The sequence below is a fragment of the uncultured Phascolarctobacterium sp. genome (assembly GCF_937920985.1).
Taxonomy (GTDB): domain Bacteria; phylum Bacillota; class Negativicutes; order Acidaminococcales; family Acidaminococcaceae; genus Phascolarctobacterium_A.
The window spans coordinates 1-55,670 of the sequence record NZ_CALDXR010000061.1; the positions used below are offsets into that span (position 1 = coordinate 1).

Annotated in this window: 53 protein-coding genes and 5 tRNA genes; 26 read left to right on the forward strand and 32 right to left on the reverse strand. The window is 46.8% G+C overall.

Translation table 11 applies throughout. The annotated features are described in order from the left end of the window. Positions 1 to 114 precede the first annotated feature (114 nt). Complete coding sequence (dnaB, locus tag Q0612_RS10765; protein WP_044484143.1) at positions 115 to 1,467, reverse strand: replicative DNA helicase; 1,353 nt, start codon at positions 1,465 to 1,467, stop codon at positions 115 to 117. A gap of 199 nt (positions 1,468 to 1,666) precedes the next feature. Beyond that, positions 1,667 to 2,284: a YigZ family protein gene (locus tag Q0612_RS10770; protein WP_298884560.1), complete on the reverse strand. Its 618-nt coding sequence runs from the start codon at positions 2,282 to 2,284 to the stop codon at positions 1,667 to 1,669. 212 nt (positions 2,285 to 2,496) lie between these two features. Between Q0612_RS10770 and Q0612_RS10775 the strand changes: the two genes are divergently transcribed. Continuing rightward, a complete protein-coding gene (locus Q0612_RS10775) occupies positions 2,497 to 3,483 on the forward strand; it encodes a bile acid:sodium symporter family protein (RefSeq protein WP_298884563.1) in 987 nt (328 codons plus the stop codon). Positions 3,484 to 3,601: 118 nt separating this feature from the next. Further along, positions 3,602 to 5,161: a ClC family H(+)/Cl(-) exchange transporter gene (locus Q0612_RS10780; RefSeq protein WP_298884565.1), complete on the forward strand. Its 1,560-nt coding sequence runs from the start codon at positions 3,602 to 3,604 to the stop codon at positions 5,159 to 5,161. A gap of 65 nt (positions 5,162 to 5,226) precedes the next feature. Here the strand turns inward: Q0612_RS10780 and Q0612_RS10785 are convergent, their stop codons facing one another. The 7 genes from Q0612_RS10785 to Q0612_RS10815 all read right to left on the reverse strand — a co-directional run bounded on the left by Q0612_RS10785 (position 5,227) and on the right by Q0612_RS10815 (position 14,103). Next, on the reverse strand, positions 5,227 to 6,486 hold the full coding sequence (locus tag Q0612_RS10785; RefSeq protein ID WP_293693006.1) for a serine dehydratase subunit alpha family protein: 1,260 nt from the start codon (positions 6,484 to 6,486) through the stop codon (positions 5,227 to 5,229). Between the two features lie 202 nt (positions 6,487 to 6,688). Beyond that, positions 6,689 to 7,978, reverse strand: coding sequence for a diaminopimelate decarboxylase (locus tag Q0612_RS10790; RefSeq protein ID WP_298884568.1), 1,290 nt, complete (start codon positions 7,976 to 7,978; stop codon positions 6,689 to 6,691). Then, complete coding sequence (locus tag Q0612_RS10795; protein ID WP_298884570.1) at positions 7,971 to 8,678, reverse strand: TrmB family transcriptional regulator; 708 nt, start codon at positions 8,676 to 8,678, stop codon at positions 7,971 to 7,973. The genes Q0612_RS10790 and Q0612_RS10795 overlap by 8 nt, the downstream gene beginning before the upstream one ends. A gap of 205 nt (positions 8,679 to 8,883) precedes the next feature. Continuing rightward, positions 8,884 to 9,930, reverse strand: coding sequence for an ABC transporter ATP-binding protein (locus Q0612_RS10800; RefSeq protein ID WP_298884572.1), 1,047 nt, complete (start codon positions 9,928 to 9,930; stop codon positions 8,884 to 8,886). 17 nt (positions 9,931 to 9,947) lie between these two features. After that, positions 9,948 to 11,615 (reverse strand): iron ABC transporter permease, encoded by a 1,668-nt coding sequence (locus tag Q0612_RS10805; RefSeq protein WP_293722512.1) that lies wholly within the window; start codon positions 11,613 to 11,615, stop codon positions 9,948 to 9,950. A 135-nt stretch (positions 11,616 to 11,750) separates the two neighbouring features. Next, positions 11,751 to 12,788, reverse strand: coding sequence for an ABC transporter substrate-binding protein (locus tag Q0612_RS10810; protein ID WP_298884576.1), 1,038 nt, complete (start codon positions 12,786 to 12,788; stop codon positions 11,751 to 11,753). A 229-nt stretch (positions 12,789 to 13,017) separates the two neighbouring features. Then, the gene (locus Q0612_RS10815; protein WP_293829719.1) at positions 13,018 to 14,103 is read right to left on the reverse strand and encodes an FkbM family methyltransferase; all 1,086 of its coding nucleotides are present in this window, start codon (positions 14,101 to 14,103) and stop codon (positions 13,018 to 13,020) included. Between the two features lie 177 nt (positions 14,104 to 14,280). Between Q0612_RS10815 and Q0612_RS10820 the strand changes: the two genes are divergently transcribed. The 6 genes from Q0612_RS10820 to Q0612_RS10845 all read left to right on the forward strand — a co-directional run bounded on the left by Q0612_RS10820 (position 14,281) and on the right by Q0612_RS10845 (position 19,989). Then, positions 14,281 to 14,640, forward strand: a complete 360-nt coding sequence (locus Q0612_RS10820; protein WP_366517760.1) for a metal-dependent transcriptional regulator — start codon at positions 14,281 to 14,283, stop codon at positions 14,638 to 14,640. Positions 14,641 to 14,667: 27 nt separating this feature from the next. Then, positions 14,668 to 15,321, forward strand: coding sequence for a hypothetical protein (locus Q0612_RS10825; RefSeq protein ID WP_293829724.1), 654 nt, complete (start codon positions 14,668 to 14,670; stop codon positions 15,319 to 15,321). 177 nt (positions 15,322 to 15,498) lie between these two features. After that, positions 15,499 to 16,491, forward strand: coding sequence for a sirohydrochlorin cobaltochelatase (locus Q0612_RS10830; protein WP_293829726.1), 993 nt, complete (start codon positions 15,499 to 15,501; stop codon positions 16,489 to 16,491). 111 nt (positions 16,492 to 16,602) lie between these two features. Then, positions 16,603 to 17,409 carry a sirohydrochlorin cobaltochelatase gene (locus tag Q0612_RS10835; protein WP_298884581.1) on the forward strand — a complete coding sequence of 269 codons (807 nt, stop codon included), beginning with the start codon at positions 16,603 to 16,605 and terminating at the stop codon, positions 17,407 to 17,409. A gap of 153 nt (positions 17,410 to 17,562) precedes the next feature. Continuing rightward, positions 17,563 to 18,933, forward strand: a complete 1,371-nt coding sequence (gene dcuC / locus Q0612_RS10840; protein ID WP_298884583.1) for a C4-dicarboxylate transporter DcuC — start codon at positions 17,563 to 17,565, stop codon at positions 18,931 to 18,933. Between the two features lie 108 nt (positions 18,934 to 19,041). Then, positions 19,042 to 19,989 carry a dipeptidase gene (locus tag Q0612_RS10845; protein ID WP_298884586.1) on the forward strand — a complete coding sequence of 316 codons (948 nt, stop codon included), beginning with the start codon at positions 19,042 to 19,044 and terminating at the stop codon, positions 19,987 to 19,989. Between the two features lie 94 nt (positions 19,990 to 20,083). Here Q0612_RS10845 and Q0612_RS10850 read toward each other — a convergent pair whose 3' ends face one another. After that, a complete protein-coding gene (locus Q0612_RS10850) occupies positions 20,084 to 21,163 on the reverse strand; it encodes a M48 family metallopeptidase (RefSeq protein WP_298884589.1) in 1,080 nt (359 codons plus the stop codon). Between the two features lie 41 nt (positions 21,164 to 21,204). Beyond that, positions 21,205 to 22,347, reverse strand: a complete 1,143-nt coding sequence (locus Q0612_RS10855) for a CaiB/BaiF CoA-transferase family protein (RefSeq protein WP_298884592.1) — start codon at positions 22,345 to 22,347, stop codon at positions 21,205 to 21,207. Positions 22,348 to 22,499: 152 nt separating this feature from the next. Here Q0612_RS10855 and thiW point away from each other — a divergent pair, with 152 nt between their 5' ends. From thiW to Q0612_RS10870, 3 genes are read left to right on the forward strand one after another with little or no spacing between them, the layout of a single operon-like run. Continuing rightward, complete coding sequence (gene thiW, locus Q0612_RS10860) at positions 22,500 to 22,991, forward strand: energy coupling factor transporter S component ThiW (protein WP_009145153.1); 492 nt, start codon at positions 22,500 to 22,502, stop codon at positions 22,989 to 22,991. 1 nt (position 22,992) lies between these two features. Continuing rightward, complete coding sequence (locus Q0612_RS10865) at positions 22,993 to 23,283, forward strand: hypothetical protein (RefSeq protein ID WP_210685331.1); 291 nt, start codon at positions 22,993 to 22,995, stop codon at positions 23,281 to 23,283. A gap of 13 nt (positions 23,284 to 23,296) precedes the next feature. Next, entirely contained in the window at positions 23,297 to 23,629 is a 333-nt protein-coding gene (locus Q0612_RS10870) for a helix-turn-helix transcriptional regulator (protein WP_298884598.1), read from the forward strand. Between the two features lie 40 nt (positions 23,630 to 23,669). On the opposite strand, the gene Q0612_RS10875 is transcribed toward Q0612_RS10870, so the two are convergent. Then, positions 23,670 to 24,668: an extracellular solute-binding protein gene (locus Q0612_RS10875; protein WP_293829744.1), complete on the reverse strand. Its 999-nt coding sequence runs from the start codon at positions 24,666 to 24,668 to the stop codon at positions 23,670 to 23,672. A gap of 147 nt (positions 24,669 to 24,815) precedes the next feature. Here Q0612_RS10875 and Q0612_RS10880 point away from each other — a divergent pair, with 147 nt between their 5' ends. Beyond that, the gene (locus Q0612_RS10880; RefSeq protein ID WP_298884603.1) at positions 24,816 to 25,307 is read left to right on the forward strand and encodes a prolyl-tRNA synthetase associated domain-containing protein; all 492 of its coding nucleotides are present in this window, start codon (positions 24,816 to 24,818) and stop codon (positions 25,305 to 25,307) included. A 230-nt stretch (positions 25,308 to 25,537) separates the two neighbouring features. Here Q0612_RS10880 and Q0612_RS10885 read toward each other — a convergent pair whose 3' ends face one another. The 3 genes from Q0612_RS10885 to Q0612_RS10895 form a co-directional block, all read right to left on the reverse strand. Then, the gene (locus Q0612_RS10885) at positions 25,538 to 26,743 is read right to left on the reverse strand and encodes a type III PLP-dependent enzyme (protein WP_298884606.1); all 1,206 of its coding nucleotides are present in this window, start codon (positions 26,741 to 26,743) and stop codon (positions 25,538 to 25,540) included. Positions 26,744 to 27,030: 287 nt separating this feature from the next. Beyond that, positions 27,031 to 28,311 carry a serine--tRNA ligase gene (gene serS, locus Q0612_RS10890; RefSeq protein ID WP_298884609.1) on the reverse strand — a complete coding sequence of 427 codons (1,281 nt, stop codon included), beginning with the start codon at positions 28,309 to 28,311 and terminating at the stop codon, positions 27,031 to 27,033. A 78-nt stretch (positions 28,312 to 28,389) separates the two neighbouring features. Further along, positions 28,390 to 29,262 (reverse strand): NAD(P)/FAD-dependent oxidoreductase, encoded by an 873-nt coding sequence (locus Q0612_RS10895; protein WP_021719199.1) that lies wholly within the window; start codon positions 29,260 to 29,262, stop codon positions 28,390 to 28,392. 171 nt (positions 29,263 to 29,433) lie between these two features. On the opposite strand from Q0612_RS10895, the gene Q0612_RS10900 reads away from it, so the two are divergent. The 6 genes from Q0612_RS10900 (at position 29,434) to Q0612_RS10925 (ending at position 30,162) form a co-directional block, all read left to right on the forward strand. Further along, positions 29,434 to 29,509: transfer RNA gene (locus tag Q0612_RS10900), tRNA-Lys, on the forward strand. Between the two features lie 5 nt (positions 29,510 to 29,514). Then, positions 29,515 to 29,589, forward strand: a tRNA-Glu gene (locus tag Q0612_RS10905). Positions 29,590 to 29,594: 5 nt separating this feature from the next. Further along, positions 29,595 to 29,670: transfer RNA gene (locus tag Q0612_RS10910), tRNA-Val, on the forward strand. Between the two features lie 31 nt (positions 29,671 to 29,701). Next, a tRNA-Asp gene (locus tag Q0612_RS10915) sits at positions 29,702 to 29,778 on the forward strand. Between the two features lie 5 nt (positions 29,779 to 29,783). Further along, positions 29,784 to 29,859, forward strand: a tRNA-Phe gene (locus Q0612_RS10920). 96 nt (positions 29,860 to 29,955) lie between these two features. Continuing rightward, positions 29,956 to 30,162 carry a hypothetical protein gene (locus Q0612_RS10925; RefSeq protein ID WP_009145849.1) on the forward strand — a complete coding sequence of 69 codons (207 nt, stop codon included), beginning with the start codon at positions 29,956 to 29,958 and terminating at the stop codon, positions 30,160 to 30,162. A 72-nt stretch (positions 30,163 to 30,234) separates the two neighbouring features. Here Q0612_RS10925 and Q0612_RS10930 read toward each other — a convergent pair whose 3' ends face one another. After that, positions 30,235 to 30,441, reverse strand: coding sequence for a heavy-metal-associated domain-containing protein (locus tag Q0612_RS10930; protein WP_298884611.1), 207 nt, complete (start codon positions 30,439 to 30,441; stop codon positions 30,235 to 30,237). 19 nt (positions 30,442 to 30,460) lie between these two features. Continuing rightward, complete coding sequence (locus tag Q0612_RS10935; protein ID WP_298884614.1) at positions 30,461 to 32,719, reverse strand: cation-translocating P-type ATPase; 2,259 nt, start codon at positions 32,717 to 32,719, stop codon at positions 30,461 to 30,463. Positions 32,720 to 32,885: 166 nt separating this feature from the next. Between Q0612_RS10935 and Q0612_RS10940 the strand changes: the two genes are divergently transcribed. Continuing rightward, positions 32,886 to 33,275 (forward strand): helix-turn-helix domain-containing protein, encoded by a 390-nt coding sequence (locus tag Q0612_RS10940; RefSeq protein WP_249747497.1) that lies wholly within the window; start codon positions 32,886 to 32,888, stop codon positions 33,273 to 33,275. A gap of 192 nt (positions 33,276 to 33,467) precedes the next feature. On the opposite strand, the gene panD is transcribed toward Q0612_RS10940, so the two are convergent. Genes panD through Q0612_RS10960 form a run of 4 tightly spaced genes read right to left on the reverse strand, consistent with a single transcriptional unit; the run spans position 33,468 to position 36,419 of the window. Then, the gene (gene panD / locus Q0612_RS10945; RefSeq protein WP_009145844.1) at positions 33,468 to 33,851 is read right to left on the reverse strand and encodes an aspartate 1-decarboxylase; all 384 of its coding nucleotides are present in this window, start codon (positions 33,849 to 33,851) and stop codon (positions 33,468 to 33,470) included. 1 nt (position 33,852) lies between these two features. After that, positions 33,853 to 34,707, reverse strand: a complete 855-nt coding sequence (gene panC / locus Q0612_RS10950; protein WP_210685319.1) for a pantoate--beta-alanine ligase — start codon at positions 34,705 to 34,707, stop codon at positions 33,853 to 33,855. A gap of 31 nt (positions 34,708 to 34,738) precedes the next feature. Then, entirely contained in the window at positions 34,739 to 35,578 is an 840-nt protein-coding gene (gene panB, locus Q0612_RS10955; RefSeq protein WP_298884622.1) for a 3-methyl-2-oxobutanoate hydroxymethyltransferase, read from the reverse strand. After that, positions 35,571 to 36,419 carry a Rossmann-like and DUF2520 domain-containing protein gene (locus Q0612_RS10960; RefSeq protein WP_298884624.1) on the reverse strand — a complete coding sequence of 283 codons (849 nt, stop codon included), beginning with the start codon at positions 36,417 to 36,419 and terminating at the stop codon, positions 35,571 to 35,573. The genes panB and Q0612_RS10960 overlap by 8 nt, the downstream gene beginning before the upstream one ends. A 324-nt stretch (positions 36,420 to 36,743) precedes the next feature. Between Q0612_RS10960 and Q0612_RS10965 the strand changes: the two genes are divergently transcribed. The 5 genes from Q0612_RS10965 to bioF all read left to right on the forward strand — a co-directional run bounded on the left by Q0612_RS10965 (position 36,744) and on the right by bioF (position 42,133). Continuing rightward, complete coding sequence (locus Q0612_RS10965; protein WP_246869428.1) at positions 36,744 to 36,959, forward strand: 4-oxalocrotonate tautomerase family protein; 216 nt, start codon at positions 36,744 to 36,746, stop codon at positions 36,957 to 36,959. Between the two features lie 229 nt (positions 36,960 to 37,188). Next, positions 37,189 to 37,872, forward strand: coding sequence for a dethiobiotin synthase (bioD, locus tag Q0612_RS10970; protein ID WP_298884629.1), 684 nt, complete (start codon positions 37,189 to 37,191; stop codon positions 37,870 to 37,872). A gap of 128 nt (positions 37,873 to 38,000) precedes the next feature. After that, positions 38,001 to 39,356, forward strand: a complete 1,356-nt coding sequence (bioA, locus tag Q0612_RS10975; protein ID WP_298884632.1) for an adenosylmethionine--8-amino-7-oxononanoate transaminase — start codon at positions 38,001 to 38,003, stop codon at positions 39,354 to 39,356. Positions 39,357 to 39,367: 11 nt separating this feature from the next. Beyond that, the gene (locus tag Q0612_RS10980) at positions 39,368 to 39,853 is read left to right on the forward strand and encodes a hypothetical protein (protein ID WP_009145837.1); all 486 of its coding nucleotides are present in this window, start codon (positions 39,368 to 39,370) and stop codon (positions 39,851 to 39,853) included. Between the two features lie 378 nt (positions 39,854 to 40,231). Continuing rightward, a complete protein-coding gene (gene bioF / locus Q0612_RS10985; protein ID WP_298884637.1) occupies positions 40,232 to 42,133 on the forward strand; it encodes an 8-amino-7-oxononanoate synthase in 1,902 nt (633 codons plus the stop codon). Positions 42,134 to 42,215: 82 nt separating this feature from the next. Here bioF and Q0612_RS10990 read toward each other — a convergent pair whose 3' ends face one another. Together Q0612_RS10990 and Q0612_RS10995 are read right to left on the reverse strand one after the other, a co-directional pair. Continuing rightward, a complete protein-coding gene (locus tag Q0612_RS10990) occupies positions 42,216 to 42,644 on the reverse strand; it encodes a DUF523 domain-containing protein (RefSeq protein ID WP_298884640.1) in 429 nt (142 codons plus the stop codon). Positions 42,645 to 42,728: 84 nt separating this feature from the next. Further along, complete coding sequence (locus tag Q0612_RS10995) at positions 42,729 to 44,183, reverse strand: flotillin family protein (RefSeq protein ID WP_298884643.1); 1,455 nt, start codon at positions 44,181 to 44,183, stop codon at positions 42,729 to 42,731. Positions 44,184 to 44,674: 491 nt separating this feature from the next. On the opposite strand from Q0612_RS10995, the gene Q0612_RS11000 reads away from it, so the two are divergent. Next, entirely contained in the window at positions 44,675 to 45,847 is a 1,173-nt protein-coding gene (locus Q0612_RS11000; RefSeq protein WP_298884646.1) for an MFS transporter, read from the forward strand. A 650-nt stretch (positions 45,848 to 46,497) separates the two neighbouring features. Here the strand turns inward: Q0612_RS11000 and Q0612_RS11005 are convergent. The 8 genes from Q0612_RS11005 to Q0612_RS11040 all read right to left on the reverse strand — a co-directional run bounded on the left by Q0612_RS11005 (position 46,498) and on the right by Q0612_RS11040 (position 53,410). Continuing rightward, on the reverse strand, positions 46,498 to 46,704 hold the full coding sequence (locus Q0612_RS11005; protein WP_021719843.1) for a DUF951 domain-containing protein: 207 nt from the start codon (positions 46,702 to 46,704) through the stop codon (positions 46,498 to 46,500). Then, positions 46,704 to 47,363: a CBS domain-containing protein gene (locus Q0612_RS11010; protein WP_021719844.1), complete on the reverse strand. Its 660-nt coding sequence runs from the start codon at positions 47,361 to 47,363 to the stop codon at positions 46,704 to 46,706. The genes Q0612_RS11005 and Q0612_RS11010 overlap by 1 nt, the downstream gene beginning before the upstream one ends. A 98-nt stretch (positions 47,364 to 47,461) precedes the next feature. Next, positions 47,462 to 48,166: an ABC transporter ATP-binding protein gene (locus Q0612_RS11015; protein WP_293690045.1), complete on the reverse strand. Its 705-nt coding sequence runs from the start codon at positions 48,164 to 48,166 to the stop codon at positions 47,462 to 47,464. Continuing rightward, on the reverse strand, positions 48,166 to 48,939 hold the full coding sequence (locus Q0612_RS11020; protein WP_298884648.1) for an ABC transporter ATP-binding protein: 774 nt from the start codon (positions 48,937 to 48,939) through the stop codon (positions 48,166 to 48,168). The genes Q0612_RS11015 and Q0612_RS11020 overlap by 1 nt, the downstream gene beginning before the upstream one ends. Beyond that, positions 48,914 to 49,873, reverse strand: a complete 960-nt coding sequence (locus tag Q0612_RS11025) for a branched-chain amino acid ABC transporter permease (RefSeq protein WP_009145530.1) — start codon at positions 49,871 to 49,873, stop codon at positions 48,914 to 48,916. The genes Q0612_RS11020 and Q0612_RS11025 overlap by 26 nt, the downstream gene beginning before the upstream one ends. An 11-nt stretch (positions 49,874 to 49,884) precedes the next feature. After that, complete coding sequence (locus Q0612_RS11030; protein WP_277249539.1) at positions 49,885 to 50,775, reverse strand: branched-chain amino acid ABC transporter permease; 891 nt, start codon at positions 50,773 to 50,775, stop codon at positions 49,885 to 49,887. A gap of 125 nt (positions 50,776 to 50,900) precedes the next feature. Beyond that, complete coding sequence (locus tag Q0612_RS11035; protein WP_298884660.1) at positions 50,901 to 52,076, reverse strand: ABC transporter substrate-binding protein; 1,176 nt, start codon at positions 52,074 to 52,076, stop codon at positions 50,901 to 50,903. 161 nt (positions 52,077 to 52,237) lie between these two features. Further along, complete coding sequence (locus Q0612_RS11040; RefSeq protein ID WP_298884663.1) at positions 52,238 to 53,410, reverse strand: ABC transporter substrate-binding protein; 1,173 nt, start codon at positions 53,408 to 53,410, stop codon at positions 52,238 to 52,240. 367 nt (positions 53,411 to 53,777) lie between these two features. Here Q0612_RS11040 and Q0612_RS11045 point away from each other — a divergent pair, with 367 nt between their 5' ends. Next, entirely contained in the window at positions 53,778 to 54,191 is a 414-nt protein-coding gene (locus Q0612_RS11045) for a hypothetical protein (protein WP_021719850.1), read from the forward strand. A gap of 477 nt (positions 54,192 to 54,668) precedes the next feature. On the opposite strand, the gene Q0612_RS11050 is transcribed toward Q0612_RS11045, so the two are convergent. Further along, positions 54,669 to 54,812, reverse strand: coding sequence for a hypothetical protein (locus tag Q0612_RS11050; protein WP_298884665.1), 144 nt, complete (start codon positions 54,810 to 54,812; stop codon positions 54,669 to 54,671). Between the last annotated feature and the right edge of the window lie 858 nt (positions 54,813 to 55,670).

The following is a 55,670-nucleotide window of genomic DNA, read 5'->3' on the forward strand; positions in this document are numbered from 1 at the left end:
TACCGAGCGCGTAGTGGACTTTCACCACCTAGTTATCGCCCATGCTGGGCGCACCTCAAAAAGTCCCGAGATGTTAAAATCCCGGGACTTTTATTATGTCGCTGTATTTTATGCTCAGCTTTCGCGCTTCGTAAAGCCGACAAACTTGGTGAACTGCTTTTGGAAGAACAGATTAACGGTATCTACCGGACCGTTACGATGCTTAGCTATAATCAGCTCGGTATGCTTGTTTTCTGTTTCCGGATTGTAGTAATCCTCGCGGTACAGGAATGCTACGATATCCGCATCCTGCTCCAGAGAACCGGATTCACGCAGGTCACTGAGCATGGGGCGTTTAACCTGACGCGATTCAACGCTACGACTCAGCTGTGACAGCGCCAGCACCGGCACATCCAGCTCACGCGCCAATGCCTTCAGCGAGCGGGAAATTTCCGAAACCTCCTGCTGACGGTCGCCGGAATTATTACGCTTGCCGCTGCCCTGCATCAGCTGCAGGTAATCGACAACAATCAAATCCAGGCCATGCTCTGCCTTCAGGCGGCGTGCACGGCTGCGCATTTCCATCGCCGTAATACCTGCTGTATCATCAATATAAATTTTGGCACGGCTCATCGTATCACAGGCATCCCACAGATGCGTCCAGTCCTCGTCATGCATCTCGCCAACGCGCAGGCGCTGGCTGTCGATGCCGGCTTCGGCGCACAGCATACGGTTAACCAGCTGCTCCTTGCTCATTTCCAAACTGAAGAAAGCTACACTGCGCGGCTCGCCGCCGATAGCCTTATGTGCACGCAGTGCCACATTCTGCACAATGTTCAGTGCCAGCGCAGTTTTACCCATGGACGGACGCGCCGCCAAAATAATAAAATCTGAAGGGTGCAGGCCGCTCGTCAGCTTATCCAGATCTGCAAAGCCAGCCGGAATACCGGTAAGGCCGCCCTTGTTCTGCAACAGGCTTTCAATGCTCTGCACGCTATCCATCAGGATATCATTAATCGGCGTAAAATCCGCCTTTTTCTTACGGTTGGAAATTTCCAGGATGCGGCTTTCAGCTGTATCCAGCAGCGTACCGACATCATCGTTGGCCTCGTAGCCCATAGCCGCAATTTCGGTAGAAACACGCACAAGCTGGCGCAAAACCGACTTTTCAGCAACAATCTCCGCATGGTATTTAACGTTAGCCGCTGTCAGTACCACGTTCGCCAGACTAGTGATGTAGGCAATGCCGCCGATATCCTCCAGTTTATTGTCACGCTTGAGGATTTCCGTCACAGTAACCATATCTACTGCTTCATTTTTATTATAAAGCTCCAGCATTGCACTAAAGATAACGCGATGCGCTTCGCGGTAAAAATCATCCGCCGACAGCACTTCGGTCGCCTTGGCAATAGCTTCTTTATCAATCAGCATCGCGCCAAGCACAGCCTGCTCCGCTTCTATATTTTGCGGTGGCACTCTTTCTTCAATCACTCGCCTCTACCTCCTGTCAGTAATCTTTTCATTCATATTATTATACATTACTGCGGACAATTTTTCTATAAAAGCTGAATCTTTTTATTGGAAGCATAAAAAACGACCTCCCGCAAGCAGTCTGCACCGCTAAATTCAGGAGATCGTTTTTTATATGTTGCAAGCATTTTATGCGTTATGCCTGTTGCAGCTAAGGCTACAGCGCCACCTCAGCGAACTCTGTGCCCTCCTGCTCCAGCTCTATCTGCTGATTCAGGTTCTCTGTCAGCCAAGCCTCGGCCTCTGCCTTTTGCTCCGCGCGCATTTTAAGGATAACCTTGGCGCGCAGGTCGTACTGCACATCGGCAATCTCAAACAGCTGCTGTTGATAAAGCACATTCAGAATGCGGCCGACGCTGTTCACATCATATAAAAAGCTGTAATAGCCCAGCAAAATCTTCTGTGCCAGGCCTGCTTCCTTCACTGCGCCTACCACGCTGCCGCTGTAAGCGCGCACCAGTCCGCCTGCGCCCAGCTTAATGCCGCCAAAGTAACGCGTCACCACCGCAGCTGTTTCCGTCAGTCCGTTCTTACGCAGCACCTCCAGCATAGGAATACCGGCAGTACCGCTCGGCTCGCCATCGTCACTGGAGCGCTGTGCCAGGTCATCCACGATATAGGCGGAGCAGTTGTGCGTTGCATCCCAGAACTCTTTTTTTACGGCCTTAATGAACTCCTGAGCCTCTGCTTCGCTGTGAACTTTTTTCAGCGAGCAGATAAAACGTGATTTTTCAATCACAATTTCTTTGCGGTAATCTCTGCTTATAGTATACAAGTAGCGTACCTCCGTCCGTATTTTTCGCAATTTATATTAACATTATAACACAATTCCACCGTTTTTAAAATTTTTTACAGTTTTTTACAGCCAACTCTTTATTTCCTCTTCTGTCTTTGTTATAATAGTGGACATTACAGACAAAGGAGAGAGCATTGCCGCTACTCTCTAAAATTATTATTTTTTTATTAAGGGAAAGAGGTAATTTCATAATGAAACAATTTTGTGCTTTAATCGGCAAATTCTTTGGCATCATCGCCATCGTTTTTCTGGTTCTCGGCCTCACAATGCCGCAGAACTTTTTGTGGGTATTAGGCAAGGTGCACGGCATCAGCGTCCTGAGCTGCATGCTCGGTATCGTAATGTTCGGCATGGGCACCACACTGAATCTGAAGGACTTCGCGCTGGTTCTGAAACGCCCGCTCGATATTCTCATCGGCTGCTGCGCTCAGTATTTCGTAATGCCCTTCCTGGCATACCTGCTGTCCGTTGCCTTCAATCTGGACCCAGCACTGACCACCGGCGTTGTACTGGTAGGCACCTGCCCCGGCGGTACCTCCTCCAATGTAATCACCTTTATGTCCAAGGGCGACGTTGCACTTTCCGTAACCATGACCAGTGTTTCCACTGTGCTTTCTCCGATTCTGACTCCGTTCATCACCTACATGATTATCGGTGAAAAGATTAACTTTGACCCGGTAGGTATGTTCTGGAGCATCGTTCAAATCGTTATTCTGCCTATCTGCTTAGGTCTGGCTGTTAAATCCTTCCTGCCCAAGCTCGCCGAAGCAGCAACCGACTATCTGCCGGCTGTATCCTCCATTGCAATTTCTCTGATTATCGCAGGTGTTATCGGCGCCAGCCGTGACCTGATTCTGAAGGCTCCCGGCCTGATTCTGCTGGTAGTTATTCTGCATAACTGCTGCGGTTACGCCCTTGGCTTTGCCATCGCCCGCTTCACCGGCCTCAGCTGGAAAAAGGCTGTTGCTCTGTCCATCGAGGTTGGTATGCAAAACTCCGGTCTGGCAACCGGCCTGGCAAAAGCACATTTCGCTGCTCTGCCTGCCGCAACCGTTCCCGGCGCTGTTTTCTCCGCATGGCACAATATTTCCGGTGCACTCCTTGCGTGGGCTTACCAAAACTACCTGAATCCGAAATTTGATCCGGATTACGCTAAGGAAGAAGCTGCCAAGGCTTAAATTAAATTTGACCTGAAAATTATTAATAACCTTATGACCGCTACTTCGGTACTGCGTCATAAGGTTATTTTTGTGCTATAATATTAGTTACAAAAATTCGAAGAAAAGAGTTATATTTATGGACGATAAAGAACAAAAATACAAAACCTACCGTTCGCTCAGCGACATGCACCGCTTCCGCCTGCGCCTGTTTGCGGAGGGTATCCTCACCGGTATCTTCGCCGGTATAGTCATCAGCTTCTTCCGCTTCGCCCTTTCGGAGATGGAATACCTGCGCGGAGCGCTCTACAACCGCCTATGGGTGAGCGACTGGAGGATCAACGCCTGCTGGTTCGCCGTGCTCATCGCCATCGCCTTCATCCTGCACAAGCTCAACTGCATCGAGCCTATGGCGGCAGGCAGCGGCATTCCTCAGGTTAAGGGAGCAATTTTAGGCCTGATGAAAATGCGTTGGCTGCACATTCTCTGGGTTAAGCTCACCGCCGGCATCATCGGCATCGGTGCCGGTCTTTCCCTGGGACGTGAAGGTCCCTCCATCCAGCTGGGCGCAGTAACTGCGCAGGGCGTCAGCCGTCTTATGGGACGCACCCGCATGGAAGAACGCTATCTGCTGACCAGCGGTGCCAGCGCCGGTCTGGCAGCAGCCTTCAACGCTCCGCTCGCCGGTGTAATCTTTGCTTTGGAAGAGCTGCACCGCAATTTTTCCATCATGGTTCTGCTGCCTTCCATGGCGGCAGCCTTTACCGCAACTATTATTTCACGCGCCATCTTCGGCCGTGCGACAATTTTTGATATCCCCGACTTACAGCTGCTTCCTATAGGCTATTACGGCATCGTCATTCTGGTTGCTCTTGCCAGCGGTCTGGCAGGTGTTATCTTTAACTGGGGACTGCTGAACATCGGCCGCTTTTACAGCCTGCCCTGCTTCAAGCGCCCTGTACAGAAGATTGCCTTTGCCCTCATCTGCGCCGGTATTTTGGGTTACTTCCTGCCTGAGGTTTTGGGCGGCGGCAACGATCTTATCAACCATCTGGCCAAAGCACCTGTATCCTTGCAGCTTCTGCTGATTTTTCTTGCAGGCAAGCTGATTTTTACGCTCATCAGCTACGGCTGCGGCGTTCCCGGCGGTTTCTTCCTGCCGATGCTCGTTATCGGCGCTCTCTGTGGCAGCATTTGCGCCCAGATTCTGATTATGCTTGGCTGGATTGAGCCTGCATATGCCACAAATATTATGGTTGTTGCTATGGCGGCGCTTTTTGCTTCTTCCGTACGCGCGCCTATCACAGGCACCGTACTAATTATGGAAATGACAGCCAGCTACCAACAGCTGCTTTCGCTGGCAATTGCTGCCATGGTAGCCTTCGTCATTGCGGAGCTGTGCCACAGCAAGCCTATCTACGAGGAGCTGATGCAGCGCATGCTGCGCAAAAAAGCACCGGAGCCGGCTGTGCTGGAGCAGCGCAATGTTATCGAGCTGGCAGTTTGCAGCGGCAGCAGTGTCAGCGGCAAGCTCATCAAGGATATCCCCTGGCCGCCCAACACACTTCTTGTAGATGTCAAACGCGGTGAATCCCAAGTTATTCCGGCAGGTGATACACGCCTGCTCAGCGGCGATTTCATCTATGTGCTCACTGCTACCGAACACGTGGAAGAGCTTACTAAAATGGTAGAAGAATAATTATCTGCTGGACATAAAAAACAGAGAGTCTGCTAAAATAGCAGACTCTCTTATTTTTGCCTTGATTACAGGCCAAGCATTACATCAATAATTTCTTTATCGGTTTCTACCATGCCCTGGCTGGCAATTTTGCCAACTGCAGCAATAGTTTCATCGGCAGTATTTTGGACAATGCCGTCACCGCCAGCAAAGTTACGCTCGGCAACGGACATATCAACGCCCATCAAACCGCCTTCAACAGCCATAGCAATTTTAGCTGCGCAGGAGGATTTAGCACCGTCGCAGATAATACCGCTGTTGATAGCCAGAGCATTTTCTACAGCATGCTCAATCTGGTCATCAGTGCAGTCATACAAGAAAGCGATTGCCGCACCTGCACCGCAGCCGGCACTGATAGCACCGCAGTATGCGGACAGCTTTCCGATACCCTGCTTCAGGTAGATGGTAACCAGGTCGCTCAGCAGTACTGCACGCAGCATTTTTTCTTCGCCTGCAGCCAATGCATGTGCATAAACAACAACAGGAACGGAAGCGGTAATACCCTGGTTGCCGCTGCCGGAGGTAATTACTACCGGAAGCTCGCAGCCGTTCATACGCGCGTCACTGCCTGCAGCAGCGCTGGCACGTGCGCGGATACGCAGGCTGTCGGGGTCACGGCGCAACAAAATCTTGCCGATGCTGGCACCGTAATCATTAGTCAGGCCTTCTTTGGAAATAGCCATATTGAAATCAATCTGACGTTGCAGCAGATGCTTAACATTATCTAACGGCATATTGCGGGCCGCATCCAGAACGTCTTCGATTCTCCACAGGCTCTTTGCCTCTTCTTCGGCAGGTACAATCGGTTTTTCCAAAATAGTAACGCCGTTTTTCTTGATGCAGGTAACATTAGTGTGGTCTGTGCGGATAGTTACCTCGGCATTATTGCCGCCTGCTGCCAGGAAAATGCGGATATAGAAAATATCCGGTTCTTCGGAAACGTGAATATTAATCTTGCCGGATTCAGCCAAAGCCTTAATTTCAGCCTTTTGTTCCTGGTTAATATAAGCCAGAACCTCCAGCTGACGCTCGGAATGAGCAGCAACAACACCGGCAGCACAGGCAACCTCAATGCCCTTCATTTTGTTGGTGTTCGGAACAACAACGCTCTTAACGTTTTTGATAATATTACGGCTAACCCAAATTTCGATCTCCTCCGGGAAAGCTCCCAACTGCTCGCGGCATACAGCAGCACAGTAAGCAATGGCGATAGGCTCGGTACAGCCCATGGCGGGAATAAGCTCCTCCGCCAGCGCCTCCTCGTAAACAGCATATTTATTTTGCATAAGCACATCCTCCAAAATTCGGCTGCATTCCCTCACAGCCTGATAATTTTTTCGAAAGCATTATTGCCTAAAGCTTCCGACAATTCACTATATATTTTAAATCAAAAGCAGCTTTCAGGCAAGTGCTTATATCACACAATAACAAAGGACCGAAGCCCTCAGGCCTCAGTCCTCGTGAAACAACGTCACTAAGCGTTGCTTTTTACATTTTAATCTTTGCTTCCTCTGCCAGCTTCGGTCCGTACTCGCCGAAATCGAAGGTAGCAAAATAATCTGCCGGGGTTTCTGCACGACGAATCATTTTCACACTGCCGTTCTCCTGCAGCAGCAGCTCAGCACTGCGCAGCTTGCCGTTATAGTTATAGCCCATGGAGAAGCCATGTGCGCCGGCATCATGAATAAAGAGCAGGTCACCGATATTAATTTCCGGCAGCATTCTGTCTACGGCAAATTTATCGTTGTTCTCGCACAGGCCGCCGGTTACATCATACTTATGGTCGCAGGGAGCGTTTTCCTTGCCCATAACAGTAATATGATGATAGGAACCATAGATAGCGGGACGCATCAGGTTAGCAGCGCAGGCATCACAACCGATATATTCTTTGTAGATATGCTTTTGGTGGATAGCGGTAGTTACCAGAGCACCGTTCGGTGCCAGCATATAACGGCCAAGCTCGGTGAACAGCTTAACATCACCCATGCCTGCCGGAACGAGTACCTCTTCAAACACCTTGCGCACGCCTTCGCCGATTGCCAGTACATCGTTATCCTGCTGCTCAGGCTTATAGGCAATGCCGATACCGCCGCTGAGGTTGATAAAGGAGATATGCGCGCCGGTTTTTTCCTTCAGCTCAACTGCCAGCTCGAACAGAATACGTGCCAGCTCCGGATAGTATTCGTTGGTAACAGTATTAGAAGCTAAGAAAGCATGAATACCGAAATTCTTTACGCCCTTGCTCTTGAGAATTTTATAAGCTTCGATAATCTGCTCATGAGTCATACCGTATTTTGCATCGCCGGGGTTATCCATAATGTTGTTGGCAATGGCAAAATGTCCGCCGGGATTGTAACGGCAGCAGACGGTTTCCGAAATATCGGCAACCTTCTCCAAAAAGTCAATATGAGTAATATCATCCAGATTGATGGTTACATTCAATTTACGAGCCAATTTAAAGTCCTCTGCCGGAGTTGCATTGGAAGAGAACATAATCTCGCTCTCCTTAAAGCCTACGGCATCGCTCATCAAAAGCTCGGTATAGGAGGAACAGTCGGCACCGCAGCCCTCTTCGCGCAGAATCTGCAGCAGATAGGGGTTAGGTGTAGCCTTTACTGCGAAATATTCTTTAAAGCCATTGTTCCAGGAAAAAGCCTTGTTCACCAGACGCGCAGTGCGACGGATGCCGGCCTCATCATAAAGATGGAACGGAGTAGGATATTGGGAAACGATTTTTTCTAATTGTTCTTTAGTAACAAACGGAATTTTCTTAGACATTCATATCACCTTTCTGTAATTTAATCAGCGCAATTTCATTCTGCAGCGCTTCCTTAAATAAATCAACTAAATTGCGTTTGCAGGAATACAAACAGGTTGAATCATCATCATTCTGTAAATCCCCTGTCAAAACGGTGTGTGAATCGGCAATCAGACGAATCTGCTCGCTTTGCTTATTTGTTCCGTAGCAGATTGCTCCCGGCAAAGAAAAGCTTTTATCGCCGATAACTACTACCTTCAAGCCACGTTGCAAAGCAGCCTGCAGCTCCGGCAGCAGCAGCTCCAGCATTCTGCTGTTAGCCGACAGATAAATTCTTGCCTGTGCCTGACGCACGGTATTGCGCAGTTTATTTATAATCTCTTGCGCACCCTTGATGGTGATATACCCCTCAGGATCATTGTTCAGCACCGGTAGCTGCTGGAGTATATCTTTTTTTATCTCCTCCAGACAACTGATTTTGTTGCTGCAAAACTCAGCAGCAGGCACCGGAGTATAGCGCGTTACCTTGCCCTCCTCCAGCACATACGCTGCTCCCTTATCCACCAGTCCTGCCAGCGCAGTGTAGGTGTTAGAGCGCGAAATGCCGGTCTGCTTGGCTGCTTCGTAGCCGGTCATCTGACCGGACTTCAGCAGCAGCACATACAGCGTTGCTTCCTGCTTTGTTAAATTAAAATTAGTAAGACCTTCAATTAAATTCATAAAACCCTCATTTAGCTCTTCGGCTTTTGCGACGGAACTTTTATGCGCTTTATGCGTAAATTTATATTATTGTTCCTGTTTAAGACCACTATACTACTGTTAAGCCGAGTTGTCAATAGCTAACCACAGTTTTTTTATGTTTTTTTACACAAAAAAACGGAGATAACAGTAATTTAATCCGTTATCTCCGTCTTATATTTTCAGCTTAGTTTCTGTCGAAAACCATTACTCTGTCAAAGTCCAGATATACCCTAGAGCCGTCGGGAATTGCATCAAGATCTGCGCCCTTAACGATAACGCGGATGTCATGGCCGTGAACGTTTACACGATAGTCAACCGCATCGCCCAGATAGAAGCGGTGAGTTACCTGGCCTTCCATCTGACCGCCGCTGAGGGACATGGTAATATTCTCAGGACGTACGGCAATTGTTGCTTCGCCGGTAACCTTAGCGGTATTCGGGAAGGAAACATTGCTTCCCTTAATGAATACTCTGTCACCCTTAACCTCGCCATCAATAAAGTTAACCAGACCGATGAAGTCCGCAACCATTTTGTTGGCAGGCTTGGTATAAATTTCGTGCGGTGCGCCGATTTGCTGTACAACGCCGGCACTCATAACAACTACGCGGTCGCTCATTGCCATTGCTTCGCCCTGATCATGAGTTACGTATACAACAGTAATGCCCAGTTCTTTTTGAATAGCAAGGATTTCAAAGCGCATGGATTCACGCAGCTTAGCATCCAGGTTAGACAAAGGCTCATCCAAAAGCAGCAGTCCGGGCTGTGCTACCAGGGCACGCGCCAAAGCTACACGCTGTTGCTGACCGCCGGACAGCTGATGCGGATAACGCTTGCTGTATTCACCCAGATGAACCAGCTCCAGCATCTTCTGTACGCGTTCTTCGCGTTCCTTTTTATCTACCTTTTGAATTTTCAACGGATAGCCTACGTTTTCGGCAACAGTCATATGCGGCCAAACAGCATAGGATTGGAATACCATACCGATGTCACGTTTTTCAGGCGGAGCGAAGTTGCCTTTAATAGAGGAGCTTACGCAGTGGTCACCGATATAAATTTCACCTTCGGTAGCACGTTCAAAGCCTGCAATCATGCGCAGGGTAGTGGTTTTACCGCAACCGGAAGGACCGAGGATGGAAACAAATTCGCCATCCTTTACAACTAAATCAAAATCGTTTACGGCAGTTACAGCGCCGAAACGTTTAAATACATGCTCAATTCTTACCTCAGCCATTTATTACACTCCTTTAATTAAATACCTACGTTACCCTTGGAAACCTTATTCAGAATCAGGTTACCAATCAAAACAATCAGCAGAATGATTACAGAAAGCACAGAAGCGTTCTGCGTATCTGCATAGGTCTGCAGTTCATACAGCAATACGCCGATGGTCTTGGTATCACTGCCGTACAGGAGCAGGGACATAGTCAGCTCGTAGAAGGACGGCATGAAAATCAGGAACCAGCCGGCAACTATAGACGGTGCAATAAGCGGCATGATGATATCCTTGCAGCAGCGCAGCCAGCTGGCGCCGGAATTTAGTGCAGCCTCCTCCAGAGAGATGTGCACCTGGCTCAGCGAAGCGGCGATTGTACGCACAGACATCGTCATATATTTTACCAGATAAGCAACTACCATAATCCACATTGTGGAATACAGGTTCAAGCCAAAATTGCCGCTGAAGGTAATAATCAAAGCCAGCGCAATAACGATGGACGGGGTACTGCCACCGATAACTACCAGCAGGTCCGGCAGGCTGCGACCTTTGATTTTTGTTTTAACTGCGAGATATGCAATAAAGATGGAAATAAGCGTGCCGATGCAGGCAGCAATAACAGCGTAAACAACGGAATTCCAAACGCTTTCCATGTACTGGGAGCTGGTGATAACCGGAATCCAGGCATCAAAGCCCAGGTTATCCAGACCAATCGGCTTGGACAGGGTGATAATCAAGCTGGTAAGCACTATGGAGCCCAGCGGAATGATAATGGAAATCATGCTGTAAGCGCCAACCAGGCAGAAGCAGGGCCATTTCCATTTGCCCAGCTCTACAATGTTCGGACGGGTGCTCTTACCGCTGATAGTGGTGTAATCCTTTTTGCCTACCATCCAGGTCATACCGAACAGCAAAATATTGGCCAGGAACATCAGGGAAGCAGCCAGCGCCGTCGCATCACGTACGCCCGCAGTATCGCCCATGTAAATATAGGTTACAATACGCGTGGTCATTACTTCGATATTACCGGGCATGCCTACGATAGCAGGAATACCGAAGCAGCTGCCAGCAGCAATAAATACCAGCAGGCCGCCGGCCAGAATGGAAGGAGCCATCAGCGGCAAAGTTACGTCAAAAACAGTACGCATCGGAGAAGCACCGCTGACACGCGCAGCTTCTTCCAAAGTCGGATCCATTTTCTCCATCGCACGGGAAATGGTAATGAAAGCAAAGGGAGAGTAGAACAGAGTCAGTACCCAGCCTAAGCCGGCCATAGTATAAATGTCAAAGGGCGCTGTTTCCAGGCCAAAGACAAATTTAAGAATCTCATTCAGATAACCTACACTGGGGTTCAGCAGCTGTACCCAGGCAATAGCTCCTACATACGGCGGAATCATATAACTGGATACCAACAGAGTACGGTAGATTTTTTTACCGGGCATATCGGTACGGCCAACTAGCCAGGCCAGCGGGAAGGTAATCAGCACACTGACAATCATAACGCCCAAAGACAACTCGATTGTATTCGTCAACGCACGCCAGTTGACATCCTGGCTATATACATTGCGATAGTTTTCCAAGTTAATTGCGCCATCCAGCATGATGCTGTCATACAGCAGAATTCCCATCGGGAAGATAACAAAGTATAAAAGCAACAGCACGGAGATAGCGATAACAATAAATTTACTGTTTATTCTTGACATAGAACGCTTCTTTCTCCTTTTTTAATACCTCAGAGCAACACCAAAAGCAAGCTTTCGGCCCCTCTTTATTGAGCAGAAAACAGGGATGGCCTGAAAGGTCTCCCTGTTTCCGCTATAATTTAACTTAGCAACGCATTATTTATCCATAACTCTCTTACGGAATTCTTCTTTGATTTGAGCATTGTTGTTAGCCAGCTTCTGCCAATCAACTTTAATTCTGCCCTCAACAATTTTCTTAGTATCTTCAGCACCGGTAGGAGCTTTTACGTCGCCACGAACGGAGTGCATCCAGCCTTTAACAACTGCTTCCTGACCTTCTTTGGACAGCCACCAGTCAACCAAAGCCTTTGCACCATCAGGATTCTTGGTATCCTTGAAGATAGCAATCGGGGAAGGAACGTTGATTACGCCGTCGGTCGGGTAAACAATCTTCAGAGGCTCTTTCTTGGTATTAGCCAGCTTCAGGATGTTTTCTTCCAGAATCATTACAGCTGCATATTCGCCGGTCAGCAGCTTGTTCTGAATAGCGGAGTTACCTTCTTCAACGCGCAGGCCGTTAGCCTTCAGTTTATCGAAATATTCCCAACCGTATTTGTCAGCCAAAGCACCAACTGCTACATAAGCAGTACCGGACAGCATCGGGTTAGGCATAGCAATTTTGCCTTTCCATTTCGGATCGGTCAGGTCGGTCCAGTTTTTCGGAGCTTCTTCAGCTTTCAGCTTATTGGAGTTATAAGCAATGATCATATTGGAGATACGAACGCCGTACCAGTTGCCGTCTTTGTCTTTTTCGCTGATAACGTTAGCATCTTCTTTGGATTTATACGGTAACAGCAAGCCTTGCTCCTGCAGCTTCAGATAGTAGGACGGATCAGCAACCATCAGAACATCTGCAGCAATCTTTTTAGCTTTGATTTCGCCGGTAATCTTGGTGATAACTTTTTCGGTACCGCCCTGGAACCAGTTAACCTTCATATCTGGGAAAGCTTTTGCTACGTTAGGTTTGCACATATTGTCGATAATATCAGGATAAATAGAGGTATAAACCATCAAGCTGCCTTTTACGCCAGCAGCCTTATTGTCTGCTTTTTTGTCGCCGCCGCCGCAGCCAGCCAAAGCTACAGATAAAGCCAACATTGCTGCTGCACCAAGCATCCATTTAGATTTTTTCATTTGCATACACTCCTTTTTTTGCATCGTCGTTGAAAATTATATTTTAGTGTGTTCCCATTCTACACCCATATTTGATAAATTCGTTGCAGGTCAGTTTTTACCTGCTTACACTTTACATTATTTTTACAAATAATTAACTTTTTGTGTCACTTTGACATTTATTAAAAGGACATTCCACCACTATATTACATTTGACATTTTTTGTCCTACATGGACCTTTAACGTCCCACTATTTTTCGATGCAAATAAAATTCAGTTCCCATGCAGGCACATAAGGATGCTTACGCAGATAAATCTTATACTCCGGCACCAGCTCCCACAAAAGCAAAGGCAAACGGAATAAATCAATATCATAATGGTACGCTGCCACAAACAGCTTCGGCTTACAGCTGCCAATGGTCTGCCTGCCTCCGGCAATAGCCTGCACCTCTGCCCCCTCGACATCCATTTTAACTATTGTCACGTCGCGTCCCGCCGCCACGCTATCAATCGTCGTCACTGGCACAGTTTTCTTCTCAGCGCCGATAAAGGTTGATTGCCTGCCGCCGCTGTCACTGAAGCCCAGCTCACCCTGCTCGTTCCAGATTCCTGCCTCACGTACCTCAACCGCCAGTCCTTTCGCCGCTAGCTCGTCTGCCAGCAAGCGTAGCTTGCGGCAGTTGCGGCGGTCCGGCTCTACCGCCAGCACCTCACGCCACTGCCAATCAGTCAGGCGTCCAAGCTCCTGTATCGTATCACCGTTATAGGCTCCAAGATCAAGATACACTTCATTAGATGTTGGTTGCAGCAACGTCCTGATATCATCCTCACGCTGCGTTTCACAGTCAAAAAGATAGCTTATCTTGCCGCTGAGCTTATAGTTCAACGTATCAGCAAACACTCTGCGTGACTGTTCATCAGCCAGTCGGTCATAAACCTGCTGCAATTGCTCCTCGTAGCGCTTAAGCCAGGCAGCACTTACAGTTTTCTCCTCGTCAAACAGCGGCAGATGCGGCGCCACCACCTCCTGCTCAGCAGCCAGCTGCGCAAAACGCTCCAGCACCTCCGGTCTTTCGCTGGCAAAGGCAATGACAACTAAAAGCTCATTGCCCAAACGTTCGCACAAAGCGTCATAACGCTCCACCGTAAAGCCGCGAAACTGCTGACCGCGGACAAATTCATCACTGGCAAATACACCTTGTACCTGCACGCTATTTTTCTCGCACCAATCAAGAATTTTATCAGCGCCATTGCCCATTCCATAAAGCACTATCGGCTTATGTGTCTGACGTAAAAGCTCCCAGACGCTCTTTGCTTCCTGCATAAAATTTAGCATAACATAACCTCTTTCCGTCTAATCATCTATTTCAGATAGCCTCAGCTTACTCACCAGGCGTTTCTTTCTGTTTTTTATTATACACTATCTTAGCTAGTGACGTTAACCATTAAATGTGTTAAAATAATAGTAATCGAAATGTTACATCTAATTCTGATGGAGGTTATAAAAATGTCACTGCTAGAATCCGGAGAAAATTACTTAGAAACTATTTTAATCCTAACAAAACGCAATGGCAGCGTACGTTCTATTGATATTGCTGAGGAAATGAATTTTACCAAGGCCAGTGTCAGCCGCGCCATGAGCATTTTAAAGCGTGATAACTATATTATCATGGAGCCGGACGGACGTATCCTGCTTACTAAAGACGGACAAAAAAAGGCTGCTGCAGTTTATGACCGTCACGTAACCCTGACACGTTTTATCAACGAGGTTTTGGGCGTTGACGAAGTAATTGCCGAAAAAGATGCCTGCCGTATCGAGCATATTATCAGCCCGGAAACCTTTGCCGGCATCAAGGGTATGCTGAAGGATTAACCTGAGGACGCTTTTGGGAGGTCTGCCATGAAAAAATTATCCCTGTTCCTGCTTACGTTTATTATGCTGCTCTGCGCCAGCGTTTCCTGCTTCGCTAACCAACCCTATAAGCATCCTGACTACAATCTGCATACAGTGAAAGAGATTCATATCACCCAGATTGATAATCTTGAAGGAGAGCCGACGCGTCGCTTCAAGATTGATGAAAATGCAGAAACAAAAGTAATGGCTGCCATTTTACAGGCTGCAGGCCGACAAAAGCTGATTGCTACAGACGAAACACAAAAGCCTCTGCCGGAATATCATAATGTTAAAGCCAGCCAGAAAAATTTAGCGCCCAGAGATTTAGAAATGCGCGTTACCATTAATCATTTCGGCTACCATACTGTTCGTGTTCCCGGTCATTTTGAAGATTACACTACCCAGGAAACACATTATTACTATGACAAAGAGGGTAAACGCCACTACTGGACGGAAGACGTTGTCCGCCAGCGCTGGGTATCGGAAAGCTATCATCCATATGCCTATATGAGCATGATTTATAACTTTTACGATATGGACGACGGCACGCTCGTCGCTTCGTTCAGTGACAGCCGCGACCGCGAATATGAAAACGATCCTGCAAACGGTATGCTCGGACGCTCTCTGAAGGACTGTTTTAGAAAAATCTTTAAGAAATAACTTTGCAACAGACTGCTGATAACAGCAGTCTGTTTTTTTACTACAGCTTCATAATAGCAATTCTTATTATTTTTGTTGACATCTCAACTATAAGTGATATAATACAGAGAAGTAAGGTTTATAAAACAACCTTCTACTATTTTTGATGATTTATGAATACAAAGGAGTGCTTTCAAAATGAAAAGTCTGAAAAAATTTGCTGTTGCATCTATGACTTGCGCTGCCCTCTTAGGCTTTGCTGCTACCAGCCATGCCGCATATCAACTGAACGACGAAGTTAAAGACGCTACCCCGGCTCTGCTCATGGCATCCCAAATCGGCGTAAAGACCAATGTTAATCCGGCCCTGGCAAACCTGCCTGATAAAGACGCTATCGTTGTTATGAGCTTCGGTACCACCTTTAAAGACAGCCGTGCTAAAACTATTGAAGCAACCGTAGATGCTATTAAAGCTGCTCATCCTGGTGTAAAAGTAGTTACTGCTTTCACCTCTCATATTATTATTGACCGTATCAAAGCTCATGAAGGTCTCACCATTCCGACACCTGAAGAAGCTCTGGCTCAACTGAAAGCTGAAGGCTACACCCGTGTTGCTCTGACCTCTCTTGATATTATTCCGGGCATGGAATATGCATACAAAGATGCAGTTTATAACCTGCACAAAAATGACTTCAAAAAAATGACCTTTGGTACTCCGCTGATGTATTGGCAAGGCCAGGAAGGTCAAGCTGACGATATTACCGAAACCATGAAAGCAGTTTCTACTCAATTCCCGAAACTCGGCAAAAAAGATGCTGTTCTGATCATGGCTCATGGTACTCCGCATCCGTCCAATGCTTACTATGCAGTAATGCAAGACCGTCTGAATGAGCTTGGCTACACCAACGCTTACATCTTCTCCGTAGAAGGCTGGCCGCATCTGGACACCGTTACTCCGCAACTGAAAGCTAAAGGCATTAAGAACGTAACTCTGATGCCGCTGATGATGGTTGCAGGCGACCATGCTAACAACGATATGGCCGGTGACGAGCCTGATTCCTTTAAATCTCAACTGCAGGCCGAAGGCTTCAAGGTTAACACCTACATCCACGGTCTGGGCGAAAACGCAGCAGTACAAAAACTGTTCGTTGAAAGAGCAAACGATTCTTGGGATGCTCTGGAAGCTAAATAATTTACTGACCAAGTAATTCATTTCTTTCACACCTTTTTACTCTCCGTCCGCTTGTCTGGGCGGAGAGTATTTTTATAATATAAATTAATTCAGGAAGAAGAGGTGCTACAGATGGATAGCAAAAAAGCTCTGGTGGTTATCAGCTTCGGCTCCACCTTCGACGAAACCAGAACCCAAGATATCGGCGGCATTGAACAGGCCTTGGCCGCAGCCTTCCCTGCCTACGACCAGTATCGTGCCTTTACCTCCGTAATTATCCGCAAACGTCTGGCTGAACGCGGTATTAAAATCGACGATACGGAAACAGTGCTGCAAAAGCTGGCAGACGCAGGCTACGAAGAGGTGGTACTGCAGCCGACGCATCTGCTGCACGGCGAAGAATTCGAACAGAAGATTCTCAGCCTCAAAGAAAAATTTACCGCTAAATTCCAAAAAATTATTATCAGTCAGCCTCTCATCGTTAACGATGAAGACTACAAACTGGCAGCAGCAGCTATTGCCGTTCAGATTCCTCCCTTAGCGCCGGGCGAAGGCGTAGTCCTGATGGGCCACGGTACTCCGCGCAACAATAACAAAGCACATGGCTATACCTATGTTAAGCTGCAGGAAATCTTTGATTCTATGAAATTCCCTGTTATTGTAGGAACCGTAGAAGAAGAGGATACTCCTAATTTTGAAGCGGTTCTCGAAAAGCTGCAGGAACGCAAATATAAGCATGTACATATGTATCCTCTGATGGTTGTTGCCGGCGATCACGCCAACAACGATATGTACAGCGATGAGGAAGACAGCTGGAAGACTCAGATTGAGGCTTTGGGCATCAAAACAACCGGCCACCTGTGCGGTCTTGGCCGTTCCAAAGCTATTCAGGCTATTTATATCCAACATGTTTTACGTGTTTTGTCTCTAGAAGATTGACATTTATTAATAATTAACTAAAAAAACCTGCATTCTGTCCCCTTCATGGGGAAGAATGCAGGTTTTTTATTGCTTAATGCAACAAAGTTATGCTATAATGGAATTGCCTAAATTTTTGTAAAATAAATTCATAAGAGAAAGGGATGATGAAAATTGGGTATTGTTATTTCTGCAATTATAACTTTTTGGGTTGGCTATTTGATTTACAAAAAGTACAAGCCACAGCCTGTGCTCTTTATGGGCGGTATTATCATGATGTATATCGCTGCTATGCTGGGTTACAGCCAGATTCTAGGAGCTAAGGCTACAACAGGCTCCGTAATTTTCGATGCCTTTGAATTTATCCGCGCAACCTTCAGCTCTAACGTTGGCAAGCTTGGCCTGAACATTATGTCTGTAGGCGCTTTCGCTAAATATATGGATAAAATCGGCGCTTCCCGCTCTTTAGTACGTTTAACCATCAAACCGTTGATGGCTTTAAAATCCCCCTATCTGGTAATGAGCGGCACCTGGATTATCGGTATGCTCATCGGTCTGTGCATCAACAGTGCCTCCGGTCTGGCAATGCTGCTGATGGTAACCATGTTCCCCATCCTGTTGGGCTTGGGCGTAAGCCGTCTGTCCGCAACCGCTGCTGTAGCAACCACCCTCTGCTTTGACTGGAGCCCCAGTGACACCGGTACTATCCTCTCCGCTGAAACAGCAGGCGTTGACCCTGTAGTTTACTGGAGTCATTATCAGGTTCCTATCGTTGCTGTAGCCTTTGTAGTTGTAGGTGTTCTGCATTACCTGACTCAGAAATATATGGATAAACGCGACGGTCATATCGTGCAGCCGATGCAGGTTGAAAAAATTGAAGAAGAAGCAGATAATGCACCGATGTGGTACGCTATCCTGCCGGTAATTCCTCTGGCATTGATTCTTTCCTTCAGCTCTCTTTGGATTACCACTATTAAGATGAACATCGTTATGGCCATGTTCATCGGTATGACTATCGGTGTTATGTGCGAGTATGCTCGTTGGCGTGACGGTCAAAAGGTTCTGGGCGATATTCAGACCTTCTTTGACGGTTTAGGTATGCAGATGGCTAACGTTATTACCCTGGTTGTTGCAGGCCAAACCTTTGCTAAAGGCCTCGTATCCATGGGTGCTATCACTACTCTTATCGACGGCAGTAAAAACTTAGGCTTCGGCCCGATGGCTATGATGCTGGTTATGGTAGCAATCATCGCTGTATCCGCAATTGTTATGGGCAGCGGCAACGCTCCCTTCTTCGCATTCGCCGCACTTACTCCGGCAGTTGCAGCGCACAGCGGCCTGCACCCGGTACTGATGCTGCTGCCGATGCACTTTGCAGCTTCCATCATGCGTAACTGCTCCCCGATTACCGCAGTTATCGTAGTATCCTCCGGTATGGGCGGCGTTTCCTCCTTTGATCTGGTAAAACGCACCGCAATCCCCATGGCCGGCGCTATGATCGTTACCATCGGTATGACCTTCTTCTACTACTACACCGGTTGGTAAGAAGCAAGTACCCTTAACTGTTAAGTAAAAATTTACAGTATTAAAACCCCCGCTGTTCCACGTTTGGGAAACGCGGGGGTTTAATAAATTCTGAAAGGAGTTTTCTCTATGTTTATCTGTGATTGTCACTGCGATACCCTTACCGAATTATATAAGAAAGGCACCAGCCTTTATGCAAATGACCAGCATTTTGACATTCAGCGTCAAATCGCTCTCGGCGGCGGTCTGCAATTCTGTGCTATCTTCGTACCCACACACGAATTCCGTTATTACGGCGGTCTGCGCTACACCCTGCAGCTGCTGGACAAATACCTGCAGGAAGTAAAGAAGCTTCACGCAGACGGCATCGATGTGCTGCAGGTACTCACCAAAGAGGACGCTGCCGATGTGCTCAACCACAAGGCTGCAACTTTGCTCGCCATTGAAGAGGGCGGCGCTATCGACGGCAGTCTGGAAGCACTGCGTTGCCTCTACGCCTTAGGCGTGCGCGCTATGACACTCACCTGGAGCAACCGCAACGATATCGCTGATGGTGTCAACGAAGAAAGCAGCGGCGGCGGTCTCACCGTTTTCGGCCGCCAAGTAGTTGCTGAAATGAACAAGCTCGGTATGTTGGTTGACGTTTCCCATATTGCACCCGCAGGCTTCTGGGATGTTATCGAGACCAGCAGCAAGCCTATTATCGCAACCCACTCCAACGCTAAGGCTCTTTGCCCGCATCCGCGTAACCTGGATGACAAGCAGATTCTGGCAATTAAAGAAAATGACGGCCTGATTGGTGTTACCTTTGCCGGCCAGTTCCTGGAACATGATTACAACGATGCCTGCATCGAAAGTATTTACCGCCATATCGATTACATGCTGAACCTCATGGGCAACGATGACCATATCGGCTTCGGCAGTGACTTTGACGGCATCAGTCATCCGCCCTATAACCTGCACGGCGTGCAGGATTACAGCGCTGTTTACGAATACCTTTCTAAAAAATACAGCGCCAGCACCGTTGAAAAAATCACCCATAAGAATGTGCTGAACCTGCTGCAAAAGGTACTGTAAAAAACACCTTCCATGCATTAACGCAACTAAAAAGCCATACCTCGCTAAGCAAATTGCTTAGCAGGGTATGGCTTTATTTGTTGCCTGAAACTGCTTATTTCTTTTTGGTGCTGCTCTTAGCTTTAGCATCATTAGCATTAGCTATCTGTGCCCAATCACGCAGCATATCAGCACAGGCTGCTGCATAAGCACCGGCACTGCCAAAAGCACCTGCATCCTGCGTATACAGACGGAAAACCTGAATATCATCATAGTAGATATCCGCCGTACTGCCATTATCATAAACTACGAAATGATTTGGGTTGACCGGACCACGCTGACGCACGTTCCACAATCCGCCTGCAAGCATGTAGGCACGATATTTACCCTTAGTGTTGCCAATGCTCTGCCCAACGTTAAAGGTCCAATTGCCCTCGGTAACAGTCGCATGGTCGTCATCCTTAACTATAACATCAGGATGAATATCATATTCCTTAAGCTGCTTCATAACGCGCTTTACACGCTCCTCCGGCTCAGGATGGCTGCTGAACAGGCCGTAATTGGCACCACCGCCCTGCTTGGACAAATCATCAAGCTTCCACACAGTAATCAGCATGCTGTAGGGATTGTAGCCTGCTGCAATGCTGTTCTTTACGCCTTCCTTATCAGCACCGCGTTCGTCTGTACGGCTGTAACCGGCAAACAACGCCTGCTGTGCTGCCTGCACAAGGCCCATGCCCTGTCCACGCGTAGCAGCTAACAGAATCAGGGATGTCCACATCTGCTTTTCAATTGCATTGACAGTATGCTTTTTTGCTACGTGTCCTACCTCATGGCCAAGCACGCCAGCCAGCTCCATATCTGTCGGCATATAGTCAATCAATCCCTTATACACATAAACAAAGCCGCCGGGGCAGGCCAAGGCATTGACCTCATTGTTATTGAGCACCTTAAAGGAAAAGGTGATATCATCACGTCCGCAAACCTTAGCCAGCCTTTGGCCGATGCGGTTAACTCTTTCCTGCAGCGCATAATCCTGAGAAACACCATACTGGGCCTCCAGTTGCTGCGCTGTCTTCTGTCCCATTTCAATTTCCTGCTCTCTGCTGATTAAGCCCGCCTCTGCAGGGTTAACGCCTACAAACAGGCAGCAGGCAAAAACAAATGTCATAAAAAGCTTTACTATCTTCCTCATATTGGCCTCCTGCTTCATAAGTATACTATAATCCAAAAACTTTAGATTGCCCCCTCTTCATGCAGGGCATTGATTTCATTATCATTATATCCCAGTTCCTGTAAAATATCCAGCGTATGTTCACCAAGCTTAGGAGCCCGCATGCGAATGGTACTAGCATCCTCACTGAACTTCACCGGACCGCCGATATACTGCAAATTGCCAAGGTCGCTGTCAGCCTCCTGCAGAATATCTTCCTGCGCTGTCAGCTCACTGTCCAGTGCTTCCTCCAGGCTGCACACAGGCGTTACGCAAAATTCTGCGCCGCCGATAAGCTCCAGCCACTGCTGCTGAGTTTTAGTGGCAATTTTAGCAGCCACCAGCTGCTGCAGCTCCTCCTCATGCGCAAAATCATACTGGCGTTTTTCCAGCTCCGGACATTCAATTAAATCGCAGAAGCGCTGCCAAAACTTAGGCTCGATAGTGCCAACCGTCATATATCTGCCATCTGCCGTACGATAAATATTATAGTAATGCGCTATGCGGCCAAAGGGCTTTTCGCCTGTTTCCCTGCAGCCCCACAAAGCACTGATGCCCGTCACCTGCATAGACAGCGCCGTAGCATACAAATTAACATCAAGCCACTGTCCTTTGCCAGTACGTTCGCGCGCCAGCAGCGCCATAGAAATCGCACTTAAAGCATTCAAACCACTGCCAATTGCGCTCACCTGCACCTCAGATACGCAGGCTCTGCCAACATCATCAAGATTATTCAGGCCAGCCAGACCGACAACGTTCAGATCGTGCGCCGGCTTATGCGATTTCTGCCCGAAGCCGGTAATCGAGCAGTATACAAGCCGCGGATTGATTTTATGCACACTGTCATAATCAAGGCCATAACGCGCCAGATAACCGGGACGGAAGCCTTCCAGAAAAACATCGGCCTCCTGCAGCAGCTTCAGCAACAAATCACGTCCGCCATCCTTTTTAAGATTCAGGGCAACGCCTCGCTTATTGCGGTTCAGCATCAGATGCCAGTAGCTCATGCCTTTAGTTTTTTCAGGCCAGAAGCGACGCGTCGCATCACCCTGCAAATCCTCGATTTTGATAACATCCGCACCATAATCGCCCAGCAGCATGCCGCAATACTGTCCCGGCAGCCACTTGGAAAAATCAATAACCTTAATACCTTCTAACAAAGCCAACTTTATCACTCCTGTTCTGCTTAATAAGTTTTTATATTCTGCAAGATTTTCTTCTAAATCCATTTAAATATGTTCACAAAACACCTATTTAAATGCTATAATATAGTTACATCATTGTTAGCCACACACAACTTTCCCATGGAGGTTTTTATATGCAAACCCGCAAGCTGACATCAGCAGCGCTTCTGATTGCCATCGGCACACTGAGCGCACATTTAATTTATATCCCTGCAGGTGTTTCCAAATGCTTCCCTGTGCAGCACGCCATCAATGTTATGGGTGCGGTTCTTTTAGGACCTGATTACGCCGTTGCTATCGGCTTCATCATTGCCTGTCTGCGCAACATGCTGGGCACAGGCTCACTGCTGGCTTTCCCCGGCAGTATGATTGGTGCAGCCCTCGCAGGACTGGCCTACAGCCGTTACAAAACATTGCCGGCAGCTATGGCCGGTGAAATTTTCGGCACCGGAATCATCGGTGGCTTCGTTGCCTGGATTATGGCCACTCTGCTTTTAGGCAGCAAAGCTGTAGCCTGGTTCTTTATCCCGCCGTTTTTGGTAAGTACTATCGGCGGCAGCGTTATTGCCTGCCTGCTGCTCAAAACCGGCTTTTTTAAGCAGTTCAGCAGCAAAGAAGGTAAGTAAGATGAACTTCGGCGAAATTGTTAACCTTCTTCTTTATGCCTTCAGCGGCATTTGCTTCGGAGCCTTTGCCTCACGCTACAGCGTTTTCAGTGCGCTGCACATTAAAAGCAAATGGCAGGAGGAAGGCATCAGCTGTCTTTTCAGCTGCTTGCCGCAGCTGCTCTTTCTCAGTGTAAGCTTTTTCCTTTTTCCGACGTGGTTTATCAGCAAGACTCCTACCGGAGGCTTCTTTTATTACGCAGTACTCGCATTCTTTTTCAATAAAGGTCTGCGCTTAAACAATAAAAAATAAAGTAGGTGAAAAAATGACACACATCCACAATCATGCCTTGCCGCTCCCCGGCAATGATGACGAAAAATATATCCAGCCCATGGCTGATATTTTTAAAGTCCTCAGTGACCCCACCCGTATCCGCATTCTCTCCCTGTTAGCACACCAGGAGATGTGCGTTACCTGCATTGCCGATGCACTTGGCATGACACATTCCGCTATTTCGCATCAGCTGCGTCTGCTGCGTGCCACCAACCTGGTAAAATTTACTAAGGACGGCAAAGAGGTTATCTATTCTCTGGATGACAGCCACGTGCTCAGTCTTTTCGACCAGGCACTGGACCATGTAAAACATAAGGTTTTATAAAATTTATTGGCGCTGTAAAAGCGCCAATTTTTTTATGCCGTTAAAGCGCACTGCGCCACTGGCGGATAATCTCACTCTTATAAACCGAGGTCCAGCTCAAATCATCTACCGGCACGCGGACATTGCCTATAAGCTCCCGGCGGCCATCATTGTAGGGATATTTTTTTACATGCCACATATAGTGATAACCGTTGGCAGGCAAAAGCTCTACACCCGCATCACTCATCAGAAAATCCAAAAAGGCGCGCGCCTCCTCCGAATGCTCTGCACTACGCATAATGGCTGCACCGGTAAGCATTGTACGATTGGCGTCCTTCACTACCGTTGCAAACAGATGACGATGACGTGCTTCCATCTGCAAAGCATAATCCAACGGCACTATGGCAACCGTCTTTTTGCCTATATAGACAAGGTCCACAGCCTCGCCAAAGCCTTTAGTATAAACCGGCTGCTGTGCATTAAATTTAGCCGCATAAGCCAATGCCTGGTCGCCGCCGCGCAACTGCCAGATGCTGGTAATCATGCCATAGCTGGCACCACCAAGATTAAAATCAGCAATAGCCAGCTCATCCTTAAGCTGCGGTGCCAAAAGCTCATCCCAGGTTTCCGGCGCATATAAGCCGTAAGCATGCAGATTGTTTTTGTTGCTCAGCAAAGCAATATAGCTCAAATAAAGACTCGTCCATTGACCGGTGCGATTGCGCAGCTCTGCCGGCACCTTGTAGGCTTCCTTGGCGATATAAGGCTGCAGAATATGCTGCTCATCTGCCATAAAATATTCCTCACTGGTGCCACCCAGCCATACGTCAAATTTGTGCTTGCGCAGGTAATCCAAACGCTCCTGCTGCGTGCCGCCCGGAAGATAGCTTATCTTTACTTTTACGCCCGTATTCTTACTGTAGCTGTCGGCAATAACCTCCGTCAGCCTGGTGCCCATGCTGCTGCAGAGCTGCAGCTCCTTAGGCTGAGGCTGCTGGCTGCCGCAGCCTGCTGCGAGCAAAGCCAGCAGCATTAAAATGTATATCATAAATTTTCGCATTATCTTTTCCGCCTTTCGCTATGCTATTATTATAGCATGAACGCCAAGCTTTCTCCATATTTAGAAAGTACGCAGGTTGTCATAATGCGCCTGCTGCTTTATAATGAAATGCATCAGCATACAAAACTTAGCGTGAGGAGATTACCTATGAGCTTCGACAAAAATAGCATCTATGCTCTGCTTAACAACAAGCATGTACATTTCACATATACAGAACATCGGCCGGTTTATTCTATGGAAGAACTTGATGCACTGGAGATGCCTGCCGGCGCTGTTATCTGCAAAAATTTATTTTTGCGCAACAGCAGCGGCAAACAGCACTTTCTGTTGACTGTTCCGGCAACTACGCCTGTTGATCTTAAGCAGTTGGCCGCAAAGCTCACAAGCTCCCGCCTCAGCTTCGCTTCGGCAGAGCGTCTGGAAAAATATTTAGGACTGCAATCAGGCCTGGTTTCTCCCTTCGGCCTGTTGAACGATACGAGCAAAAGCGTTATCTTCGTCAGCAGCAAAGACCTTCTGCCAGCGACCATCATCGGAATTCACCCTAATGATAACACTGCCACCGTCTGGCTTGCCTTTGGCGATTTGCTTTCATTGCTATCTGAACTGGAGATAGAGGTAAAGCTGATAGAGATTTAAGAAAAAGCATACTTGCGTAAAATGAGCGTTAAGACTGCCCTCTCTGCGTCTAAATAATCCTGGACTTGTAACGTTTTTCCGTACTTTTCGCAATCATTTTGTCACGTTTTTCGCATTTTATCATTGCTTTCTGTAACGTTTTTCCGTACTTTTCACACCTTATCTGTCACGTTTTTCCTAAAACAAAAACCGCACCAACGTTAAACGCTGATGCGGTAATAATTATATTTTTATTTTACAGCCTGAGCTACAGACTGATTCATCTCAACACGTCCGACAGCGGCCACAGGCTCAACCTCAGCCTTTACGCGCTCCCAGATAACGAACTTAGCCTTGCTGAAGCCGTTAAATGTAGTTGCACTGGCGGAGGTATAGGCACCGCAGCTGGGAACCAGCAGCAAATCGCCAACCTGCAGCGGCACAGTCATGCGGCCTCGGAACATAATATCTAATGAATCACAGCTCGGTCCAGCGAACGTTGCTGCCACCTTTTCCTCACCCTCGCGGAAGCTGATGAGCTTGAAATCCCACTGGTCAAAGAGTACACCGGAGAAGGTTCCGTACAAGCCCTCATCGAGGAAGTACCAAGGCTGACCGCCGCGCTCGGTAACACCGATGACGCTGGTAATCAGGTTAACTGCCGTACCGCAGATATAACGGCCCGGTTCGGCCCAGATTTCGGCATCGGCAAAATCCTCGTCCAAACGCGCGTTAATTTGGCGCAGCATTTCCGGCAGGTTGAATTTAACCTTCGGCTCAGGAATAGGGAAACCACCACCGATATCCAACACACGCAGCTTCAGGCCAGCCGCCTCAGCCTCCTCAAACAGCTCACGCGCAATATCCAGCGCATGCAGATAAGGGTCAGCGCTGACAGTCTGGCTGCCTACATGAAAGGCAATGCCGGCCATATCCAGGCCTGCATTCTTAGCCTGCTGCATCAGTGCCAGCGCATTTTCACGCGCTGCGCCGAATTTTTTATTCAGATCAACATGTGCCGAGGAATTGTCGATACGCAGTCTGAGCAGTACAGTCGCATCCGGGCACTGTTTTTTTATTTTATCTATTTCACTGGCGCTGTCAAAGGTCATCTTGCGTACGCTGCAGTTGCGGCAAGCCTCCAGGCCCACACTCGTCTTTACCGGATTGGCGTAAATCAGACGGCCGCCATCCACGCCCATATCATGCAGAGTACGGATTTCTCCATCACTTGCTACATCAAAGCAGGAGCCCATATCCGCCATCACCCGCAAAATTTCCGGGTGTGGATTAGCCTTAATCGCGTAATGAATTTTGACACGCGGCATATATTTTTTCAAAACCTTGTAATTCTTCTTGATTTCATCTAAAGAAAGTACTAATAGCGGCGTACCGAAACGTACCGCTAATTTTTCTACAGCCTGTTGGCTTATTTGGAAATGTTTTTTATTACTCATAACACTCTCCCCTTGCTATTGCATTATTTTTTCTTCTATGATTGTACCACAATAATCTGAAAGTACAATAGGAAAACGGCAAAAAATTGATTTTTTTCGAGGAGAACGGGAAAATTTTCCAATAATCACGGATTGGCTCATTTTCCAGCATAAAATAGCGAAAATTTCGCCATAAAATATATAAAACAACAGAAACATATCTATATACGACAGACAAAATAAAAGCGCTGAAATGCCGGTTAAATGACATTTCAACGCTTAATTTTATTCAGTTGTATCTGCGCAAATTATTTTTTCGGAGCAGGAATTACATCGCAGCCCATGTAAGGACGCAGAACCTCAGGAACAACTACGCTGCCATCAGCCTGCTGATAGTTTTCCAGAATAGCAGCAACGGTACGGCCAACAGCTACACCACTGCCGTTAAGGGTATGTACAAATTCCGGTTTGGATTTTGCATCACGACGGAAGCGGATGTTAGCACGACGTGCCTGGAAGTCCAGGAAGTTGGAGCAGGAAGAAATTTCACGGTAGCAGTTTGCTGCCGGCAGCCATACTTCGAGGTCATATGTAGTAGCGGAGCTGAAGCCCAGGTCACCAGTGCACAGACGCACAACATGGTACGGCAGGCCCAGTAATTGCAGAACCTCTTCAGCATCATTGGTCAGCTTATCCAGCTCAGCCCAGGATTCTTCCGGTTTAGTGAATTTAACCAGCTCAACCTTGTTGAACTGATGCATACGGATCAGGCCACGGGTATCACGGCCTGCAGCACCGGCTTCTGCACGGAAGCAAGCGCTGTATGCAGTATATTTCAGCGGCAGCTCGTCGCCGGTAAGAATATCGTCACGATGATAGTTGGTTACAGGAACCTCTGCAGTCGGAATCAGGTACATGTCGCCGTTTTCCAGCTTGTACATATCCTCAGCAAATTTCGGCAATTGGCCGGTGCCCTGCATGCTTGCGCCATTAACGATGAACGGCGGGAAGAATTCGGTATAACCATGCTTTCTGGTGTGTACATCCAGGAAGAAGTTGATAACGGCACGCTCCAGACGGGAACCAATGCCACGATAGAATACATAACGTGCACCGCTAACCTTAACGCCACGTTCGAAATCCAGAATGCCCAGGTTTTCACCGATATCCCAATGAGCCTTCGGTTCAAAATCAAATTTAGTCGGTTCGCCCCAGGTGCGGATAACCGGGTTGCAGGTGTCATCCTTGCCTACTGGAACATCTTCTGCGGGAACGTTAGGAATAGTCAGCAGAATGCTTTTGATTTTTTCTTCAATCTCTTTCAGTTCCTTGTCATCTGCAGCAATTTTATCGCCAAGAGCACGAACTGCAGCCATCTGCTCAGTAGCATCCTGACCAGCTTTTTTCAGCTTGCCAATCTCTTGAGATGCAGTGTTGCGTTCTTTCTTCAGTGCTTCTACCTGTTGGGTAATTTCACGACGTTGTTTATCCAGTTCCAGGAATTCAGTCAAATCAAGGCTGCCATTACGGCTTTTTACAGCCTCTTCGACCAGCTTCGGATTTTCGCGGACGAATTTTAAATCTAACATAATCTAGCCTCCAAATAATTTATCATAACTTATATTGTAGCATAAATCCCGTCGGGATAAAAGATTTTACTGCAATTTTTAATAGTCAATTCCCTCATCGCGACGTGCAAGATAGCGGATTGCCGAAAGCGCAGCCTTTTGTCCCTGACCGGCAGCACGATTTACCTGCCACGGCTGACCTGTGCAGTCACCGCCGGCAAAAACGCCTTCAATATTTGTTTGAGCCTGATCATCAACATAAATACTGCGACCACGGATTTCCAGGCCCGGCAAAAAGCTGTTGAGCGGATCGCTGGCGCGGAAGACAAAGGCAGCCTTAACGCTGTAAAAATCATCGCCTGCACGCAGGCCGGTAACCTTGTCAGTACCGGTAATTTCTGTCGGCTTATCCAGCACTACAGTAATATTTTTCTTTTTTGGCGGAATGAAGCCGGAATACAGCGGGAAGAAGAAGACATGCTCGCATTGCTCTGCCAGATATTCCACTTCTTCCAGAGCATCAGGAACAGTAGCGATAGCAGCCACAGACTTGCCCTTATATTTATCAGCATCAACAATAGCACAGTAGCTTACGCCCTTGCCCAAAAATTCCTTTTCTCCAGGGAAAAGTGTAGAACGGGAAATACCGGTCGCTAACACTACGGAATCCGCAGAATATTCGCCGTGCGGTGTACCCAGCATAAAGCCTTCGCCTACCTCACGCAAAGAAATAATTTTAGATTCAATAATATCTACTTCCATCTGCTTGAGATGATTTACAAAAATATCCATAAGCGCAGTACCGGAAATATCGGGTATACCCATATAATCTGTTATCTGCGCTACACTACGCAGACGGGGGCTGAAGCCATGGGCTTCAAACAGAACAACCTTACGTCCCTTGCTGGCAGCAGTAATCGCTGCAGATACACCAGCAGGACCACCACCAATAACGGCAATATCGTAATCCATAAGTCTATCCTCCGTACAAAAAATTTAGAACCTACTATAACACTTTAATTGTATGCTTTTCTAGATGTATAGTCAATTGTTTTTATGCCTCCAAAGATTTTTTAAGTTTTTCCGAAAAAGTGCTTGACATTTTCTAGCAGATAGGGTATTATAATTAAGTAACGTGACCACGGCCCATTAGCTCAGTTGGTAGAGCACCTGACTCTTAATCAGGGTGTCGTAGGTTCGAGGCCTACATGGGTCACCACATTTGGCCGGTTGGTCAAGCGGTTAAGACACCGCCCTTTCACGGCGGTATCGGGGGTTCGATTCCCCCACCGGTCACCAAATACGGGCGCTTAGCTCAGCTGGGAGAGCGTCTGCCTTACAAGCAGAATGTCAGCGGTTCGATCCCGTTAGCGCCCACCATTTTTTTGCCCATTTGCCTCAATATTGTAATGGCCCGGTGGTTCAGTTGGTTAGAATGCCGCCCTGTCACGGCGGAGGTCGTGGGTTCGAGTCCCATCCGGGTCGCCAATCATGCCTCGGTAGCTCAGTTGGTAGAGCAAAGGACTGAAAATCCTTGTGTCCACAGTTCGATTCTGTGCTGAGGCACCAATCCAAAAACAGCACCTGCTATTGCGGGTGTTTTTTTATTATCTATGTATTTCAAACTGCTTAAATTCATTTTTTCAGCCACCAAGGAGTGTTATCATGTTTGAAAAATTTTTCCATGAAGTAACCGGTCCCTATATCTGGGGTCTGATTCTGCTTTTATCCCTGCGTGCCATCTTTTCTTCCGTACGCAAAAAGGATTATCCGCACGCTGCTGCTTTTATCGTTGTAGCCATTGCTGCCGCATTTATGACAGCAAGCGCACTTGATATGCTTCCGCCTGCTATAGCAGAAATATTTGCATAAGAAAAAGGCCGCTGCGCAGCGACCTTTTTACAAGCTTAAACGCCGCTTTACGCGGCGTTTTTTTGCTTATTTTCAGTTGATGGCGGTTACATCAAAGCCGGTATCCTCAACAGCAGCCTTCAAAACTGCGTCATCCAGCTCAGCGCCCTCAACAACGGCATTATTGTTTTCCAGGGAAACAACAACACTTGTTACACCTGCTACAGCAGCAAGTGCTTCCTTAACGGCGCCAACGCAGTGCTGGCAATGCATACCTTCAATAGCAATAGTTTTAGTCATGATAAAATCTCCTTTGCAATTACAATTTTATAAAACGCAGTCTCAGTGCGTTAGTAACAACAGAAACACTACTGCAGCTCATCGCCGCTGCAGCAATCAGCGGATTCAGCAACCAGCCGAAGGCCGTATAAAATACACCTGCGGCAAATGGAATACCAATCGCATTATAAATAAAGGCCCAGAAAAGATTTTCCTTGATATTGGTCATCACGCTGCGACTCAGGTGAACCGCCTTCGCCACATCCAGCAAATCACTCTTAATCAAAACCATATCTGCCGCCTCAATCGCAATATCCGTGCCGGCACCGATAGCAATGCCCACATCGGCACGTGCCAGCGCCGGCGCATCGTTGATGCCGTCACCTACCATGGCGACAATATGGCCTTCCTGCTGCAGCTTGCGTACCACCGCTTCCTTATCCTGCGGCAGCACCTGCGCCACAGCCTCATCTACGCCAACCTGCGCACGAATCGCCTCCGCCGTCGCCCGATTATCACCTGTTACCATCAGCACACGCAGGCCCATATCCTGCAGCTTGGCTATTGCCTCCCTGCTCGTCGGCTTAACGGTATCGGCAACAGCAATACAGCCTAAAAGCTCGCCTGCACGTACAAAATATAACGGTGTTTTTCCCTGAGCAGCCAGCCTGTCATACTGGTCAATTAAGGTGCTTGTATCAACATTCAACGTCAGCAGTAGCTTGAGATTGCCTGCTGCACATTCAGCTCCCGCAAGCTCCGCCGTAACGCCCTGACCGGGGATTTGCTTATAATTGCCGACTTCCGGCAAAGCAAGCTGCTTTGCTTCGGCAGCAGCAACAATAGCTTCACCCAACGGATGCTCCGACAGCTTTTCCAAGCCTGCGGCAAAAGCCAGCAATTCATTTTCCGTAACCTTTACAGGTAAAATATCCGTCACTACCGGCTTGCCCGCTGTAATCGTACCTGTTTTGTCTAAGATAACGGTATCAATCTTATGCGCTGTTTCCAACGCCGTTGCAGATTTAATCAAAATTCCGCTCTTAGCACCGCGCCCTGTGCCGACCATAATTGCCGTCGGTGTTGCCAATCCCAAAGCGCAGGGACAGGAAATTACGAGCACCGAAATGGCAATCGTCAGCGCAAAATGCCAGCTTGCGCCCAGCGCCAGCCAAATAGCCGCCGCAATCACTGCAGTACTGATAACAGCAGGTACAAAATACCCGCTCACCTTATCAGCCAGTTTGGCAATCGGCGCTTTAGACGAAGTTGCTTCGTCCACCAGCGCAATAATCTTCGCCAAAGCTGTATCTGCACCAATCGCAGTTGCTTCCATCTTAAAATAACCGCTTCTGTTAATAGTGCCGCCGATAACCTTGTCACCGATTGTTTTATCTACCGGCAGACTTTCACCGGTCAGCGCACTTTCGTCCAGGGCAGCGCTGCCCTCAATAATTTTGCCGTCCACAGGCACGGATGCACCGCTTTTTACAATCAGCACATCACCTGTCACAACCTCCTCTACAGGTATTTCTCCCTGCAGACCGTGACGCTCAACCAGCGCTGTCTTCGGCGTAAGATTCATCAGCGCTTTAATCGCATCAGAGGTGTGGCTCTTTGCCCGCGCCTCCATAAACTTGCCGACGGTTACAAGTGCCAAAATCACGGCACTAGCTTCAAAATATAACGCATCGGCAAAGCCCGGCAGCAAATCCAGACGATTATGACCAAAGGCATACGCCATGCCAAATACGGAATATAAACCGTAAATAAAGGATGCACCGCTACCCACGGCAATCAGCGAATCCATATTAGGCGCACCATTTAATAGATTGCGCACACCGTGGATAAAATACTTGCGGTCGATAAAGAGCACCGGAATGCACCACAGCATCTGCAGCAAAGCGTTAATCAGCTCGTTTTCCTGCCCCAGAATAAAGCCTGGCAGCGGCCAGCACCACATGCGCCCCATGTGCTGATAAAAGACAAGACCAGCAAAAATCAGCGAGCCGATAAGACGCTGACGCATCTCCTCCATCTCCTGTGCCGCCGTATCCTGCTGAGGTACCGGTGCTGCAACATTTGCAGCATGCACTCTCGCGCCAAAGCCCAGCTTTTCAATGCGGGCAATAATCGTTTTTTCATCTACAACGCTTTCATCAAAGGTAACATGCGCATTATTTTTCAGCAGATTAACGTTCATCTGCTCCACACCCTGCATCTTGTTAACAACCTTTTCGATGCGCGAAGAGCAGGCACTGCAGCTCATGCCTGTTATATCAAGTAATTGTTTTTTCATCGTGGCTCCTTTCATTTACTATCTATTTGACGTAAAAAATTTTGTCTGCTATTATTATAGCAAACGCTACCTTTATTTCAAGAATGCACTATTTAGGTAGATAGTATACAAAAAGATACTGTGAGAAACTCTTAAAGCTTTGTTCATTACAGAAAGGATAATACAAATGAAAGACACCATTAACGTCAACTGCCCCGTTGCCGCTACGCTGCAGCTTATCGGCGGCAAATACAAGGCACTGCTCCTGTGGCACCTGTCCGGCAAAATTCTGCGCTTCAACGAGCTGCGACGCCTCGTCCCCGAGGCTACACCCAAAATGCTCACCCAGCAATTACGCGAGCTGGAAGGTGACGGCTTGATTGCGCGCAAGGTGTACGCCGTCGTGCCGCCTAAGGTTGAGTACAGCCTGACGCCGCGGGGCGAAAGCCTCTTTCCCATCCTGCAGGCCATGTATGCCTGGGGCAGCAAGCTGTTAGAGGGCGAAGGCATCTGCCCGGAATGCTCCATGAAGCCTGTGGAAGCAGAACATTGCTGCTGCCACGATAAAAACAAATAGAAACGAAAAACTTCGGTAGAACGATTATATTTAGCGTTCTACCGAAGTTTTTTCGTTCCATTTTAAAACAGCCGAAATTTTTATCCACACGCACATCGCAACTGCCTTTCCGACGAAAACAAACCCATGCAAAAAGCACGCCGTTGCCTGCGCTTTCGCGCAACCCACAGCGTGCTCTTATAATACCTAAAATCAGCCGATTTCTGCTTCCTTTTCAGTACCGCGAACGTTGATCGGATGGTTGTTTTCGTCAACCATTACAACCTTCGGCACATAGGTTTTAGCTTCTTCCTCGGTCATGAGGCTGTAAGCGATGATGATAACAGTATCACCAACCAGAACTTTACGTGCAGCAGCACCGTTCAGGCAGATAACACCGCTGCCACGCTCACCGGCGATAACATAGGTTTCCAGACGGTTACCGTTGTTGTTGTCAACGATTTGTACACGCTCGCCCGGAAGAATACCGGACAGCTCCAGCAGCTCGCTGTCGATAGTAATGCTGCCCATATATTCCAGGTTAGCCTGGGTTACGGTAGCGCGATGAATTTTGCCATGGTGCATAGTATAAAGCATATTATTTCTCCTCCAAAACTACATTATCAATCAGACGGGTGGTGCCGAATTTAACAGCTACAGCCAGCAGGTTGCTGCCTGCCATCGGAGCTGCTACAGGTTTCAATTCCGGCAGTGCATAAATTTCAACATAATCGATATCAGACATAGGCTCTTCTTTAATAGAAGCGGTAACAGCCGCGGTAATCTTCGCAGCGTCACGCTCACCTGCTTCGTACTGCTCCTTAGCAGCCTTCAGGCTACGGCTCAGTACCAGTGCTGCCTTGCGCTCTGCTTCATTCAGATAGGTGTTGCGGGAGCTCTTTGCCAGACCGTCAGCTTCGCGGACAATCGGCATAATGCGCAGCTGGATATTGAAGAACAGGTCTTTTACCATGCGCTTCAGAACCTCAACCTGCTGTGCGTCCTTCTGACCGAAGTAAGCACGGTCCGGCTGTGCCAGGTTGAACAGCTTGGTAACAACGGTAGTTACGCCACGGAAGTGAATCGGACGGGTACGGCCGCACAGAACCTTGGTAATCTCACCGGTTACTTCAACCCAGGTTGCATCCTCGCTCGGATACATTTCCTTCGGAGCCGGAGCGAAAACTACGTTAGCGCCCATGCTTTCTGCCAGCTTGCAGTCTGCTTCCAGAGTACGCGGATAAGCGTCCAGGTCTTCGTTAGGACCGAATTGAGTCGGGTTTACGAAAACGCTGACTACAACAAAATCATTTTCCATGTTAGCTGCTTTAATCAGGGATGCATGGCCTTCATGCAAAGCGCCCATAGTAGGCACCAGACCGATGGTCAAACCCTGAGCTTTAGCTGCTGCAACCTCTTCGCGCAGCTCTGCAACTGTATGTACTAATTTCATTTTGAATTACCTCACTTTATGTATAAAAGTATTAATATAATTTTTCTAAAACAGCATCGTCAATCTTAAAGGTATGCTCCGGAGCGGGGAAGGTTCTTGCCTTAACATCGGCAATATATTCCTTTACTGCTTCTACGGTAGTATCATGCAGATTAGCATACTTCTTAACAAATTTCGGGCAGAAACCGGTAGAAACTCCCAAAAGGTCGTTGCATACGAGCACCTGGCCGTCGCAGCCGTTGCCGGCACCGATACCGATAGTAGCCATGGTTTTCAGCTCGCTGGTTACCTTAGCAGCCAATGCAGCAGGAACGCATTCCAGCACGCAGGCAAAAGCACCTGCAGCCTCCAAAGCCTTGGCATCATCAATCATTTTTTGTGCAGCGGCAATATCCTTGCCCTGTACCTTGAAGCCGCCCAGCTGATTTACAGATTGCGGAGTCAGACCGATATGAGCACATACAGGAATACCAGCCTGTGTCAGGCGCTCTACGAGAGGAACTACCTCAGAGCCGCCCTCAAGCTTAACTGCAGTGCAGCCTGTTTCTTTCAGGAAGCGTGCTGCATTGTACATTGCATCAACAATGCTTGCCTGATAGCTCATAAACGGCATATCGCCAACTACTAAAGCAGTGCTGTTGCCACGCATAACAGCCTTGGTGTGATGAATCATTTCATTCATCGTTACAGGGACTGTGGAATTATATCCTAAAATTACGTTACCCAGGGAATCACCTACAAGAATCATATCTACGCCTGCTTCGTTAACGTTGCGGGACATTGCTACGTCGTAAGCGGTTATCATCGTGATAGGTTCGCCCTTTTGCTTCATTTCTTTAATCGTTGCGACTGTTACTTGTTTGTTAGCCATAATATCCTCCAAGCAAATTTCTCAGCTCATCAGCTGCATTTTCGTCAATAGTGCCATTAGCAAGGGCCAGCGAGGTTGTCGCCAGGCCCAGAGAGCAATAGGCAGGAATTACAGCTGCCGGTAAAGCAACAAGATGTTTTGCTACTGTGCTGACATCACCGCGGGCAATAGGTCCTGTCAGGACCGCCGCAGGATTTTGCGTAGTCTGCAAATTGGCCGCCGTGCCTTTGAACAAGGGCAGCAGCGCTGCCCAGGCAGCTTCGTTGCTGCCGGTCCAGCGTGCCATCAGCTGCGCCGCCATAGCCTCCACCGCTACGGCGTAGTTCGAGCAGATACAAGCTGCCGCATGATAGGCCGCACGTTCTTCAGCAGGCACGCTGAACGCTTTACCGCCAAAAAGCTCTACGAGCTTTTTGCCTGCGTCCTGCGCTTCGCTGTCACCGTCCAGCGCCATATACACACCTGCAAGCTGTGTATTGCCGCCGGCAAAGCTTTGCAGCGGATGCAGACTGCCAACGTGTGCTCCCATCTGCGTAAGCGGAGCCAATGGCTCCAGTCCCACACTGCCGCTCACATGCAGTACAACCTTAGCAGCCGGTGTCACGCTTTGCGCCAGCTTCTCTGCTACCATACCAATTAACCGGTCCGGTACGGTAAGCAGCAGCACGTCCGCTGCCTGCCACAGCTTCGCGTTATCCGTCACCGGTACGCCAAACTGCTGCGCCAGCTGTGCGCTGTGCTGCTCGGATGCAGCAGTAATGCCGGCCAGCACACCTGCTTCACGCAAGCTTGCAGCCAGACGGCTGCCAACGCGTCCACCGCCAATAATACCAACCTTCAAGATTGCCCTCCCTTCTGACCACAGGAGACGCTGTGCAAATTCAAGGCTACGGAATTGCCGATTAATGCCGAAGCATATAAAAAAGCGCATTCCGGTACGGAATGCGCATAGTTAGCCTGTTTGCGTCTTCGTCCCGGTCTTATAGATCCAAGCGAGTATTGACTTAAAAATTTTTCAGAAGTAAGCTTTACTGTTAACTGCTCCAGCTCATCCTAAATGCTACTGTGCATCAGTAAATTTTACCGCACTTATAATAGCATAGAAACGCGCAGTTTGCAAGCAAAATATGCTATAATGAAAGAAAAACGCAAGGAGGTCATCACCATGCCCTATGTAAACATCAAAATCACCAAAGAAGGTAACGTTACACCCGAGCAGAAGCGTGCTCTCATCGAAGGCGCAACCAATCTTCTGCACGACGTTCTAGGCAAAAACAAATCCACCACCGTTGTCACCATCGACGAGGTTGATACAGATAACTGGGGCATCGGCGGCGTCCCTGTAACCGAAATCCGTAAAAATGCGGCAGCCAAAAAATAAATTTTTCCTTTATATTAAGATGATTCTTCGTTAACCACAAAATAAGCAAAGATTGACTGTTATAACCACAAAATATGGCTGTCAATCTTTTTTTATGCCCAACCGCCATGGTTAACCATACTATTTTGCTAGGTTGACATTGAAATTTTCGCAGCGTATACTTAAGCTATAATAAAGTTAACCATATATAATCTTAAGTTAACCAAAATAAATTACGAAGGTGAAAATTATGAGTAAAGGTCTTTTCATTACAGCAATTGGTACAGATATCGGTAAAACATACGTTACCGGCCTGCTTGTTAAACGCTTACGTGATGCAGGCGTCAACGCAGGCTACTACAAAGCAGCGCTGAGCGGCGCCGAAGAACAGCCTGACGGCACCTGGCTGCCGGGCGACGCAGCCTTTGTTGCCAAAACCGCCAACATCCCGGAAAAGCCGGAAAACCTTGTTTCCTACATTTATAAGGAAGCAGTTTCTCCGCATCTGGCAGCACTGCGCGAGGGCAATCCTGTAGAAATGGAAAAGATTGAAGCTGATTATCAGGCTTCCCTTGCTAAATATGATTACGTTACCATGGAAGGCAGCGGCGGCATCATCTGCCCTATCCGTTGGGATGAAGAACACATCCTGCTCGAGGACATCATCAAAAAGCTTGATTTGGGTGTACTGGTAATCTCCAACGCAGCGCTCGGTTCCATCAATAACTGCGTACTGACCATCTCCTACCTCAAGCAGAAAAACATTCCCGTCCGCGGCATCATCCTTAACAACTATGACGGCAGCAACTTCATGCAGGCCGATAACAAGCGTATGATGGAAGAAATTACAGCGGTCCCCGTACTTGCCTGCGTACCGCCGAACGCCAGCGATCTGGATATTGATGTAGAAGTACTTAAAGGATTATACAAATAAAAATTAACAGCCCCCTTTAGTCTTAATTACACGCTCTTGCCTGCCCCTATGGGGAAGGTGCCGAACAACGTGAGGCGGAAGGGGGAATAAACAATAATGACACAAAACTCAGGAGGAAGAAAAAAAAAATGAACGATAGAGTAGCAGATTTACAAAAAAGAGATTTAGCCCACATCTGGCATCCCTGTTCCCAAATGAAGGACTACGAAACCTTACGTCCTATCATCGTTGACCACGCTAAAGGCCCCTACCTTTACGCAGCCGACGGTACCGAATATCTCGATATCATCAGCAGCTGGTGGTGCAACCTTTTAGGTCACTGCAATTCCAAAATCAATGCTGCCATCAAAGAGCAGATTGAACAATTAGAGCACGTTATCTTCGTTAACTTCACCCACGAGCCTGCTATCAAGCTGTGCGAAGAGTTGGTTGACGTTCTCCCCAAAGGCCTGAATAAATTCAACTTTGCTGACAATGGCTCCTCTTCCGTAGAAATCGCACTGAAAATCGCTTTCCAATATCAGCTGCAGACCGGTCACCCGGAAAAACAGCGCTTCATGTGCCTCAGCGAAGGCTATCACGGCGAAACTATCGGCGCTCTTTCTGTAGGCAGCATGGATCTGTTCGCACAAATGTATAAACCCATGATGATGAACAACATCCATGTAAAGGCACCGGACTGCTACCGTTGTCCGTTTGCCAAAGACCGCGAGCATTGCCAATGCGAATGCTTCAAATTTGCTGAAGAAGAATTTGCCAAACATGCTAAGGAAACTGCTGCCATTATCGTTGAGCCTATCGTCCAAGGTTGCGCAGGCATGCGTATTTATCCGCCCCTCTACCTGCAAAAACTGCGCAAGCTCTGTGATGAATACGGCGTATTGCTGATTGCCGACGAAATTGCTACCGGCTTCGGCAGAACCGGCAAAATGTTCGCCTGCAACCATGCGGGAATTACTCCTGATATCATGACCATCAGTAAGGCTCTCACCGGCGGTTATCTGCCAATGGCTATTGTCTGCACCACAGACAAAATTTATGATGCCTTCTATGACGATTACAACAAAGGCAAGCAATTCATGCACAGCCACACCTATGCCGGTAACCCTATCGGCTGCGCTACCGCCCTCGCTGTACTCAAGATTATGAAGGAAGAAAAAATTCTTGAGCATGCTGCCGAAAAAGCAACCTACTTCCATAATGCACTCATGGATACCTTCGGATCTCACAAGAACATCGGCGAAATCCGTCATATCGGCCTGATTAACGCTATGGAGCTTGTTACCGATAAGGATAAGAAAATCGGCTTCGACGGCGACCTGCGTATAGGCTACGAAATTTACAAAAAAGCACTTACCCACGGCCTGCTGCTGCGTCCTCTGGGCAACGTCATCTACTTCAACCCGCCGCTGAATATCGAAAACAAAGATCTGGATAAGGCTATAGCACTGGCTAAACAATCCATGGATGAGGTTTTAAAATAAGGAGCAAATAAATGAAAGATTTGAGTATGAAAGAGCTGACTACTATCGCTTTGTTAGGTGTCTTGATTCTGATTTCAGGTTCTTTTAAAATCCCTTCGCCAATTGCCGGTGGCGAATTCCAGTTATCTGCACCAATCGCCGTACTCATCTGCGCCTGCTTCGGCTTTAAACGCTACATTATCGCAGGTATCCTTGCAAGCATGCTGGGTATGATGCTCGGTATGCACAACATCATCAACGTACTTGTACAGATGGTATTCCGCGTTGTTGCCGGTGGCACCATGGCCCTGCTCGGAACCAACCTGCTTACCGTTGCTGTCAGCGGACCGCTCGGAACCTTCGCTGCCCGCCTCGTACTGTGGCAGGTTACCGGTGTAAACTGGATGGTACTCACCGCCGCAGCCTTCCCCGGTATGATTTTTACCGCAGTTGCCGCCGGTGCATTTTATAAGCCCGCAAAACAGCTGCTTACCAAGGTTGCTTTGCTCAGAGGCTGATAAATAATACTTTGTATAACATTTCAGGCAAAATCACAGTTGTGGTTTTGCCTGCTCTTTTCTAAATGCAGATTCACAAAAGTTTGCCGAACAAATAACGCCAGCAATCAATATATCGTGTAGTGAATAAAAATTTTAGCAAATGAGTGTCTGGAATCACAAAAGTGGCGCAACTGTTTGAGCGCTAAACATTGCTTATGTAGAAAAACATTATTGCTTTGCGCGAGTTTTGCGGCACTTTGTATTGATTCCACACGAAATTTGCGTTGTACCCTTTGGGTACGGGAAAATTTTTCTTGAGCGAAACGATATATTGATTGCGATGCGAAGACACCAAAATTATAACGTTCTAAATTTATCATCAAAGGAGATTTCCCTATGCCTTTATACAGCATCAAAATGCGCGCATCCAAAGGTGATTTACACGTCAGCGGCGCAGAACGCATTATCTCGCAAGCTGATATCAGCAGCGCTGTCAGAGCACTTACCGAGCGCGCTCTGCAGCACGGCCTCGGACGCGCCGACTTCATCAATGTCAAAATGGAAGAAGTTGCACCGGAAAAGCTGCAATACCTCGACGCTCTGCCAGTCAGCAAACGCCCTGCCGACACGGTAGAAGAAACCTATAAAATCATGAAGGAAATGCTCTGCGAGCTGGGACTGGAAGCCAAAGCTGATGAATTGATTGACCTTCTGCGTCACAACCATCCTATGCGCGGTGCAGTTCTCTACGACGTTGCCACCGGCACCAGACTTGAGCCTGACCACGAGCGCGGTATCCGCGTAACCTATATGGATGCTGAAGGCGCAGCAAGCAACTGCAGCGGTAAGAACCACTTCCGCGAGGCCATCGTACTAGCCACCAAGGTTGTACATGCTCCCGGCATCATCGCCGAGCTGTGTCTTTCCGATGATCCTGATTACCTCGTCGGCTACCTTGCATCCTTAAAGCATGGTTATGTACGCCTCATGCCGATAAAGGAAATGGGTAATCCGCACGGCGGTCGAGTTTTTATTTTTGACAGCAGCAAAGCCAAGGCCGAGGATGCTATCAATTATCTGGAAAAACAGCGTGTACTGGTGCGCGGCCTGCCTGTCGAAAAGCCTGCTAATCCTGATCCGGAGCAGATTTTTGCTGACGAATTAAAGCAACTTAAAGAACAGAATCTTTACCGCTCTCTGCGCACTATGGACAGTGAGCAAAGTAAATACGTCGAAATGCAGGGACCCAAGGTTTTGATGCTTGCCTCCAATAGCTATCTTGATTTAGCAGCAGATGCCCGCGTTAAGCAGGCCGCTGCCGAAGCTGCGCTTCAATGGGGCGCAGGCAGCGGCGGTAGCCGTCTGACTACCGGCAACACCGCCTTGCACGAAGCGCTTGAAAGCAAACTGGCGCATTTCAAAGGCACAGCAGCAGCACTGGTGTTTAACACAGGCTACATGGCCAACGTCGGCATTATTTCCGCCCTCTGCAACAGCGAAAGCGTTATCTTCAGCGACGAATATAACCACGCCAGCATCATCGATGGTGCCCGCCTTTCCAAGGCACGCATCGTTGTCTATAAGCATAATAATATGCAGGATCTGGAAGCGAAAATTCTTGCTACCCCCTGCAGCAGAGGCTTGATTGTCAGCGACGCAGTTTTCAGCATGGACGGTGACATTGTTGACCTGCCTGCACTCGTCTCCCTCGGCAAAAAATATCATCTGCTCACGATGATTGACGAAGCTCACGCCACTGGTGTTATCGGCCAAACAGGTCATGGTACTGTTGAGCATTTCGGCAACACTGTTCGTCCTGATATTCTCATGGGTACGCTCAGCAAAGCACTTGGCGCCGAAGGCGGTTACGCCTGCGCCAGCAAGGTGATTATCGAATATCTCAAAAATAAAGCACGCAGCTTTATCTTCGCCACCTCTCAGACTCCTGCTACGCTCGCCGCTGCGCTGCGAGCTATTGAGGTACTGGAGGAGGAACCACAGCGTGCACAAAATCTGCAGCATAACGTTGAGTTTTTCTTAAACGCATTGCACACTGAAGGCGTAGAAGCCTACTCTCCCACCGCCATCATTCCTATTATCATCGGCGATGAGAAATCCGCCCTGCAGGTTGCAGACGAACTACTAGCAAACGGCGTACTCGCCCCCGCGATTCGCTACCCGACGGTAGCAAAAGGTACTGCGCGCCTGCGCGTTGCCCTCATGGCAACGCACACCGAAGCAGAGCTGTCACAGACAGCGAAGCTGATCGGTGCCGCAATCAGAAAGTATAAAAAATAATGTACAAAAAAGGCAAGGCCTAGGAAACAAACCTCCTAAGACCTTGCCTTTTATTTTTATAAACCAACTTTTCCAGGCACTGTTATTTATGCTCAGCTATATCCTCGGCATCAAGCACCTTTATGCCATGCATAGTAAGCAGTTTGGCAAAAACTCCCTGCCCCTTGATTTTTTTGCCGCTGAAGCTGCCGTCATAAATCTCCTTTACGCCGCAGCTGGGACTGCGTGATTGCAGGATTGCCAAATCAACCTTGTTCTCCGAAGCAGCTGCCAACGCCTCCTGCGCACCCTTGCGAAACTCCGCATCCACGCTGACACCTTCCTTGTTCGTCACTACGCCTTCAACAATTTCTGCCGGTAAGCGAGGAGTAGACAGCCCGCCCAACTGCTCCGGGCAAACGCCGATAACCTCATGCCCTTCGATAAAATCCAACACGCTTTGATTTAAGTTATTGCCACCGTTATACTTACAGTTTTTGCCTAACAAACAGGCACTTACGAGAATCTTCAAAGCAACTTGCCTCCGTTATTTCAAATTAAAACCTGTAAAAAATAAGCTGTTAACATACCAGATGCTAACAGCTTATTTTGATGTCTATTCTTCCTTGCTGATTTCTACAGGAATTTCCGGCAGCTTGCCATCAATGCTGATGTTCTTGTTAACCTTAGCATCGTAGGTTTCACCCTTGGCAATCTCCTGCAGGTCAATGCCGGTAGCACTCTTCACCGTATCGAAAACCTTCGCCATCACGGAAGGAACATTACCAGAAAGACTGCCCATGCCGCCTTCGCCGTAAAGCGTAATCTTATCCACCTTACTGAGCGGAGCAGCAACCTCTTTAGCAACCTGCGGCAGAACCTCAATCGCCATCTGAGCCATCGCAGCCTGACCGTATTTCTTCATAGCCTCGGCCTTCTTATCCATCGCAGCAGCTTCAGCTTCGCCCTTCGCCTTAATAGCAGCAGCCTCAGCTTCACCCCTTACTCTGATGGCATAAGCCTCTGCATCACCCTTCGCCTTGATAGCGGCAGCCTCCTGCTCCATAGCATATCTTTGTGCTTCTGCTTCACGCTGTTTCTTGGCCTGCTCAGCCAAAGCATCCTGTTCCACTCTGTACTTATCGGCATCCGCCTGCTTCTGAATGGTAGCAGCAAGAATCTGTTCTTTTACCAGAACCTCCTGCTTTTTCAGGTCAGCTTCACGCTCAGCCTTAGCAATCTGCGCATTTACAGTTGCCACCTCAATAGACTTTTGCTGCTCCTGCTGTTGAATTGCATAAGCAGCATCTGCCTCTGCTTTTTTTATATCAGCAGTACGCTTCAGTTCGCTCTTGGCAATAGAAAGCTCATTCTGACGCTGCGCAATCGCCAGATCAGCATGCACCTGCGCGTCATTCGCCTCTTTCTTGGCAGCAGCCTCAGCAATAGCCACATCGCGCTCGGCAACAGCCTTACTAATAGAAGCATCCTTGCGGATTTTCGCCGTATTATCTGCACCCAAATCAACAATCAGGCCGTTATCGTCAACAACATTTTGGATATTGCAGCTCAGGATGCTGATGCCCAGCTTTTCCATATCCTTGGCAGCCTTCTTCAGTACTTCATCGGAGAAGGAATCACGGTCAACGTTAATCTTCTTCAAATCCAGCGTACCGATAATCTCACGCATATTACCTTCAAGAGAATCCTGCAGGCTGCGTGTAATATCCGCCGGCTCCATATTCAAAAAGTTTCTTGCCGCCAGGTAGATACCGTTTTCCTTATCAACGATAATCTTAGCAACTGCATCAACCTTAACATTGATAAAGTCATTTGTCGGAACGCTTTGGCTGGTTTTGATGTCAACAGACATCTGCCCTAGATACAACATATCCACGCGCTCCAACAGCGGGATTTTAAAACCGCCTATACCAATAAGGATACGCGGGTTCTTCGTCAGACCAGAAATAATGTAGGCCACGTTTGGTGGTGCTTTCACATAGCAGGTCTTGGCTGCAATAATAAATAAAATCAGGAAAATAATAACGAGAATAGCAATTCCATAAGTCAAAATAACTCCCCCTTTATCATCTAAACGCTTTAATTAAATCATAGCATAGGCAATCATGAAAGGCAAGGGAATTATTCGTTACATTTTGAACATTCCTACAATACTTTAAACCATTATGACAAAAACAGAACATCATCCTTCCAGCAATTAACCTGCTAATCAAAAAATTTTTGAGTAGACTCTTCTCAAACCTTACGATTTGACTAAAAGTTTAATTGATATGCCAAAAACTTTCCAAAACTCAAACCAACGCCTAAATATATGTAAAGCAGCAAATCTCCAACGCATTGAAAATATAACATAACCTACATTGACAATAAAATATACTCGTGGTAAAATCATCATAATTTATCAGAGGACTTGTAGCGCTCAGGCTATTGAAGTGGGATAAGATTCAAATGAATTTTATCCCACTTTTTTAGATAAATTATGGTAACACTCACCCCATAAAAGCTCTCATAGCTACTATGTAACGAAAGGAGTTTTTAACAATGCAAATCAACAAACCGAAAAACACTTTAGAAAACTTCTCCGTTGGCAGCAAAGAAGTAAATGCTGCCCGCCTGGCCTTCTTCATCCCCGGGTTCGCCGTTTCCACTTGGGCACCTATGATTCCCATAGTAAAAGAACGCCTGAACCTTGAAGCTGACGTGCTTGGTATACTGCTTTTATGTATCGGTATCAGTGCTTTTATTGTCATGCCTTTTGCTGGTATACTGGGACAAAAATGGGGTTGCAAAAAAGTGCTTCTTATCACCACGACGCTACTTGCACTTGACGTTGTTTTTTTATCCTTCTTGCCTAATATCATCAGCTACGTATTAGCGCTCGCCCTTTTCGGCGCAGCCATGGGTTCTACAGAAGTAACAATGAACATTAATTCCGTCATCGTTGAAAAGCTTGATGGACGCAGACTCATGAGTGGTATGCACGCCTTTTGGAGCATAGGCTGCTTTGCCAGCGCCGGTCTGTTCAGCCTGCTTGCAAGCCTCGGCTTGTCTATAACGCTCATCGCCCTCCTACATTGCGGCATCATGCTGGCTATCATTGCCTACTTTGGGCGCAGCTGGCTCCCATATAAAAATCCAGGTGGAGAAAAAGCCTTTGCCCTTCCACGTGGTATTGTCATCATCATAGGTACATTGGCATGTATCTCTTTCCTTGTTGAAGGCGCAGTTATGGACTGGAGCGGCGTATTGCTCACCGAAGCGAAAAATATGGATATAGCGTTAGCTGGCACAGGTTATGCTATCTTCTCCGTCGCCATGCTCATAATGCGTCTTTTAGGCGATAAAACTGTGCAATTTTTAGGTGAACAAAAGGCAGTCATCGGTGGTGCACTGCTGACATCGGCAGGCTTTGTACTGCTTATCGCACTAGATAGTATTTATCTTAACGCCTTCGCCTTTATTCTTATCGGCCTTGGCTGCTCTAATGTTGTCCCGGTTTTCTATTCTATTTTAAAATACCAAAAAGCTATGCCTATCAGCGCCGCGGTAACTTCCGTAACCAGTTTAGGTTATACAGGAGTTATCCTTGGTCCAGCACTTTTAGGCTTTGTCGCCCATGGTATCAATATCAATGCGGTATTTGAACTGATTGCCTTACTGCTTGTCATCGAAGCAATTATTGCAAAGTATGTTTTCTGCAAGCTGAAAATGTAAAATACGTCATATAGCAAAACGAGCAGGTTTTAGTCAAAATGCTAAAGCCAGCTCGTTTTTGATTGCAAAATTTTTTGGAAAAATTTTCCCAAAACTTGGCGTTTCTGTATAGTTTTAGGAATTATTTTCCTAAAACTTTCATATTTACTAAGTTGCAGACTTAAAGGTCGGAATGTTTGGCACGCCAGGAATTCTTTAGAAAATTAAATATGCGCTCACGCAGTACGTAAAACGCACCAAGGAAAAATAAGCTGCTAGCACGTCACAAGACACGCTAGCAGCTTATTTTTATTGTTCTCATTCAACCTCAACCTCTTTCTTACAACGCCACCCTCCGCGCTGCGCAGACCGGAACGGACGACGAACTCGCAGGCACATCTTTGTTACGCACAAGCTCGCAGGCAACGGAACGACAGGGAATTTTTCGCTGGAGCGTTGACGAACCACTCAGCAAGCACACCTCGCAAAATTCAGCGACGTGAAAAATTCTGCGAATCTAGTCGCCGGAATCCGGCGAAGTAGCTACGCAGGGCGTTTTTTGGATACTTTTTGCCGCCCCGGGCAAAAAGTATCATAATACGTACACCACCACCAAAAACGCTCCCCTGCTACCTGACGATAGCAAGAGAGCGTTCTCTTTATCTGCTTATTTACTTTTCCGCTTCAGCGCTCTTTACAACCGCCTTCGCAGCCTTTTCGAACTTAGTACGCGCCAGCATGACAAAATGTCCGCAGCCACAGCATTTCATACCAAAGTCCATACCCGTACGGGTAATTTCCCACTCATCACTGCCACAGGGATGAGCCTTTTTCATTTTAACGATATCGCCTACATTAACATCCTTACCGGAAAGCATTATTCAATACCGTCCAAAGTCATTACGTCGCTGACCTCATAGCCGGCTTCACGTATTTGCTCAATGATATCCATACCATTATTATTGAGAGCGGCACGAATGGTAACTTCAGCAGTACCATCACCATTTTGCTTGGTAACCAGAGAAATAATATTAATGCCATCTTCCTTCATAATATTGGAGATTTCCGCAACAACACCAACTTTATCGGGTGCTTCGATAGTAATACGCAGGCAATTGCGGTTCATACCCATAATTTCTACGATGGAACGGAAGATATCGCTGCGGGAAACAATACCGCAAAGCTTATTCTCCTGATTAACAACCGGCAGAGCATTGACTCTGTATTTATACAGTTTGTAAGCAACATATTCGATAGTATCATCTGCTTCAACGCTGATAACGCTACGTTTCATAACGTCTTTAACCTTCAAGCGTCCCAGCAGATAATTAGCCTCATAACGGGAAAGGGTGCTGCTGTCACTGGGAGAAGCTTTGCCGATATCATCACTGGTAATAATGCCGCGTACACGCTGCATATCATCTACAACCGGCAGGCTGATCAGTCTTTTGCCACGCATAATTTCGCGTGCTTCCAAAATAGATTGATCCTCACGTATGGTAACAACAGGTTCAGTCATAATATCTTTTACTAACATATGAGTTTTACCTCCTTTGACTATAGAACACAATCATTTTAATATAATCATTTCACTTTCAGGCACCTATGAAGCAACCCGACGCATTCGTATATTAATCAGCCGCCGAGATATGCTTTGCGAACAGCCTCGCTGCTTGCCAGCTCCTTAGCTGTACCACTCAGGGTAATACGTCCTGTTTCCAGAACATACGCCTTATCAGCGATGGACAGCGCCATATTAGCGTTCTGCTCAACCAACAGAACGGTAGTGCCGCTCTCGTTGATTTCCTTTATTATATTAAAAATTTCCTTTACAAGCAAGGGGGCAAGACCCATAGAAGGCTCGTCCAACAGCAACAGCTTCGGACGGCTCATCAGCGCACGGCCCATAGCCAGCATCTGCTGCTCGCCACCGGAAAGCGTACCGGAAAGCTGGTCCTTACGTTCCAGCAGACGCGGGAATTTTTTAAAAACCTCATCCATATCCTTGGCAATTCCGTCCTTGTCCTTACGCAGATAAGCACCCAGCTCCAGGTTTTCCAGAACAGTCATATTAGCAAAAACATGACGGCCCTCGGGAACCTGGCACAAGCCCATGCCGACAATTTTATGCGCCGGTACACCGGCAATATCATGACCTTCATATAAGATTTTACCGGTCTTCGGTTTCATCAGACCGGAAATAGTGCGCAATGTAGTAGATTTACCGGCACCATTGGAACCAATCAGCGCTACGATTTCACCATCGGGAACATCGAGGCTGATACCTTTGATAGCGTGAATTGCGCCATAATATACATTGATATCTTCAACAGTTAACATCAGTTGATAACCTCCTCGCCCAAGTATGCTTCAATAACGCGCGTGTTATGTTTAATTTCTTCCGGAGTACCTTCGGCAATCTTCATACCGTATTCTAGTACGTAAATACGCTCGCAGACACCCATTACCAGGCCCATATCATGCTCAATCAGCAGAATGGAAAGATTGAATTCCTTACGGATCCAGCGGATCATTTCCATCAGCTCTTTGGTTTCCTGCGGGTTCATGCCGGCAGCAGGCTCGTCCAACAGCAACAGCTTCGGCTCGGTAGCCAGAGCACGCGCAATTTCCAGACGACGCTGCTTACCATAAGGCAGGTTCTTTGCTACCTCATGTGCTTCTTCCTCCAGGTGGAAGATTTTCAGCAAATCAAGAGCCTTTTGCGTAATATATTCTTCTTCGCTGAGATACTTGCCATCACGGACGATGGCATCAGCCAGATTATAGGTTACGTGCATATTATAAGCAATTTTTACATTGTCGATAACGCTCAGCTCGGAGAACAGACGGATATTCTGGAAGGTACGTGCCATACCCATCTGCGTAACCTGATAAGATTTTTTACCGCTGCTTTGCTGACCGTTAAAAAATACCTTGCCTTCGGTCGGTGTATATACACCGGTAATCATATTGAAGGCTGTTGTCTTGCCGGCACCGTTAGGACCGATAAGGCCAATCAGCTCTCCCTCGTCGATATGCATGGAAAGATTGGAAACGGCACGCAGGCCGCCGAAAACCATGGATACATTATCTACCTTCAGCAGTTCTGCCATTGTCCTTACCTCCTAATTTAAACATTTTCAAGCTCAATTCCTTGCTGCCAAACAAGCCTTGCGGACGATACAGCATCAGGATAATCATGGTAACAGAATAGATAATCATACGCCATTCCGGGTAATCTGACAAGTAAGCGGAAATGAAGGTCAGCAAGGTTGCACCGGTAATAGCACCGGTCATAGAACCTAGGCCGCCCAAAACAACCATGGTCAGAATATCGAAGGAACGCATGAAGGTGAAGGACGCCGGATGCGCCAGGAAGAAGTAGTGGCTGAAGAGCGCGCCTGCAGTACCGGCAAAAGCAGCACCGAAGGTGAACGCCATTACTTTATATTTGGTAGTGTTGATACCCATGGTATCTGCAGCAATTTCGTTTTCACGAATTGCCAGGCAGCAACGGCCATAGGAAGAGTTTTTAAAGTTCTTGATGAAGAAGATGATTGCTATCATAATCCAGAAGGTATACGCGAAATTGGTCATACGGGGAATGCCCATCAAACCGGAAGCACCGCCGACATAATCAATGTTCAGGATGCAGATACGGATAATTTCGCCTAAGCCCAAGGTTGCGATTGCTAGATAGTCACCATCAAGACGCAGCGTCGGCAAGCCAATCAAAAAGCCCAACAGGCCGGCGGCCAGTGTTGCTACAACCAAGCCTGCCTCAAAGGGCATGCCCAGCTTAACCGTCATAATAGCACTGGTATAAGCACCGACTGCCATAAAGCCGGCATGACCGATAGAGAACTGACCGGTATAGCCGTTAATCAGGTTCAGGCTGACTGCAAGAATAATGTTAATGCAGATAAGGATAATGTTCAATTCCCAAAAGGGACCAATGATTTCGCCAAAGAGCAGCCCTTGTACGATACCAAAAACGATAACGCAGGCAACGATGGCTTTTAAATCAAATTTTCTAATTGCATTCATACCATGTCACCTCAGACTTTCTCACGAACATTCTTGCCTAATAAGCCGGAAGGTTTATAAAGTAAGATGATAATCAAAATACCGAATGCTGCTGCATCACGGAAGGTAGAGGAAATAAAGCCGCTGACCATTGCTTCTACAACGCCCAGGATAATACCGCCGATCATAGCACCGGGGATAATGCCGATACCGCCAAGAACTGCGGCAACGAAGGCTTTAAGACCAGGCATCATGCCCATCAACGGGTCAATAGAGTTATAGTAAACACCTACCAGCACGCCGCCTGCAGCTGCCAAAGCACTGCCAAGCGCAAAGGTAGTGGAAATTACACGGTCAATGTTGATGCCCATCAGCCTTGCAGCGTCAGCATCATAAGATACAGCACGCATAGCCTTGCCGGCTTTGGTTTTGTTTACGATATAGGTAAGAACTGCCATCAGGATAATGGCACTCAACAGGATAACAAGCTGCTGACTGTTAGCAACTAGTGGTCCAAGATGATATACAGTCGCGCCGAATACAGCTGGGAAGGTTCTCGGTTGCGGCGAAACCAGCAGAATCATGCTATATTCCAGGAAGAAGGATACGCCGATTGCCGTAATCAAAATTGCGATACGCGGTGCATTACGCATGGGGCGATACGCAACACGTTCAATAATAATACCTGCGATAGCAGCGCCTGCCATCGAGAAAATAATTGCCGGAATGAACGGCAAGCCTAATTGGGTAGTAGCGAAGAAGCCAAAATAGGCACCCAACATATAAATATCGCCATGAGCAAAGTTTATCAGCTTAATGATGCCGTAGATCATGGTATAACCCAAGGCGATCAATGCGTAGATACTGCCGAGAGATACACCATTTATCAGCTGCTGAAAAAACTGATGGATAAAAGTCTCCATAATTTACCTCCCTAGAGATTTCAAAGATTTGTGTAAGCGGGACACGCTTACTTAAATGAAAAGGCTGTTGCTACGCAAAACAACAGCCTCGTTGATTAAATCAGATTAACTACTAATGTAAACTATCAGGGATTAACTTTAGCTTTAAAGGTTTGTTTGCCATCTTTATGTTCGATAATTACAGCACTCTTAATCGGGTTATGCTGTTCGTTAAAGGTTACTTCACCGGATACACCCTTGAAGCCTTTAATCTTAGCCATTGCTTCAGCAATTTTAGCCGGATCAGCACTGCCTGCATCTTCGATTGCTTTGGCAACCAGCAGAGCGGAATCATATGCCAATGCTGCGAATACATCCGGGTTGGTGTTGTAAGCTTTTTTGTATTCAGCTACGAAGTCTTTGTTCAGATCAGAGGTATCGTCCGGAGAATACAGGCTGGAGAAGAAGGTGTTTTCCAAAGCAGCTTTGCCGGCAATTTCAGGAAGCTTAGCGCTATCCCAGCCGTCACCACCTGCCATAGGAACGGTGATGCCCATCTCACGAGCTTGTTTAACAATCAGGCCAACCTCCTGGTAATAACCAGGGATGTAGATGAAATCAGGTTGTGCAGCTTTGATTTTTGTCAAAGTAGATTTGAAGTCGGTATCCTTTTGCAGATAAGCTTCTTCAATTACAACCTGACCGCCATTTTTAACAAAGTTCTCTTTGAAGAACTGTGCCAGGCCTTTAGCATAGTCACTGGTATTATCGATATAGATAGCAGCCTTTTTCACTTTCAGTTCATTGGAAGCAAAGCTTGCCATTACAGTACCCTGGAACGGATCAATAAAGCAGGTACGGAAGCTGTAGGGTTTAACCTGTTTAGTTTTCGGATCGAAGGTAACGTCCGGGTTAGTGCCCATCGGTGTAATATCTACAACCTTAGCACCATTGTTGATTGCACCGGATGCGATTACAGCAGAGGATTGGTTAGGACCGATTACTGCTACAACCTTATCCTGAGAAATCAGCTTTTGCATACCGTTAGTTGCTTCGGAAGCTTCAGATTTGGTATCAGCAACAACTAAAGAAAGTTTTTTGCCACCCAGCACACCTTTTTCATTTATTTTTTTCAGTGCCAGGTCGATACCGTTTTTACTGGAAATACCGAAGGATGCGCTGCCGCCGGTCATTTCCAGCAAGCCGCCTACCTTAATGGTATCGCCGTCAGCTCCTTTAGAGCCGCCTCCGCAACCGGTCAGCGCGCTCATAAACATAGCGCCGGCTGCTAGTACAGATAACAATTTGGTTACTCTTTTCATGGTTTATTCCCCCTCAGAAATAAATAAAATATATTTTTTATAGAGGGCGCATCCAGTAGACGCGCCCGGTCTAACTTAATAAATAACCCATGGAATAGAAGTCTTGTTGTACTTTCTGATATTTACTTGTAGAATTTTTATGTTTATTTTTTTATTAACAATTACAGGCTGATTTTTTCAACCAAAGTCGGAGTACCGGTTTCCAGACCGATAATCAGAGCAGGCATTACCGGGTTGTGGTTAGCATCAAAGGTGAGCTTGCCGCTTGCAACCGGCAGGTCTTTGGTTTCAGCAATTGCTTTAGCCAGTTTAGTACCATCAGTGGTGCCCGCACGTTTCAGAGCATCTGCCAGGATCAGGCCTGCATTGTAGCCCTGCATTGCGAAGATGTCAGGATCTTTTTGATATTTTTCTTTGAATTTCTTAATGAAGTCCTGAACGGATTTGTCTTCGTCTTTAGCATTGAAAGCACTTACATAGTAGCAGCCCTTCAGAGCATCTTTACCAGCGATTTCAGCAAGTTTCGGGCTTTCCCAGCCATCGGAGCCAAGCATCGGGCAGGTAATGCCGATTTCGCGAGCTTGTTTGATAATCTTGGAAACTTCTTCATAGTAACCGGGAACATAAATTGCTTCCGGATTAGAAGCTTTGAGTTTAGTCAGAGCAGATTTGAAGTCAACGTCCTTGCCCAGGAAAGCTTCTTTAGCAACAATCTTGCCGCCCTTGCTTTCCAAGGTTTTTTGGAATACTTCTGCTAAGCCTTTGGAATAGTCACTGGAGGAATCGTAGAAAATAGCTACGTTTTTAACCTTCAAAGTTTTATCAGCAAATACTGCCATTACCTGACCTTGGAACGGGTCGATAAAGCAGGCACGGAATACGAAATCCTTTACCTTGCCGTTTTCTACAGTAATGCTCGGTGCAGTAGCAGCCGGAGCAATATGAGGAATCTTATTTGCAGTGGTGATAGGAGTTGCAGCGTTTACGCAACCGCTGGTTGCAGGACCGACAATTGCCACTACTTTATCTTGGGTAATCAGTTTTGTTACAGCGTTACCGGATTCAGCCGGCTCGGATTTGTTATCGCTTTCAACTACGCTGATTTTTTTACCGTTCACGCCGCCGTTTTTATTAAGTTCGTCTACAGCCAGCTTGAAGCCTTCGTTGATGGATTTACCGTAGTTAGCAACATTACCGGTTAATTCGAATGCTGCGCCAACCTTAATAGTATCTCCGGTATCAGCTTGTTTCTTTTCTCCGCCACAGCCTGTGAGCAATGCAGCGCACATCATAGCAGCCATAGCCGCAGATGCTAATTTCTTCCATTTTTTCATTTTGAATCCTTCTTTCCCTTTAAAAATAAAATATAAAACACAGTACCGGGAGTGTTCTCAGATTCAACCACTAACCCAGCAACTTTATGTAACCAATTATAGCTGTTATATTACACTTTTGTCAACGAATTTTTTCACGTTCATTGTATACATGAGTATTTTACACATAAACTGATACATTTTTTATGTTTTCTATTTTTGCGTTTATTATTTTAGTATTTTTGTGCTTCCCAAGAAAACTTTGTAGCTTTTGTGTCTTCTTGCTGCCTTTATAGCGCTCTGCCTGCAGATAGTGTATAATATAATGCAGAAGAATTACTTGCCTTTACAAATACCGGCAAGCCTATTTATAGAACGAGAGGTATTTATGAACTTTATTGCTTTATTTTTCTTATGTGTGCGCATGTTTCATTTTATTCATTCCCGCAGAATCGCCTATCTGCTGCAACGCTTTTCCCGAATTTTAGACGAGCGCCGTGCCAACCCCGGCCGCAAGCAGGTCATTATTATCGACGGCAGTGCCACTACCTTTATCATCTACTTCCTGTTGGATGTTTTCTTCCTGTTATACTGTATCTGGCTGATGCTGCACGACAATACTTGGACCCCGGGTTTTCTGCTGCTCGTGATTGCAGCACTGGAATCCCTCGCTATTCACGCCCGCATCAGCGGTGCCTACGACGAGGACGAGGAAGGCTTTGTCTATCCCCGCACCTGGGTGCGCTACCTCTGCTTCGGCGAGAGCATGTTTATTCTGCTAAGGCTGTTCGAGGGCGCTTAAAAAAAACATACTTAAATTGTAAAATTGAAAGCAAAAAATCCCGACAGCAACCTGTCGGGATTTTTCTTACACTATCATTATTTAAATTACAAGAGTCTTTGCTCTTCCTCTGCCAGCGGATAGCTGGACTTACCGTTATCAATATCCTTGGCAAAGCAGCGGCTTTACTCTCTGCCGTAAATGCTGGTGAGAATAATACCCTTATTATACTTAAAGACTGTTTCAATATAGAAATTTTTGGAGTCAGAAATATTTACATAAAAACTTACCTACTAAATATAACAATCTAATCAATATTATAATTTGAGCAAATTTAAACCTATTATAAAATGGGTTCTTTTTATTAGGCACATTTCCTATTATAGGTGCAATTTTATATTCAAATAGCAACATTAATATCAGTCCTAATATATATCCAAATATTATTAACAGATCATCTATCAAGTAGAACGCCTCCATTCTTGAAAGACTCTATATCTATTCCATAATAGGTAAGTTTTCGTTTACCTTGCCACCGCTATTGCCTTTAATATCTTTGATAGCTTTATCAGCATCCTTGTAGCCTTTGACTGCAACCAAAGCACCGAGGCGTTTATCTTCAACCTCAGTTACATGCTTCACAGAGTTTACCACATTATTTGTTTATATTTTTCTTAATACCGCCAATTACATCAATTGGAAAGTAAAAACAATATATTTATTCCAAATTCACTTTTAAAAAACAATATAATAAACGGCATTATGAATATAAGAAAAAGACTTCCTATTAAAAAAATTAGGCCGTTTTTTACAAGAAATCTTTTCTTTAAACGTTGTGTTTTTTCTTCATCTTTTCTCATATAGGTAAGCATTTCTCTAACATCATTATGTATATTCCCCCATATTGTGGCTAAAAATAACGGTAATACTTTTATTGGAAAATAATATTTCCATAACACAATCCTTGGAGGTGTCGGAGGGCAAATTATATATACTATATAAAATATTATATAGTATATTATATATGTAAGATAACATTTGGTTGTTTTATTTATTTTCATTTCTTAACCTTCTCAATTCATTTATGGTGTTTATATCAAGTATTAACCCTGAATTATCTAGTGTATTTATTAACTTGTTTTGTTCAACCTCATCAGTAACAATTGAATCCCAATCAATGTTACTAAAGTTTCTATTTTTAATAATTTCATAAAGCTTCTTAGCATCTCAGTTAAGCTAATGACTTTAACAGTATAATCAAAATTATTATAATTTTGTTCTCCAAGTATATTTTTTCTAAATTGCAATAATTTGTTGTTGTGTATCTACGGGTGCTGCTATAGCAAAAGAAGGCATAGTTATACCTGCTAAAACAGCTAATACTAAAAATCCAAAACCTTTTCCCATTAGAGGGGTTTTAATAAAATTTTTGCCCCATCAAAAATTTTTGGTAGATTGTATAATCAACTTGAACAAAAAATAAAATAAAAAATCCACAGT

Bases quoted from the DNA above. Each gene is read 5' to 3' on its own strand.
- bioF (WP_298884637.1), top strand. From the start codon at position 40,232: ATGCCTTTATACAGCATCAAAATGCGCGCATCCAAAGGTGATTTACAC.
- Q0612_RS10825 (WP_293829724.1), top strand. From the start codon at position 14,668: ATGAAAAAATTATCCCTGTTCCTGCTTACGTTTATTATGCTGCTCTGC.
- Q0612_RS10980 (WP_009145837.1), top strand. From the start codon at position 39,368: ATGAAAGATTTGAGTATGAAAGAGCTGACTACTATCGCTTTGTTAGGT.
- Q0612_RS10845 (WP_298884586.1), top strand. From the start codon at position 19,042: ATGTTTATCTGTGATTGTCACTGCGATACCCTTACCGAATTATATAAG.
- Q0612_RS10830 (WP_293829726.1), top strand. From the start codon at position 15,499: ATGAAAAGTCTGAAAAAATTTGCTGTTGCATCTATGACTTGCGCTGCC.
- Q0612_RS10785 (WP_293693006.1), bottom strand. From the start codon at position 6,486: ATGCAAAATAAATATGCTGTTTACGAGGAGGCGCTGGCGGAGGAGCTT.
- Q0612_RS10800 (WP_298884572.1), bottom strand. From the start codon at position 9,930: ATGGCTGAGGTAAGAATTGAGCATGTATTTAAACGTTTCGGCGCTGTA.
- bioA (WP_298884632.1), top strand. From the start codon at position 38,001: ATGAACGATAGAGTAGCAGATTTACAAAAAAGAGATTTAGCCCACATC.
- Q0612_RS10930 (WP_298884611.1), bottom strand. From the start codon at position 30,441: ATGACTAAAACTATTGCTATTGAAGGTATGCATTGCCAGCACTGCGTT.
- Q0612_RS11045 (WP_021719850.1), top strand. From the start codon at position 53,778: ATGAACTTTATTGCTTTATTTTTCTTATGTGTGCGCATGTTTCATTTT.
- Q0612_RS11000 (WP_298884646.1), top strand. From the start codon at position 44,675: ATGCAAATCAACAAACCGAAAAACACTTTAGAAAACTTCTCCGTTGGC.
- Q0612_RS10925 (WP_009145849.1), top strand. From the start codon at position 29,956: ATGTTTGAAAAATTTTTCCATGAAGTAACCGGTCCCTATATCTGGGGT.
- thiW (WP_009145153.1), top strand. From the start codon at position 22,500: ATGCAAACCCGCAAGCTGACATCAGCAGCGCTTCTGATTGCCATCGGC.
- Q0612_RS11030 (WP_277249539.1), bottom strand. From the start codon at position 50,775: ATGGAGACTTTTATCCATCAGTTTTTTCAGCAGCTGATAAATGGTGTA.
- Q0612_RS10965 (WP_246869428.1), top strand. From the start codon at position 36,744: ATGCCCTATGTAAACATCAAAATCACCAAAGAAGGTAACGTTACACCC.
- Q0612_RS11035 (WP_298884660.1), bottom strand. From the start codon at position 52,076: ATGAAAAGAGTAACCAAATTGTTATCTGTACTAGCAGCCGGCGCTATG.
- Q0612_RS10835 (WP_298884581.1), top strand. From the start codon at position 16,603: ATGGATAGCAAAAAAGCTCTGGTGGTTATCAGCTTCGGCTCCACCTTC.
- Q0612_RS10850 (WP_298884589.1), bottom strand. From the start codon at position 21,163: ATGAGGAAGATAGTAAAGCTTTTTATGACATTTGTTTTTGCCTGCTGC.
- panB (WP_298884622.1), bottom strand. From the start codon at position 35,578: ATGGCTAACAAACAAGTAACAGTCGCAACGATTAAAGAAATGAAGCAA.
- Q0612_RS11005 (WP_021719843.1), bottom strand. From the start codon at position 46,704: ATGCTTTCCGGTAAGGATGTTAATGTAGGCGATATCGTTAAAATGAAA.
- Q0612_RS10875 (WP_293829744.1), bottom strand. From the start codon at position 24,668: ATGCGAAAATTTATGATATACATTTTAATGCTGCTGGCTTTGCTCGCA.
- serS (WP_298884609.1), bottom strand. From the start codon at position 28,311: ATGTTAGATTTAAAATTCGTCCGCGAAAATCCGAAGCTGGTCGAAGAG.
- Q0612_RS10810 (WP_298884576.1), bottom strand. From the start codon at position 12,788: ATGAAAAAATCTAAATGGATGCTTGGTGCAGCAGCAATGTTGGCTTTA.
- Q0612_RS10780 (WP_298884565.1), top strand. From the start codon at position 3,602: ATGGACGATAAAGAACAAAAATACAAAACCTACCGTTCGCTCAGCGAC.
- Q0612_RS10895 (WP_021719199.1), bottom strand. From the start codon at position 29,262: ATGGATTACGATATTGCCGTTATTGGTGGTGGTCCTGCTGGTGTATCT.
- Q0612_RS10940 (WP_249747497.1), top strand. From the start codon at position 32,886: ATGAAAGACACCATTAACGTCAACTGCCCCGTTGCCGCTACGCTGCAG.
- Q0612_RS11025 (WP_009145530.1), bottom strand. From the start codon at position 49,873: ATGAATGCAATTAGAAAATTTGATTTAAAAGCCATCGTTGCCTGCGTT.
- Q0612_RS11015 (WP_293690045.1), bottom strand. From the start codon at position 48,166: ATGTTAACTGTTGAAGATATCAATGTATATTATGGCGCAATTCACGCT.
- Q0612_RS10865 (WP_210685331.1), top strand. From the start codon at position 22,993: ATGAACTTCGGCGAAATTGTTAACCTTCTTCTTTATGCCTTCAGCGGC.
- Q0612_RS10880 (WP_298884603.1), top strand. From the start codon at position 24,816: ATGAGCTTCGACAAAAATAGCATCTATGCTCTGCTTAACAACAAGCAT.
- Q0612_RS11010 (WP_021719844.1), bottom strand. From the start codon at position 47,363: ATGTTAGTAAAAGATATTATGACTGAACCTGTTGTTACCATACGTGAG.
- Q0612_RS10935 (WP_298884614.1), bottom strand. From the start codon at position 32,719: ATGAAAAAACAATTACTTGATATAACAGGCATGAGCTGCAGTGCCTGC.
- Q0612_RS11020 (WP_298884648.1), bottom strand. From the start codon at position 48,939: ATGGCAGAACTGCTGAAGGTAGATAATGTATCCATGGTTTTCGGCGGC.
- bioD (WP_298884629.1), top strand. From the start codon at position 37,189: ATGAGTAAAGGTCTTTTCATTACAGCAATTGGTACAGATATCGGTAAA.
- panD (WP_009145844.1), bottom strand. From the start codon at position 33,851: ATGCTTTATACTATGCACCATGGCAAAATTCATCGCGCTACCGTAACC.
- Q0612_RS10805 (WP_293722512.1), bottom strand. From the start codon at position 11,615: ATGTCAAGAATAAACAGTAAATTTATTGTTATCGCTATCTCCGTGCTG.
- Q0612_RS10885 (WP_298884606.1), bottom strand. From the start codon at position 26,743: ATGAGTAATAAAAAACATTTCCAAATAAGCCAACAGGCTGTAGAAAAA.
- Q0612_RS10815 (WP_293829719.1), bottom strand. From the start codon at position 14,103: ATGCTAAATTTTATGCAGGAAGCAAAGAGCGTCTGGGAGCTTTTACGT.
- Q0612_RS10790 (WP_298884568.1), bottom strand. From the start codon at position 7,978: ATGTCTAAGAAAATTCCGTTTGTTACTAAAGAACAATTAGAAAAAATC.
- panC (WP_210685319.1), bottom strand. From the start codon at position 34,707: ATGAAATTAGTACATACAGTTGCAGAGCTGCGCGAAGAGGTTGCAGCA.
- Q0612_RS10795 (WP_298884570.1), bottom strand. From the start codon at position 8,678: ATGAATTTAATTGAAGGTCTTACTAATTTTAATTTAACAAAGCAGGAA.
- Q0612_RS11040 (WP_298884663.1), bottom strand. From the start codon at position 53,410: ATGAAAAAATGGAAGAAATTAGCATCTGCGGCTATGGCTGCTATGATG.
- Q0612_RS10775 (WP_298884563.1), top strand. From the start codon at position 2,497: ATGAAACAATTTTGTGCTTTAATCGGCAAATTCTTTGGCATCATCGCC.
- Q0612_RS10870 (WP_298884598.1), top strand. From the start codon at position 23,297: ATGACACACATCCACAATCATGCCTTGCCGCTCCCCGGCAATGATGAC.